The following is a 55,697-nucleotide window of genomic DNA, read 5'->3' on the forward strand; positions in this document are numbered from 1 at the left end:
GCGGCTCGGTGGTGTTCGATAACGTCTGGGTCGCTGCCCACGACGTGGTCCCTTTCCAAAGCGCCTTTGAACGCCCGACTACCGTCGGCCCGCTCGCGCAGATTCTTCATGCTGCCATCGACACCGGCATCGCCCGCGCCGCCTTTGAGGATGCGCTGCACTTTGTGCGCACCAAGACTCGCCCATGGATCGATTCCGGCAACGACAAGGCCACTGAAGACCCGTTGACCCTGAAGAGCTTCGGCCACTTGAGCATCCGTCTGCACGCCGCAGAGGCATTGCTGGAACGCTCAGGTGAATTCCTCGACCGCGCCCAGGCCGACAGCAATGCCGAGACCGTTGCGGCTGCCTCGATTGCCGTAGCCGAAGTACGCGCCTTGAGCACCGAAATCTCCCTGGCCGCCGGCAGCACCTTATTCGAACTCGCCGGCAGCCAGGCGACCCTTGCCGAGCACGGCCTCGACCGCCACTGGCGCAACGCACGGGTGCACACCCTGCACGACCCGGTGCGCTGGAAGTACCACGCGGTAGGCAATTACTACCTCAATGCTGAAAACCCGCCACTGCGGGGGACCATTTGATGGCGAAGAAAAAGATCCTGCTCAATGCCTTCAACATGAACTGCATCGGGCACATCAACCACGGCCTGTGGACCCACCCACGGGATACGTCCACCCAGTACAAGACCATCGAGTACTGGACTGAGTTGGCGCAAACCCTGGAGCGTGGGCTGTTCGATGGCTTGTTTATCGCCGATATCGTCGGCGTGTACGACGTCTATCAAAACTCCATCGACGTGCCGCTCAAGGAGTCGATCCAACTGCCGGTCAACGACCCGTTGCTGCTGGTCTCGGCCATGGCTGCGGTCACCAGGAATCTAGGCTTCGGCCTGACCGCCAACCTCACGTATGAGCCGCCGTATCTGTTCGCCCGACGCATGTCCACGCTTGATCACCTGAGCCGTGGCCGGGTGGGCTGGAACATCGTCACCGGCTACCTCGACAGCGCCGCCAAAGCCATGGGCCTTAGCGAGCAGGTCGAGCATGACCGGCGCTACGACCAGGCCGATGAGTACCTGGAGGTGCTGTACAAACTTTGGGAAGGCAGTTGGGAGGACGACGCGGTGCTCAACGATCCGCAAGCGCGGGTCTACGCGCAGCCGGGCAAGGTGCACAAGGTCGAGCACCATGGCGAGTTTTATCAGGTGGAGGGTTATCACCTGTGTGAACCGTCGCCGCAACGTACGCCGGTGCTGTTCCAGGCCGGCAGCTCGGACCGTGGCTTGCTGTTCGCCGGACGCCATGCCGAGTGCGTGTTTATCAGCGGGCAGAACAAAGCGTCGACCAAGGTCCAGGTGGACAAGGTGCGCGCCAGTGCAGTCGACGCCGGGCGGAATCCGGATGACATCAAGGTGTTCATGGGCCTCAACGTAATCGTCGGCGCCACCGAAGAACAGGCCTGGGCCAAGCATGCCGAGTACCTGAGCTATGCCAGCGCGGAGGCCGGCGTGGCGCACTTCTCGGCGTCCACCGCGATTGATTTTTCCCAGTACGAAATCGACGAACCGATCCAGTACGTGAAGAGCAACGCAATCCAGTCGGCCACCAAGAACCTGCAAAACAACGACTGGACCCGGCGCAAATTGCTGGAGCAGCACGCCCTCGGCGGACGCTATATCACCTTGGTCGGCTCGCCCGAACAAGTCGCTGACGAGCTGGAATCGTGGATCAGCGAAACCGGGTTGGATGGCTTCAACCTGACGCGGATTGTGACGCCGGAAAGCTATGTGGACTTTATCGACCTGGTGGTGCCGGTGCTGCAGAAGCGGGGGTCGTACAAGACCGAATATGAGAACGGCACGCTACGGGAAAAAGTCTTCCACGGCAGTGCTCGCCTACCTGAACAACACACCGGCTCGACCTACCGCCACTGAACAAAAATGTGGGAGGGGGCTTGCTCCCGATAGCGGTGTATCAGTCACCGGATTGGTTTGCTGACACTCCGCTATCGGGAGCAAGCCCCCTCCCACATTGGATCTGCATTGTTTGTCCTAATACCTTATGACTGGAAACCCACTATGAAAAAGACATTCCTCAATAACCCAGTCAAAGCACTGGCCCTGGCCTTCGGGTTGTTCAGCTCGGCGGTGTTCGCCGCCGATGCACCGTTGAAAATCGGCACCACCGCGGCCTTCGCGATTCCCCTGGAAGCCGCAGTCGCCGAAGCCGGCAAGCAAGGCTTGAAAGTCGAGCTGGTGGAGTTCACCGACTGGATCGCGCCCAACGTCAGCCTGGCCGCCGGCGATATTGACGTGAACTACTTCCAGCACATCCCCTTCCTGGAAAACGCCAAGGCCGCCGCCGGTTTTGACCTGGTGCCTTACGCGCCGGGCATCATCAACAACGTCGGGCTGTATTCGAAAAAGTACAAAAGCTTCGACGAGCTGCCCGAAGGCGCCAGCGTGGCCATCGCCAACGACCCGATCAACAGCGGTCGCGGCCTGCAACTGCTGGCCAAGGCCGGCTTGATCACCCTCAAGCCGGGTGTGGGCTACAAGGCCACCGAAGAAGACATCGTCGCAAACCCAAAGAAAATCAAAATCCTGCAAGTCGAGGCCGTGCAGCTGGTACGTGCCTATGACGATGCAGACCTGGTGCAGGGCTACCCGGCGTATATCCGCCTGTCCAAGACTTTCGACGCGGAATCGGCGCTGCTGTTCGACGGCCTCGACCACCCGGAATACGTGATCCAGTTCGTGATCCAACCGAAGAGCAAAACCGACCCGCGTGTGATCAAGTTCGTCGACATCTACCAGCACTCGCCGGTGGTGCGCGCTGCGTTGGATAAATCCCTTGGCAAGCTTTACCAAGTGGGTTGGGAAGATAAAAAATGACCGCCGCCCACTCTCAACTGCGCGACCTGGGCACACCGCCCAGGGACGCCGAGCAGACTGAACTGCATCCAGACCTGAACCGCGCGCACGTGCGCTTTATCAACCTGGGCAAGACCTACGACGGCACGGTGCATGCCCTGCAAGGCATCGACCTGGCGATCCAGCGCGGTGAGGTGTTCGGCATCATTGGCCGCAGCGGTGCCGGTAAATCCTCGCTGATCCGCACCATCAACCGGCTGGAGCAACCGAGCAGCGGGCGCGTGCTGATCGATCAGGTGGACATCGGCGACTTCGACGAAGACCATCTGGTAGCGCTGCGTCGGCGCATCGGCATGATCTTCCAGCACTTCAACCTGATGTCGGCCAAGACCGTGTGGCAGAACGTCGAATTGCCGCTGAAAGTCGCCGGCGTGCCCAAGCTCCAGCGTGAGCAAAAGGTGCGTGAGCTGCTGGAATTAGTGGGTTTGCAGGACAAGCACAAGGCCTACCCGGCGCAGCTTTCCGGTGGGCAGAAACAGCGCGTGGGCATCGCCCGTTCGCTGGTGCACGACCCGCAGATCCTGCTGTGCGACGAAGCCACCTCGGCGCTGGACCCGGAGACCACCCAATCGATCCTAGGCCTGTTGCGCGAGATCAACCGACGCCTGGGCCTGACCATCGTCTTGATCACCCATGAGATGGCGGTGATCCGCGACATCTGCGACCGCGTGGTGGTGCTGGAACACGGGCGCATCGTCGAGCAAGGCCCGGTGTGGCAAGTGTTTGGCAACCCGCAGCACGAGGTCAGCAAGACCCTGCTGGCGCCGCTGCAACATGGGCTGCCGGAAGAACTGCAAAGCCGGTTGCAGCACTCGCCGTCATCAGCGGACGCTGCAGTGGTGTTGCGCTTGCAGCTCACCGGCAGTGCCAGCGATGAACCGGACCTGGCCGCGCTGTTCAGCGCTCTCGGCGGGCGCGTGCGCTTGCTGCAAGGCGGTGTGGAACGCATCCAGGGCCATGCCTTGGGGCAATTGCTGCTGGCAGTGAATGGCTCACCCCACAGCGCCGAAGAACTGCGCAACCGCGCCGCGAATTGGGCACAACAGGCGGAGGTGCTGGGCTATGTGGTTTGATCGTTTAGTACAGGGCGCCATCGACACCTTGTTGATGGTCGGCGTGTCGTCGCTGATTGCGTTGCTGGTGGGGATTCCACTGGCGGTGTTTCTGGTGACCAGCGACAAGGGCGGCATCTACCAGGCGCCGGCGCTGAACCGGGTGCTGGGGGCCTTCGTCAATCTGTTCCGCTCGATTCCTTTTTTGATTTTGATGGTGGCTTTGATCCCGTTCACCCGGCTGATCGTTGGCACCACCTACGGTGTGTGGGCGGCAGTTGTACCGCTGACAATCGCCGCGACACCGTTCTTCGCGCGGATCGCCGAAGTGAGTTTGCGCGAGGTCGACCACGGGCTGATCGAAGCCGCACAAGCCATGGGCTGCCGTCGTTGGCACATCATCTGGCATGTGCTGTTGCCCGAAGCGCTGCCGGGAATTGTCGGCGGATTTACGATTACGCTGGTGACCATGATCAACTCGTCGGCCATGGCCGGCGCGATTGGTGCCGGCGGCTTGGGCGACATTGCGTACCGCTACGGCTATCAGCGTTTTGACACGCAGATCATGCTGACCGTGATTGTGCTGCTGGTGGTGCTGGTGGCGGTGATTCAACTGAGCGGCGATCGCTTGGCGCGGGTGCTGAACAAGAGGTGAGGTATAGTCGGGCCCTCTCAGCGCCCGGTATTCACCGTCATGACCCTCAAGCCCGACGATCTCAACCAGATCACGTCCACCACCCTCGGCCACTACAACACAGTGGCCGAGGACTTCCGTGAAGGCACTCGCGATCACGATGTAAGCCAGAATATCGACGCACTGCTGCGGCATATCCAAGGTGCTGCGCCGTTCACCGTGCTGGATTTCGGTTGCGGGCCGGGACGGGATTTGCAGACGTTTACGCGAATGGGCCATATCGCCGTCGGCCTGGACGGCTCGGAGCGCTTTGCGCAGATGGCGCGCGAAGACAGCGGCTGCGAGGTGTTGCAGCAGGATTTCCTCAAGCTGGACTTACCCGCTGAACGCTTCGATGGGATCTTTGCCAATGCGGTGCTGTTTCATATCCCCAAGCAGGAACTGCCACGTGTGCTCAAGCAACTGCATGGGGCGCTGAAGCCTGGGGGTGTGCTGTTCAGCTCCAACCCGCGGGGTGAGAACCAGGAAGGCTGGAATGGGCCGCGCTATGGGGCTTATCACGACCTGGAGGCGTGGCAAACACTGCTCACCACCGCCGGGTTTGTGGAGCTGGAGCATTACTACCGGCCGGCGGGGTTGCCGCGTGAGCAGCAGCCTTGGCTGGCCAGTGTCTGGCGCAGACCTTAGAGGCAACGCACTTCAAATGTGGGAGGGGGCTTGCCCCCGATAGCAGTGGATCAGTTGGAGCATCTTTGACTGACCCACCGCCATCGGGGGCAAGCCCCCTCCCACATTTTTAACCGTGTTCTTCCTGTTGGGGTTCGCGGATCTTGTACCAGGCCACATACAGCGCCGGCAGGAACAACAGCGTCAGCAAGGTGGCGATGATGATGCCGCCAATCATCGCGTAAGCCATCGGCCCCCAGAACACTTCCCGGGCGATGGGGATCATGCCCAGACTGGCCGCTGCCGCCGTGAGCAGGATCGGACGACGCCGATGCTCGGTGGCTTCCACCACCGCGTCCCACGGCGTGTAGCCGGCCACTTCATATTCGTGGATCTGCGTCACCAGGATCACCGAGTTGCGGATGATGATGCCGATCAGCGCCAGGATACCGAGGATCGCCACAAAGCCCATGGGCGTGCCCGTGGGGATCAACGCCAGCACCACGCCGATCAGCCCCAGCGGCGCGACACTGGCCACCAGGAACATCTTCTGCACGCTGTGCAGTTGGATCATCAGGAACGTCGCCATCAGGAACAGCATCAACGGCACCACGCTGGCAATCGGGCCTTGGGCCTTGCCGCTTTCTTCCACGGTACCGCCCGTGGCGACCTTATAGCCCACCGGCAGGCCGTCGCTGAATTTGTCGATCTCCGGCTTGAGCTGCTTGACCAAGTCGGTCGGCTGCATCTCGTCACGCACCGAGGCCTTGATGGTGATGGTCGGCTTGCGGTCGCGACGCCACACCAGCGGCTGCTCCAGTTCATAGCGCACAGTGGCAAACGCCAGCAGCGGGATCGAGGTGCCGTTGGGCGTGACAATCTGCAGGTTCTGCAAGGTTTCCGGGGTACCGCGCTCGGCGTCCTCGGCGCGGCCGACCACGTTGATCAGGTAGATATCGTCGTGCACCTGAGTCACCGAGGCGCCGCTGACCACGCTGTTCATCAACTGCGCCACGTCTTCGGATGACAGCCCGAGCTGGCGCGCCTTGTCCTGGGCAATGTCGATGCGCAGCACTTTGCCCGGCTCGTTCCAGTCGTAGATGATCTCGCCCAGGTGGGTGTTTTTATCCAGCAGGGTCGCCAGTTCGATGGCGTGCTTGCGCACTTGGTCGGTGTCTTTTCCGGACACGCGATACTGGATCGGGCGGCCCACCGGCGGGCCCATTTCCAGTGGCTGCACAAAACTGCCGATACCGACGAAGTCTTCACGCAGGCGTTTTCGCAGGCGCGCGATCAGCTCACCGCGTTCTTCCAGGCCTTTGCTGACGATCACCAACTGCGCGTAATACGGGTTTTCCAATTGCTGATCGAGGGGCAGGTAGAAACGGATCGCGCCCTGGCCGATATAGGTGCTCCAGCGCGTAATGTCCGGGTCGTCCTTGATGATCGCTTCGAGGCGATCAACAGCCTTGCGCGTTTCGTTGATCGAGGCGTTTTGCGGCAGGTTGAGGTCAACGAGGATTTCCGGTCGGTCCGACGACGGGAAGAACTGGTTCTGCACGAACTGCATGGAGAACACCGACGCCACGAACAGGCCCACGGTGATGCCGATGGCCCACCAACGGTTGCGCATGGCCCACAGCATGCCGCCATTGAACGCACGGCCGATGCGCCCCGGCTCAGCGCTGTGGGGTTTCACCTTGGCACTGAGGATGTGCACGCCAATCACCGGCGCAAACAGCACCGCCACCACCCACGACACCAGCATCGCTACGGCAATCACCGCGAACAGGGTGAAGGTGTACTCGCCCGCCGAACTGGCGTTGAGGCCAATCGGCACGAAACCGGCGACGGTCACCAAGGTACCGGTAAGCATCGGGAATGCCGTGGAGGTGTAGGCGTAGGTCGCGGCCTGCTCCTTGGTTTCGCCTTTTTCCAGGCGCGTGATCATCATCTCCACGGTGATCATCGCGTCGTCCACCAACAGGCCGAGGGCGATGATCAACGCACCGAGCGACACGCGCTGCATGGTGATGCCGCTGTATTCCATGAACACGAACACCAGCGCCAGCACCAATGGAATCGAGCACGCCACCACCAGCCCGGCGCGCATGCCGAGGCTGATAAAGCTCACCACCAACACGATGATCACCGCTTCGAACAGCGCGCTGGTAAAGCCGCCGACGGCCTCTTCCACCACCTCGGCCTGGTCGGAGACCTTATGCACACCGACGCCCACCGGCAGGTCGGCGGTCAGTTCGTCCATGCGCGTGTGCAGCGCCTTGCCGAACGACTGGATGTTGCCGCCCTTCTGCATGGCGATGGCCAAACCAATCGCCGGCTTGCCGTTGAAGCGGAACATCGGCCGCGCCGGGTCGACGTAGCCACGGGTAATCTCGGCGATGTCCGCCAGGCGATAGAAGCGGTCATTGAGGCGCAAATTGACATCGGCCAGGTCTTTCTCCGAAGCAAACTGCCCGGATGTGCGCACTGAAATCCGCTCAGGGCCGGCCTCGATCACCCCGGCCGGGGTCACCGCGTTCTGCGATTGCAGGCTCTGCACCACCTGGCGCTGGTCAACGCCCAACGCTGCCAGTTTGCGCGTGGAGAAATTCAGGTAAATCACTTCGTCCTGCTGGCCGATCATCTCGACCTTGCCCAATCCCGGCACCGAACGAATCTCGGCGCGCACCTGCTCCACGTAGTCGCGCAACTGGCGCATCGACAGGCCGTCGCCGGTAAAGGCGTAGACCGAGCCGAACACATCACCGAATTCGTCGTTGAATGACGGCCCCTGCAAACCCTGGGGGAAGCTACCGCGAATGTCGTCGATCTTCTTGCGGACCTGGTACCAGATCTCCGGGATGGCCTTGGCGCTGGTGGTGTCCTTGAGGAACACGAACACCGTGGATTCACCCGGTCGCGTGTAGCTTTTCACGTAGTCGAGGGAGTCGAGCTCTTCGAGTTTTTTCTCGATGCGGTCGGTGACCTGCTTGAGGGTTTCTTCCTGGGTCGCGCCCGGCCAGCGGGTCTGGATCACCATGGTCTTGATGGTGAACGAGGGGTCTTCCTCGCGGCCCAGGTTCATGTACGAGAACACGCCCATCAGCAGCGCGACGAACATCAGGTACCAGACGAAGGACTGATGCTTGAGGGCCCAGTCGGATAAGTTGAAGCTCCCTTTCATCGCGGGCTGTCCTCGTCGATTTTGACTTTTTGCCCAGGCTTCAGGCTGTTTACGCCGGCGGTGACGATACGTTCGCCGGGTTTGACCCCACCGTTGAGCAAGGCGCTATCAGCATCACGGCTAAGCACTGTGATGTCGCGCGGTTGCACGGTCTGGCTTTGGGTGTCGAGGATCCAGATGCGGGTCTTGCCGTCGACATCCTGCAAGGCGCTCAGGGGCAACTCGATGCGTGGAGCGATGGCCGAACTCAAGGTCACACTGATCGCCGTGCCAAGGCGGAACGCGGGCGGTGTTTCGGCCAGGGTCAGGCGCGCGCGACGGGTGCGCGTGGCGCTTTGGGCCTGGGGTTCGATCTCGCGCACGGTGGCAGTGGTGTTGACGCTGGGGTCGAGTTGCCCGGCGACGAGGAACACCACGTCCGGGGGCAGCCGCTCGGCGAGACCGGCGGGCAGGTCGATCACCGCCTCCTTGATGTCCGGGCGCGCCAGGGTCACCACTTGCTGACCGGCGCTGACCACTTGGCCAGCCTCAGCGTTCCAGGCGGTGATAATACCGGCGTGGTCGGTGCGAAGCTCGGCGTAGTTGAGCTGGTCCTTGGCTTGGTTGACTGACGCTTGGGCCTGGTGGAGAGAGGCCTGAGTGGTTTTCAGATCGGTCTGGGCGATATCCAACTGCGCCTGGGCGCCGACGCCACGGTTGAACAATTCCTGCTGGCGGCGAGCGTTGGCCTGGGCGTTGATGAATTGCGCCTGGACGCGAGCGAGGTCGCCTTGGGCGGCGCGCAACTGGTTTTGCTGGTCGGTGGGGTCAAGGACAGCGAGCAAGGCCCCCTTCTGCACTTCAGCCCCCACATCCACGGCGCGGCGGGCGATACGCCCCGACACGCGAAACCCCAGGTTGCTTTCGTAGCGCGCCTGGATGGTGCCGGCGAAGCGGCCGAGGGTTTCCTGGTCTTCGGCCTTCACTTCCATGGACAGAACTGGGCGCACCGGCTCGGGCGCGGGTTCTTCCTTGGAGCAGGCCATCAGCAAAAGGCTGGCGGCGAGTATGAGCGTCAGGCGCTTCATGGCTTGGCTCCCTGCTGGGCAATCTCGACCAACATGCCGGGATGCAGCAATTGCCCACCGGCCACGACGACTTTTTCGCCGCCTTTAAGGCCGTCACTGATGATGACCTTACCGGTGAGGTACCGCGCCACCGTGACTTTATGCAACTGCGCCTTGCCGTCGCCGTCGACCAGCCACACGGCGGGTTCGCTCAAGTCTTTGGTCAATGCCGACCACGGCAGCTCGACGCTGGGCTTGGCCGGACCATTGGCGGTGGCGCTGACCACCGAACCGAGCTGCATGCCTTTAGGCAGAGATTGCAGCGCAATCTTCACCTGCACCGTGCCGGTGTTGGCCGCCACGGCGGGCGTGACTTCACGGACTTTGCCCTGGGCCTTGATGCTGGGGTTATCCAACAGGCTGACGGTGATCGGCGCGTCAGGTGGCGGCTCCACCAACAGGGATTCATAGACGTTGAACACCGCGTCGCGCTCGCCATCGGTGGCCAGGCTGAAAATCGGCACGGTGGCTTGCACCACCTGGCCGACTTCAGCTTGGCGTGCGGTGATCACTCCCGGCGCATCCGCAATCAGCGCGGTATAGCCGAGTTGTTCACGGGCGTTGGCCAACTGGGCCTGCGCGGCGGCCAGGGCACTTTGGCTGCTGCGCAGCGCGGCCTGCGCAGAATCGTATTCGCTGCGGCTGGTGTAGCCCTTGGGCAGGAGTTTTTCCTGGCGCACAAAGGCAGCGGCAGTCTGTTTGACCCGCGCCTGTTCCGCCACGACCTGGGCCTGGGCGGAATCGACGTTGGTTTGCAAATCCTTGGGATCGAGCTTGGCCAGCACTTGTCGGGCGGTCACGCGGTCGCCCACATCCACCATGCGCTGGATGATTTTTCCGCCGACGCGGAAGGACAAGTCGGTTTGCACGCGCGCCTGGACATCCCCGGTCAGCGTGACTGCCGCGGCGAAATCCGCGGGCTGCACGGTTTGCACAAATACTCGGGAATGCTGCTTGGGTTCAGCCTTTTCCTGGCCGCAAGCGCTCAGCAACACCACTAAACCCAAACCGACGATACAGATGGAAATACGACCGCCCATGCAGACTCCTTGTGCGCGATGCGATGTGCCAGTGTGTATGCGACTGTGAGCTTAGATCAGGGTTCCTTATCTGCATGGGGAAGGCGTATTGAGGGGGGGTCATCGGCCTCATCGGGGCATAGGTATCTACACAACGTTGGCTCAACGCTGAACGTCCGGCAGATAGGGCTGTTGTGGCGAGCGGGCTTGTCCCATTCGCCACAGGGAGATTTGTCAGGGGCTGAAAGTTGTGTAGATACCCCATGCTCCCGATAGCGGCATAACAGTCAGCGCAGAACTAGCCCTGCCACTTCCCGCCTTCAACAATCACACTCTCAGGCTGGGTGTCATCGCTCAGTTCTTTGCGCACATATTGGTCATACAGCTTGAGCAGGAATTTCTCCTCACCCAACTTCGCCAACTCGGCATTCACCCAGTCACGCAGTTCGACGTTGCCCTTCTTCACGGCAGGCGCGATGGGCGCTTCGTCGCCGAGTTTCTCTTCCAGCACGCGGTAGCCGGGGTTCTGCTTGGCCCAGCTGAACAGCACTAGGTTGTCCTGGGCATAGGCATCGCCACGGCCAGCCGACAACGCTTGCAGCGACTCGGAGTTTTTCTCGAACTTGAGCAGTTTCCAATCCGGGTGGTTCTTGGTCAGCCAGATGTCAGCAGTGGTGCCGGTGGTGACGATAGTGGTGCGGGTGGCCAGATCGTCCAAGCTTTTGACCGAGCTGTTGTTCGGCACCAGGGCCTGTACCGCGACTTTCAGGTTGGGGTTGGTGAAATCCACGGCGTCCTTGCGTTCCGGGGTCACGGTCATGTTGGCGAGGATCAGGTCGACCTTATCGCTTTGCAGGAACGGAATGCGGCTCGCCGGCTCGACGGCGACGAATTCGACTTTGCTTTCATCGCCCAACAGGTCTTTGGCGAATCGACGGCCAATGTCGGTATCGAAGCCGACGTAGCGGCCAGCTTCATCCACGAAACCAAACGGTGGTTTGTCAGTGAAGACACCAACGATCAGCTTGTCGCGCGCCTTGATCTTGTCGAGGTAGCTCACGGCGGCAGCAGGTTTGGCGGGCTCTTCGGCCTTCTTATCGCAGCCGGCCAGTAAGGCGACGGCCAACAGTGGCAGCAGTAACTTTTTCATAGCAACTCCAGTTCCTTGGTTTTCTTGGGCAGTGTTGACACAAAGGAGAACTTCTCCAGGAACTGCTGCGCGCGTGCGGTTTGCGGGTTCGTAAAGAATTCTTCGGGGGTGTTGTGTTCGAGGATGCGACCGGCCTCCATAAACACGACGCGGTCGGCGACGGCGCGGGCGAAGGCCATTTCATGGGTGACGATGAGCAGGGTCATGCCATCGCGGGCCAGGCCCTGGATCACCTCCAGCACTTCCTTGACCATCTCGGGGTCGAGGGCGGCGGTGACTTCGTCGAACAGCATGACTTGAGGGTTCATGCACAGCGAACGGACGATGGCGATGCGTTGCTGCTGGCCGCCGGAAAGCTGGCGCGGGAAGGCATCGCGCTTGTCAGCCAGGCCCACGCGTTCCAGCAGTTTCTCGGCCTGCTCGCGGGCCTCGCGGGGGTCGCGTTTTTGCACTTTGAGCGGGCCGAGCAGGATGTTGTCGAGCACACTCATGTGCGGGAACAGGTGGTAGCTCTGGAACACCATGCCGATGTCCTGGCGTACCTGGCGCCAGTCGGTATTTTTTTCCAGCAACTCCTTGCCGGCAAACCGCAGGCTGCCGCTGTGGGCCACTTCCAACCCGTTAAGGCAACGCAACAAGGTGCTTTTGCCGCAGCCGCTGGGGCCGAGGATCACCACCACTTCGCCGCTTTGCACACTCAGGTCGATGCCCTTGAGCACCTGCTGGTCGCCGAAGAATTTGTTGAAACCCTGGAACTCGATCAATGCGCTCATGCTTGGGCCCAGCGCCGTTCCAGCACCTTGGAGGCGGCCGACAACGGGTAGCAGATAAAGAAGAAAAACAGGAACAGCACGCCGTAGATCAGAACCGACTCATAGGTGCGCTCGATGATTTGCTGGCCCACCTTGATCACATCCACCACGCCGATCAGCACCGCCAGGGAGCTGGTCTTGATGATGCGCGTGTAGACGTTGATGGTCGGCGGGGTCATACGCTTGAGGGCCTGAGGCAGCAACACGTAGCCGTATAACTGCGGGTCGGACAAGCCAATCGACAGGCCGGCTTCGCGCTGGCCACGGGGCAGCGAATGCAACGCGCCGCGTACCACCTCGCCCACTTCGCTGGCGCCCCACAACGACAGCACGAGCACCGCGCACCAGAAGCTCGGGATGCTCAGGCCAAAGAAGATCGGCAGGCCAAAGAACAGCAGGTACAACCACACCAGCACCGGAATCGCCCGGAACAGCTCCAGGTAACCCCGTAGCACCGCGTTGATCAGCCTGTTGTTCAAGGTGCGCAGCACGCCATACAACACGCCGCCGCCCGTACTGAAGGCGATGCTCAAAAACGAAATCGACAGGGTTTGCGCAGCGCCCTTACCCAATTGCGGCAACGACACCCACAACAACTCAAGACCCGAACTGGCCATGCTGGAGCCTCCTTTCCAAGCGGCTGAGCAGCAGCGATAGCGGCAAGAACAACAGCACGCAAATCAGCGTCAGCACGGCGAGCATTTCGTAGGTCTTGTAGTAGAGAGCGATGTAGCTCTTGGTGGTGTAGAGAATCTCCGGCACTGCCACGGCAGAGACCACGGTGGTCTCCTTGAGCAAGAAGATGAAGTTGGCGAACAACGCCGGCAGGCTGAGGATGCCCGCTTGAGGCAGGATCACGTGGCGCAGCAGTTGCCATTCCGACAGGCCAATGGACTTGCCCGACTCGATCTGCGCCAGCGGCACCGCTTCCACACCCGCGCGCAGCACTTCGGTGAGGTAGGCGCCGCCCAGGAAAGTCATGGTAATGATGGCCGCCCAGAACCCGGAGATATTGAAGCCCAGGGCCGGCAACGCGAAGTACACGAAAAACAATTGGATCAGCAGCGGCGTGTTACGCGCCAGCTCCACGTACAGCGCTACCAGGCGCGACAGGTAGGGCGTGCGAAACACCAGCAGCGCGGCGTTGATCAGCGCCACCAGCAGCGAGGTGGCAATGGCGATCAAGCCTACTTGCAGTGTCACCCCTACGGCTTTTAGAAACGCCGGCAGGGTGCTGAGGATAAATGCGAAATCGAAGGTCATCTTGAGTCCATATCGCCGCATGGGTAATGCCGCGAGCGCAGTCCGTTCCGGCGTGGGTAACGCCGGGTAGCGCGAACTCTAAAGGTATAAAAAGCAAAATTTAAATACCTAAATAGCATATTGATATCACCCAAAAAGATAACCCCCGGATTCGCGGGTTGGACAGGTGGCAGCTATGGTTGGGGGGTCTGTTTTTCGAGGGAATGAACCATGAACAAAGCGAAACCGATTGATCCGCAGGAGCTGGTGAAGTGGTTGGTGGCGTTGCGCAGGGCGATTAACAGCCGAGCTCTCTAAAACCACGAAAAATCCAAAGTAAGATGAAGATCAAGTGTGGGAGGGGGCTTGCTCCCGATAGCGGTGGTTCAGTCAGTACATCTTTGACTGAAACACCCCTATCGGGAGCAAGCCCCCTCCCACATGTCGATTGCATTCCAAATTCCAGGCATAAAAAAACGCCGACGCTCTGCAAGCCGTCGGCGTTGAAACCTTGAAGGGGGTTTTGAGTTACATCAGAACGCCGGCACGACCGCGCCGTTGTACTTCTTCTCGATGAATGCTTTCACTTCCGGGCTGGTCAGGGCCTTGGACAGTTTCTGAATAGCGTCGCTGTCCTTGTTGTCCGGGCGAGCCACCAGGAAGTTCACGTAAGGCGAGTCGGCACTTTCGATGATCAGCGCGTCCTTGGCTGGGTTGAGGCCAGCTTCCAGGGCGTAGTTGGTGTTGATCAAATCCAGGTCAACCTGGTCCAGCACGCGTGGCAGCAGGGCCGATTCCAGCTCTTTGAACTTCAGGTTCTTCGGGTTGCTGGCGATGTCTTTCGGCGTGGCCAGGGCGTTGGTCGGGTCTTTCAGGGTGATCAGACCGTTCTTTTGCAGCAGCAACAGGGCACGGCCGCTGTTGGAACCTTCGTTCGGGATGGCAACGGTGGCGCCATCTTTGAGCTCAGAAATATTCTTGATCTTTTTCGAGTAACCGCCGAAGGGTTCAACGTGCACGCCAACCACGGTAACCAGGTTGGTGCCCTTGCCCTTGTTGAAGTTTTCCAGGTACGGCAGGGTCTGGAAGTAGTTGGCGTCCAGGCGCTTCTCGGCAACCTGCACGTTTGGCTGTACGTAGTCGGTGAAGACTTTGATTTCCAGGTCCACGCCTTGCTTTTTGAGGGCTGGCTTGACCAGTTCGAGGATCTCGGCGTGCGGCACCGGGGTCGCGGCTACGACCAGTTTCTCGTTGGCCTGGGCGAAGCCGGCAGTCAGGGCAGCCGCCAGAGCGGTAAACAACAGAACCTTTTTCATGCAGTGTCCTTATCGGAATTCCGGGGGCGTCGGTGACGACCGTTTTTATGTGGTGTGCCAGCGAAGTGCTATCGCGGCGTGAAACGGACAATACCTATATTTTTTATTCCCGAACAATATCTTTTATTCACGTTGATATTCCATTTTGCTCATACAGGAATTTTCGCAATGATTCCTGCTCGGCAGGACTGGCAGCGTTGAAAATCCGCTGCAGCTGCTCCACCGGTGAACCCGCCACCGGCAGGTTCAAATGTTCGGGCAAAATCTCGTCGCCGCTGCTGACCAGCAAGGCAAAGTGAATAACGTTCTCCAGCTCGCGCGTATTGCCCGGCCAGCTGTGGTGCTCCAGGACTCGCTGGGCAGCGTCGCTGATCAACGGCACCGGCAGGTCCAGGCGCTGGCTGTAGATGCCCAGGAAATATTCGGCCAACGAAAGGATATCGCCGACCCGCTCGCGCAGCGCTGGCAAGTCCAGTCGGCCTTCGCTCAAGTAATGGAACAGTCGCTCATGAAACTTGCCCGCCGCCACGGCCTGGGCCAGATCAATACTGGTGGCAGCTACCAAGCGCACATCCACCGGGCTGGGCTGATGGGCGCCGACGCGGGTAACTTCGTGGTTTTCCAGGGCTGCGAGCAATTTCACCTGGATCGGCAACGGCAAGTCGCCGATCTCATCCAGGTATAAGGTGCCGCCATTGGCCGAACCAAACCACCCGGCCCGGCTGCTGGCCGCGCCGCTGTGGGCACCCGCCGCGTAGCCGAACAACTCGGCGTCGGCGTAGGTGGGACTGATCGCGCCGCAATTGACGGAGACAAACAGCCCGGTGCGATCACTGCCCCGGTGAATATGCCGCGCCAGCAGTTCTTTACCGCTGCCGGTCTCGCCGCGAATCAACACGGGCAAAGCACGCGGTGCGAGGCTTTCCAGCTCTTCGCGCAGTTGACGCGAACGCGGGTCGACGAACACCAGTGCCTTGGCACGAATGCTCAGTGGGCTTTTTTCGGCGTCGGGGAAGGTCAGCAACGGCTGGCCGAAGGTTTCATGCAGACTCATGGCAGGCTCCCGCCCCAAATCCACTCAGGGACAGGGCGTTGAAAAAATTTATGCGCTACGCCGGGCGTGGTGCTCAAGGCGGCTTTGCAGGCGATAGAGGTAGGCGAAACCCTGCTCCCAACGCTGGTGGCCGGACTTCACATTGATATGGCCGGCGCCGGACAGGATGCCGGCTTCGGCGCCCCAATTGCGCGCCAGTTCCAGCGCACGCGGGGCGCTGACGGCACTGTCGTTGTCGGAGCTGACCACCTGACTGGGAAAAGGCAGCAAGTCGGTCGGGATCGGCGCGAAGTTGCGCAGGGCTGGAGAGCAAGCCGGACGTTCGACATCAGCCGGCGCCACCAGCAAGGCACCGCGCACCTGCCGCAAGTACTGCAACGGCGCAGCGGCGGCCCAATGGGCCACAGTGATGCAGCCAAGGCTATGGGCGATCAGGATTACCGGCGTGCTGTCGGCAGCGATGGCTTCAGCCAACGCGGCCACCCAGTCTTCGCGACGCGGGGTGAGCCAATCGGCCTGCTCAACGCGCGCGCTGTTGGGCAAGCTATTTTGCCAATGAGTTTGCCAATGATCTTCTGGCGATCCTTGCCAGCCCGGCACGATCAAATAACGAATCGACTCGCTGTGCATGGGTGTGCCCTCCTGCAGCGTTTAACGTTGTAGGACAGTATAGGGACGAGGGTTATATTCGTTAAGGAATAAGAAGCTATTTATTAATAACCAAAAAACCAAATGTATCTAGGCTCAAAATGTGGGAGGGGGCTTGCCCCCGATGGCGGTCCGTCAGCAACAAGTAGGTGGCTGATCCACCGCTATCGGGGGCAAGCCCCCTCCCACATTGACTCGATTTCACATTCAATTTGCAGTGGTTTTTAGATGACGTGATGGGTACGAGGCATGCAGTCGATGGTGCGATTTACCACGGTCTTGGCCATTTCCAGCAAATGCCACACCGCATGGATTTTCGCTCGGTCATGCGGTTGCAGGTGGTCACAACAGTCCCATACGGTGGCTTAGGCGCTGTGAATCAGATGGGCGATATAGAGTTGGGCGTCCTCGAAACTGAGGTTGTCGTTGGCGACGAGACAGTCAACGGGTGGATCGGGAAGTGCCTTGGTCATGGTGCAACTCCTATTGAACACCGGAGCTACCACTAGCGCTGCTAAACGATAGGTGGCAGCTGTACGCGGGTTAGCAGACTGGTCAATAGGAACACCAGCGCACCCGAGGGTGCCCCACGCACAGCCACCATAAATGAAGATGTGAACCGTGTGCCTATTGAAATCAGGCTGCTAAACCCGATCACTGGAAACCAGCGACGGGCCGAAGACTAGCCATCCATTCCAACAGCCGCAAGGCGGCGGGGATTGTCTCGGAAACGTCCTGCAATTTAAAGGGACATGACTTGCTGGCCCTTTAAAAACCATGACGGTTCTTAATGGCAGCACTGACGAGCTTTCGCTTCTGACCATGGCACATGACTGCGTTAAATAGCCGCCTTCATTTCCTCCCCCGCCCGAGCCCCATGGACAACTCCAACATCGCGATCACCCTAGTTTTGATATCTGCCCTCATGCACGCCACTTGGAACGCAGTCGTCCGGGCCGGGAGCAGTCGCTTGATGACCTTGGCCATGGTCGACGGTACGGCGTTGCTGATCTGCCTGGCGGCGCTGCCGCTGGTGAATGCGCCAAGCCTGCAGGTGTGGGGCTACGTGCTGGTTTCCGTAGTGCTCAACACCGCCTATCGATTGTTCCTGATCAAAGCGTATGAAACCGGTGATTTCGGCCAGGTCTACCCGGTGATGCGTGGAGTGCCACCGGTTCTGGTCGCACTGTTTTCTTACGTCCTGCTGAATGAGCATCTGTCGTTCCACGCATTGGGCGGGGTGTTGCTGATTTGTGTAGGCATCATCAGCCTGACATTCGTGCGAAGGATGACCGCGCGCATGTTCAAACCAATCTTGATGGCCGTATGTGCTGGTGCGTTTATCGCGTCATACACGGTGGTGGATGCCAAAGGGGTAAGAGCCAGTGAGACGGTGCTGCAATACATCCTCTATCTGACGGTATTCCAGAGCATTCCGATTCCGGCGCTGGCGTTTTTCAAGAAGCGTTTGGCATTCGCCGAGGCCATTCGCAACCATTGGAAAGTCGGCGTTATGGGCGGCGTTCTTTACCTCACTTCCTACGGATTGGTGCTGTTTGCGCTGTCCCTGGACGCGGTGGCCAAGGTCTCAGCGTTGCGGGAAACCAGTGTTATTATCGGCGCCATTATTGCCGCGCTGTTTTTTCACGAGCGGTTCGGCTGGCGGCGGATGCTTTCGGCGTTCGTCATTGTTTGCGGGATCATCCTGATCAAAGTGAGCACCTGATGGGCCAACGTCCGCCACCTACTCCCATGCTGCAAGCCTTCGTCAGCGCTGCGCAAACGGGGAGTTTTGCGCGCGCCGCCTCCCAGTTGAACCTGACCGCCAGTGCGATAAGCCATCAGATTGCAGGGCTGGAGGAGTGGTGGGGCGTGCAGTTGTTCGAGCGCCACTCTCGGGGCGTCAATCTCACCGCTGCGGGACAGGCTTTGTTGCCGGTGGCTGACGGTTTTTTCAACGCGCTTGAGGCGGTGTTGCACACACTTAACCCGAGCAAGTCCCAGCCGCTTTACCTCTCGTGCACGTCTTCTCTGTGTTCCAGCTGGCTGATTCCCAGGATGCATGGTTTTCACTCCGACGCTTCATTGAATCTCGACCTGGTATTGACCAGTGCGGATATGAACAGCACCCATCTCGGCGCCCATCAATTCGATGTTGCGATTGTGATGGGATACGGCAACTACCCGGATCATCATGCCGAGCTACTTATGCGCGATGCCGTGTTCCCGGTTTGCTCACCGGCATTTCAACAAGCGAACGGCGATATTCCGCTGACAGATATTGCGCGATACCCGCTCATTCACCGCGTGGACGATCAAGTGTGCCCGGGGTGGGAAAGCTGGTTTGCATTTCAGGGCTTGGCGGCTGCGCCTTATCACCATGGGCCGCGCTTTCCGGACTCAAGCCTGGCAATCAGCCTGGCGGTGAAGGGGGGCGGGATTGCGCTGGCCAGAACAGCGTTGGTGTATGACCAGTTGGAAGAAGGTGCATTAGTCACGCTAGGCGGCCCGGTGATGATGTCGCCGGCCGCGTACTACGTTATTTGTCGGAATGGGCGGCAGTCGGAACCTGATATCGCCAGGTTGATTAACTGGCTAAAAGAGAGCGTTAGAACGTTTCAGCGAGAAGTTGAAATCCGGTATCCACAAATCGCTGGGGTTGGCGCACTTTGAACGTGTGGTATTGCTGAAACCCAGGCAAAAAAAAGGCCGCACCCTGCCAAGGAGACGGCCAAAAAATTGTCGAGGCTTTTGAAGCTAACGTGCAGTAATCACCGACAGTTTGGTAATCCCCGCGCGCTCGATAGACGCCATGGCTCGCGCCACTTCGCCGTAGTTCACTCCGTCATCCGCCTGCAGTTGCACCCGCACATCGGGGTCCTTGGCCTTGGCCGCCTGCAGGTTGAATTCCAGCAGGTCCGGCTGGATTTCGTCCTTGTTGATAAACAGTTTGCCGGCGCCGTCGATGCTCACCACCAGCGGGTCTTTTTGCTCCACCGGCGCCACGGCCTCGGTCTTGGGCAGGTTGATCGGGATCGCGTTGGTCAACAGCGGCGCGGTGACGATAAACACCACCAGCAGCACCAGCATCACGTCTACCAGCGGCGTGACGTTGATCTCGCTCAGCACTTCATCGCTGTCTTGCGTGGAAAAGGCCATTTCAGGACGCCTCCTTCACTTTTTGCGGGTTGCCGGCAGCGCTTTTGTTGAGCGCCGGGTGCAGCAGCACACGGAAGGAATTTTTCTGCGCCAGGCTATAGAAGTCGTGGGCGAAGTCATCCAGGTCGGCGGCAGTCAGCTTGAGGCGCCGCAGGAAGTAGTTGTAAACCAGCACCGCAGGTACGGCGACGGCGATCCCCACGCCTGTTGCAACCAGTGCGGCGCCGATGGGGCCGGCGACGGTTTCCAGGCTGGCGGAGCCGGCGGCGCTGATGCCCTTGAGCGCTTCCATGATCCCCCACACGGTGCCGAACAGGCCGATAAACGGTGAGGTGCTGCCGATACTGGCGACCACGGCCAAACCGGTCTCCAGAGAGCGACGCTCACGTACGATCTGCTGGCGCAGGGCGCGTTCGAGGCGGTCCTGATGGTTGATTGCCTGGCTCAAGTCGGCAGCGTGAGGCGCATCGCCAACCTGGATCGCGGCATAACCGGCCTGGGCCACGCGGGCAGCGGCACCCGGTTGGGTCTCTGTCAATTCAGCGGCCGAATCAAGACTCGACGCCGCCCAGAACTGTTTGTGAAACTTGCGATCCTGGGCCTTGAGGCGACCGAACTGCACGCCCTTGAGCAAGGCCAAGCCCCAGGTGGCGACCGAAAAGACCACCAGCAGCCAGATCACCGCGCTTTCGATGGATTCAAGTGGAGATGCTAATGCCATGATGTTTTCCCTCTGTACAAGTCGCGGCGTGTGCAACACACCGAAGCGCAATAGTTAGTGAATCTTGAAGTCGATCGGAACGCTGACCCAGCCGTCCTGAGCCACATCGCCCTGCTTGGCCGGCACGAAGCTCCAACGCTTTACGGCGGTCAGTGCGGCGTCGTCGAGTTGCTGGCGACCGCTGCTTTTCTGGATCTGGATCTCACCCGGCTTGCCGCTGGCCAACACATGAACCCGCAACAACACCGTGCCTTCCCAGCCCCGGCGCTGGGCCAGTGACGGGTATTCAGGTGCCGGGTTCTTCAGGTACGCGGCGTTGGCAGAAGCCGGAGTAACCGGGGCGGGCGCAGGCGCGGCGACCGGCGCTGGCGCAGGTGGCGCAGGGACCGGTGGCGCCGGCGGTTGCTCTACCGGTTTGGCGACCGGTTTGGGCACGGGTTTTGGCACCGGCTTGGGTTTCGGAATCTTTTTCGGCGCCGGCTTGGCAGCCAACTCATCCACCACAGGGGGCGGTGGCTCGACCACAGGCGGCGGCGGTGGTGGTGGCGCAGGCGGTGGAGGTTCAACCACTGGCGGCGCTGGCTGGGAAAACTCGATGGTCATCGGTGGGATTTCCGGCGGCACAATCGGCAGCACTGGCGTCGCCTTCTGGCTCACCCAATAGATCACCGCACCGTGCAGGGCCAGCACCAGCAGCCCCAGGATTATCCCTTCGCGGCGGCTAGAAAAACGCTTTGGAGTCTTCTGCGTTCGCAGTTGCCCCAACGGCGCGCGGTGCGGCCGGCCAAGGTCGACCAACTCACCACCAGGTGCCTGACGCCATAGCGCCTCGTGTGCACTGGCGGCGGTCTGGACATTGCCCATTGATTCACTCCCTACGGTCTTAAAACAAAAACCGACAGGCCTGCGTGGAAGGCCGTCGAGGGCTGAATCATCGGGGCCAGACGCTTATCTCTTAAAGTAATCTTTGAAGTTATACATAGATCTAAATTGAATAAACAAAGCCGGCACGAACGCCCAAGCCAGAGCCTGCAAGGCCTGGCGCTGAGGTGTGTTTTTTCAATGCTTTTCAGGCATAAAAAATATTCAGTAAAGGCATGGTTCGACGGGGCTGTTTGCGCACAAATCCAACAGTTCAGCCTGCAAGCATTGCCCCGCCGCGCTCAGGCCAGGACGCGCATATAACGCCAGGCGCACGCCTTGCACCGCCGGTAAACCGCTGTCCGGCCCCAACTCCACATGCCCAGGCTGCACCACCCGGCGCGGTAACAGACTCACGCCCAACCCCGCCGCCACAGCCGAACACACACTGGCCAGGCTGGCGCTGGAATAGCCGATGCGCCAGCGCCAGCCGCTGACTTCCAGGTGGTGCAGCATTTCGTTGCGGTACAACCCGCCCACCGGAAAGGCCACCAACGGCAAGGGGTCGCGGCCCAACGACGGCATGCTGCGGCTATCGACCCAACACAGCGGCTCGGGCCACGAGGCCAGACAGTCATCGCTGTCGCCCATCTGCTTGACCAACAACACATCGAACTCGCCGCTGCGGAATTGGCGCTGCAACTCGGGACCGAGACCGCTGGTGACCTCCAGGCGCACCCGTGGATACGCCAACACAAACGCCGAGAGCAGCGGCATCAGGCGCTCTGCGGCAAAGTCTTCCGGTACCCCCAGGCGCAGCACGCCGTCACTCTGCTGGTTGATCAGCACATCGGCGGCTTCTTCATGCAGCGCAAGGATGCGCCGCGCATAGGCCAGCAAGCGCTCACCTTCAGCCGTGGCGACCACGCGGCGTTGGTCGCGGTCCAGCAACTGGCACGCCACCGCGTCTTCGAGGCGCCGAATCTGCTGGCTGACGGTGGATTGGGTCAAATGCAGGCGCTCGGCGGCGCGGGTGAAGTTGCTGCAGTCCACCACGGCGACAAAGCTTCTGAGCAACACGGGATCGAACATCATCATTCCCTTTGCCACTGGTTGGCATGGTTATATTTAATTTCAGAATACCTGTGGCGATGGCCATACTCACGCCTCATTTACCCACTGCATGGACGCTGCATGACCCTCAACAAATCCCTCGCCGGCTGGGGCCTGCTCGTAGTGCTGGGCCTCAACCTTCGGCCGATCCTCAGTTCTATCAGTCCGCTGCTCGGTGAAATCCGCTTGGCCACCGGCCTCAGCTTCCAGAGCAGTGCCCTGCTTACCAGCTTGCCGGTGGTGTGCATGGGGCTGGTGGCGTTGGTGGGCGTGCGCGTGGAAGCGCAACTGGGTGAACGGCGCGGTATCGCCCTGGGTTTAATGATGATTCTGCTGGCGTGCCTGGCGCGCTGGGTGATGGGCCAAGCGTCGGCGCTGCTGGTCACGGCGTTGCTCGGCGGTGCCGGTGTGGCGCTGATCCAGGCGTTGGTGCCCGCGATGATCAAGCGTGAGTTCCATCATCGCGTGCCGGTGGCGATGGGCGTCTATTCGGCCTCGCTGATGGCCGGTGGTGGCTTGGCGGCGCTGCTCAGTCCGTTGGTGGCCACGCATTTCGAGGACTGGCAGGCAGGATTGGGCGTGTGGCTGTTGCCAGCGCTGGGCGCCTTGTTGCTGTGGGCCTGGCTGCCGCTGGGCGCAGCAAAAAATCCCCAGGTGGTGCCCGCATTCAAGGGCCTGCGCAATCGTCGCGCCTGGCTGCTGGCGGTGTATTTCGGGCTGGTGAACTGTGGCTACATGAGCCTGGTGGCGTGGCTGCCGGCCTACTATCAGCAATTGGGCTGGGGCGTGCTGCCCAGCGGTTCGCTGCTGGCGTTCATGACCATCTTCCAAGTGATTGCCGCGCTGCTGATGCCAGTGCTCGCGCAACGCGGTATCGACCGTCGCCCCCTGCTCGGGATCAGCCTGCTGGCACAAACGGTGGGTTACCTCGGTCTGCTGCTGGCGCCGCTGCAATTTCCTCATCTGTGGGTGGCGTTGTGCGGCTTCGGTCTGGGCGCGTGTTTCGCCTTGAGCCTGCTGTTGACCCTCGACCACCATCGCGACCCTCGGCAAGCCGGGCAACTGGCGGCCTTCGTACAAGGCGTAGGCTTCCTGATCAACGCGATCTCGCCGTGGATGACCGGCTGGCTGCGCGAGATCACCGGCAACTTCACCAGCGCCTGGGTGGTATTGACGGTGACAGCAGTGGCGATGCTGATGGTGACGCGGGTGTTCAGCCCGACGAGTTACCGCACGGCACCCGCTCTATAGATATGCTTTTAAGATCTAGTTAAACCAATAAAGCTTCGTTGACGACATAAGCAATCCCCTTAAAATCCCGGTTCTCTTAAAGGATGCCGGGCACACCATGGACCTTCGCCAACTGCGCTATTTCATCGCGCTGAATGAGTACCGCAGTTTTGTGCGCGGCGCCGAAGCCATGGGCATCACCCAGCCGGCTTTCAGCCGCAGCATCCAGGGCCTGGAGCAAGAGTTCGGCTGCGTCCTGGTGGATCGCGCCCATAAAGACCTGCGCCCGACCCCCGAAGGCCAGGTGGTGTTGCAGCATGCCTTGAGCCTGGTTCAAGGCGCCGCATTGCTCAGCCATGAAGTCACACGCATGACCAAGCTCGACGCCGGCGAAGTACGCTTTGGCAGCGATGCGGTGGCGGCGGTCAACTTGGTGCCCCAAGCGATGGCACGGTTCATCACCGCCTACCCCAAGGTACGCAGCGCGTTGCAAGTGGATAACTGGGAAAGACTCGGGCGCAGCCTGAGCCGTGAAGAGATCGAATTTTTTATCGCCGATGTGCGCCACTTCGAAGCCGACCCAAACTTCCAGACTCAGGCCCTCACGCCGCGGCGCAGTGTGTTTTTCTGCCGTGCCGGGCACCCGTTGCTGGCCAAGGACAGCCTGTCGACCAACGACCTGTTCGACTATCCCCTCGCCACGCCACTGATCGCACCGGGCATTCGAAAACTGTTGGCGAACCTGAGTGGGCGCATCGACTTTGCCCCCGCTATCGAGCTGGAGCAGTTTGCCGCGCTGGCCCTCATCGTGCGCGAGTCAGACACCATCGGCCTGGGCGCAGAAGAAGCCTTCGCCGCCCCCTTGGCCAGCGGCGAATTGAACGTGCTGCACTGGCGCAATGTGCCTCATGCCTTGGAAAGCCTGAACAACCGTTGCGCAGTGATCAGCCGCGCTGGGGTTCGCTTGTCGCCTGCGGCGAAGGCACTGATCGAAACGCTGCTGGCGGTGGAAAACCAAGCCGATTGGCCCGCGCAAACGTCCCAAAATCATTGAACCGCACGCCCATCTCGGCCATGACCTTGTGCGCCACCTTGGCGGTCATCTGGCGGATGTAAAACGGCTCTTTCACCACAAAATGGTGAATCCCGTGAGTGCTGCCGAAGTTGAAGCAAAACGCCTGCAACGGCCACATCCACCAGGGGTTCAGTACTTGGGTTTGCTGGATCACGTTGCCCAGTTCCACATCGCCGTAGTAGTGCATGTTGGAGCTGACAAAGTGCAGGCAAAAGGTGCGCAACACGTTGGGCCCGATGATCACCACGGCGGCAATATCGATCACCTGCATCATCTGCAGGGTGCCGGCGGACCATTCGATAGGCGCACCCAGCAGACTGGCGACGCCGTTGGCTGCATGGAAGCCGAGGAAGATGTACCACGCCCCCCAATGCAGCAGTGCCAGCGGTGCGTAGACCAGCAGCGAGCGTTTCAGGATCTTGAGTTTGTGGCCCCAGGTTTTGGCGCGCAGCATGCGGATAAACGCCGACATCACGTTATCGCCCACCATCAGCAACCGCGCAAAGCCCCAAGGCTCGCCATTGGTGATGGCGCGCTCTTCCATATCGGTCTCGGTGCCGGAGACTTTGTGATGGTTAAGGTGCAGGTGCCGGCGAATCCACGGATTGATGGTGCTTGGCCGCGCAAGCCACACCAGGCCCATCATCAAATTGTGGGGCAGGCGCTGCTTGCGAAAGTACATGCTGTGGATCAGGTCGTGTTCCAGCTCGTGGGTCAGCGAGGCCAGGAAGGCGTTCAATAACAGGCACGCCCACCAGGCCATGTGACCGGTGATGTAGAGCGCCGCCGAGCCAATCATGCCCAGCAGCGCGAAGGCCAGGATGCCCGCGCCCAAGGCGTCTTGATGCAGCAACCACGGGTGCTGCTGGCGCAGGCGCACGCCTTCGGCGAGTACGACTTCACGGATATGTGCTGAACGCTGTTGTGCGTTCATCTGCTGGGGACTTGCAGAAGTACCGTCCATGCTCCCATCCTCTTGTTCATAGATGGTTACATCCTGCACCAGGCCTTCATGCAGGACGCTAGCCCCACACGCCAACCTGTTGACCGCAAGCGCCAATCGCCATGACAGAACCCACGTCCCTCGCCAGCTGGACCCGCGCCCTGCGCAAGCAGCTCGACGCCCTCGGCCTCGACAGCGCCGCGCTGTGCATCGAGGCTGGGCTCGACCCGCAGCAGATGGAAGATCCCAATGCGCGCTATCCGCTGTCGGCGACCACGCGCCTGTGGGAGCTGGCAGTGCAGGCCAGCGGCGATCCGGCAATTGGGTTGCGCGTGTCGCGGTTTGTCAGCCCTACCACTTTTCACGCGTTGGGATACGCGCTGGTGGCCAGCGGCAGTCTGCGGGAAGTGTTCGAACGCATCGTGCGTTATCACCAAGTGGTCAGCGATGCGCTGAAGCTGGAGCTGAGTCGGGACGGCGAACGCTACCTTTTCCGCCTGCTGCAACCCCAAGGCAGCCCCGCACCGGCACTGGAAGCCATCGATGCGTTCGCGGCGATCTATGTGCGCACCTGCCGCAATCGCCTGGGCCGTGACTACGCGCCCTTGGCCGTGCATTTGCGGCGCCCGGAACCGGCCGATCCCAAGCCTTGGCACACGGTGTTCCGCGCGCCGGTATTTTTTGGCGCCGATGAGGACTGCCTGGAATTTGCAGCCCAGGACTTCGACAGCCATCTGGACGACGCCAACCCCGAGTTGGCCGAACACAACGAAACTGTGCTCAAACGCACCCTCGCCCAGCTGCAACCGCTGACCTGGGAGCGCAAGGTGCGCGCCACGATCGAGGCACAATTGCCCGACGGCGAGCCGAGTGCCGAGCGGATTGCCCAGGCGCTGCACTTGAGTTTGCGCAGCTTGCAGCGGCACCTGGCGGATGAAGGGTGTCGGTTTGATGCGTTGCTCAACGAGTGCCGGCAGAACCTGGCGTTGCAGCATCTGCGGGACCCGCAGTGCTCATTGGCAGAGATCAGCCATTTGTTGGGGTTTGCCGATACCAGCAGTTTTAACCGGGCATTCAAGCGTTGGACGGGGGTGACGCCAGGGCAGTTTCGCGATGGGTTGCGGTAGGTGGATTCGCGCAGAGGCTGAAGGCCTCATCGGGGCAAGTCCCCTCCCACAGGGGAACGCATTTCAAATGTGGGAGGGGACTTGCCCGCGATAGCAATGGTTCAGGCACTGAACATGCCGGGGCAATCAGAGCCCGCGATCGCGCCGCAATAACTTCCTCACCCGCGCCACCAACGCCTTGGCCTCAAACGGCTTGAGCAGGTAATCATCCTCATGCAATTCCAACCCACGCAGGCGATCTTCGATGCCGCCCGGCGTGGTCAGGAACAACACCGGCGTCTTGCCCTTGTGCCGAATCGCCTGCTGCAATTTCCAGGCATTCAAGCCCGGCAGCATCACGTCGAGAATGACCAAGTCGTATTCGGTGCTTTCCACAAAGCGCTGCGCCGCCATGCCATTGGCCGCGACTTCCACCGCGAAACCGGCCTCGCTTAAGCCTTGAGCCATGAGCTGCGCCAGTTGCGGCTGGTCTTCCACTAACAACACCTGCATGCCTTACCTCTGGGTTTGATTACAAACCTGTCATCAAATTGTGCGGTTTCTGACCCTGTTGACTGGCTACGGTAGCGGCCTGTTTTCCGGAGTCGTCTTTATGTCCCGCCATGCCTTGTTCTTGAGCCTCGCCGTCTGCACCGGTGCGTTCGCTGCACCGCAGCTGCCACGCCATGCCGACCTCGATTTGCACACCGCACGCCAACTGGCCGATGCCAGCCTTGCCCACTGCAGCGCCGCGCTGACGGTACTGGACCGGGGCGGCAACCTGCTGCTGAGCCTGCGTGCCGACGGCGTCGGCCCGCATAACAGCCTCGCCAGCCAGCGCAAAGCGTACACCGCGCTGTCGACCAAAACCCCGACGCGGCTGTTTGCCGAGCGCGCGCGTAACAACCCCGAGGCCGCCAACCTTAACAGCTTGCCCGAGTTGCTGTTACTCGGCGGCGGCGTGCCGCTGTTTGCCGAGGCCGAACTGGTCGGCGCGCTGGGCATCGCCGGTGCCGGCGGCGCAGCCCAGGACGAGTCCTGCGCAATAAAAGCCGCCGAGCAACTGGGCCTGAAAACTTCCCTCTGATTCCCCTCCAAAGGATCTCTCGATGAAAACCCTCAGCATGACCCTCGCCGCCCTCAGCCTCAGCGGCCTGTGCAACCTGGCCCTGGCCGACGGCAACCCTCTGAGCGTGCATGTGCTCAACCTGGAAAACGGCCTGCCGAGCGCCGGTGTCAGCGTCACCCTGGAACAGCAGGTAGGCGACAAATGGCAGTCGCTGTCCGAAGGCGTCACCAACCAGCAGGGGCGCATCGCCGAACTGTTCCCCGCCAACCGCAGCATGACGCCGGGTGAGTACCGCGTGGTGTTCAAGACCGGCGACTACTACAAAAAGGCCAACCGCGAGACGTTCTTCCCTGAAGTGCCGGTGATCTTCCAGGTGAAACAGGCGGACCAGCATTACCACATCCCGTTGTTGCTCAGCCCTTACGGTTTCTCCACCTATCGCGGGTCGTAGTTCATAGACCAGCGGCCTGCTGCAAACCGCGCAGGTCCAGCACTTCAATCGCGCCGTAACTCAGGCCGATAAGGCCTTGTTGCTCCAGCGCCTTGAGCAGACTGTTGGTGGTCTGGCGCGACAGGCCCAGCATCGCGGCCAGGTCCTCCTGGGGCAGTTGCAAGGTGCGGCGCGCCTGGTCTATTTCGCCGTAGCCCTGCGCGATCATCAGCAGCCGATGGGCCAGACGCGCCGACGCGGGCATCAGGCTCATCTGTTCGATATTGATCAACGACAAGCGCAGTTTGTGGCTCATCAACAGGGCCATATCGCGCCAATACGCCGGATGGTCTTCGAGGATGGTCAGCATCGCCGCCTGTGGCACCTGCAACAACGTGCAAGGCCCCATGGCCAGGGCATCGTGGGTGCGCGGCAGGTTATCGAACAGGCAGATTTCGCCGAACCAGTAAGGCGTTTCCACCAGGCTCAACACCGCCTCCTTGCCTTGGGCATTCACCGCGCTGATGCGCACCGCGCCTTCCAGCACCGCATACAGGCCGCAAGGCGGGTCGCCGCGCTTGAACAGGCACTGCCCCGCCGCGAGCGTGCGCAGCCGCGCCGCCGCCAGCAGACTACGCTGTAGATCTACAGGCAGATGGCTGAACCAGTGGCCGCTGGCCAAGCGGGCGTGCCATTTCTCTGCGTCCATGAGAACTCCGAAGATTGTCGCCCAGCTGACAGTCAGGCGCAGGCTGACAGGGCATGATCAAACATCCTACAGGAGGAACAACAATGAAAAGCCTCGTCGACCACCTCAGTCAATACGCCGCCTACCACCGCGACCCGCGCAATATCGCCAGCCACTTTATTGGTATCCCGCTGATTGTGGTGGCAGTAGCCGTGCTGCTGTCGCGTCCCGAATGGACCGTGGGAGGCCTATGGATTTCACCGGCGGTAATCGTGGCGTTGTTTTCGGCGTGGTTTTACCTGCGCCTGGAACTGGCCCTGGGCGTGCTGATGACGGTGCTGATGGGCTTGTCGGTATGGGCCGGGCATGAGTTGGCGGCGCAGAGCACGATGGTGTGGCTCAGCAGCGGCATCGGCATGTTCGTGGTGGGTTGGGTGATTCAGTTTGTCGGGCACTACTACGAAGGCAAGAAGCCGGCGTTTGTGGATGATGTGTCGGGATTGATCGTAGGGCCGTTGTTTGTGGTGGCGGAGGTGGCGTTTTTGCTGGGGTTGCGGCAAGGCTTGAAACAACAGATTGAAGAGCGCTCGGGGCCGGTGGTTCGACGCGATCTAAAGCCGAGAGAGGTCTAAATGTGGGAGGGGGCTTGCTCCCGATGGCGGTGGGCCAGTGACATATTTATCAGCTGACCCACTGCTATCGGGAGCAAGCCCCCTCCCACATTGGCCCCATTTTCACATTAGGTAATGCGGGGTTATCAGGCTTTTTGCCAGACCTTGGGCTTGAAGAACAAGGTTTCGCCCCGCGCCAAACCGGTCAGGCTGTCGTGGTCTTTCACCACTTCGGCTTCGATCAGGTCTGTCTGGCCTTCGACCTTCAAGGTCACCCGCGTGGTCGCGCCCAATGGACGAATATCACGCACTTCGGCCGCGTGGTGATCTTCCAGTTCATGGCGCGACAGCGACACTTCGTGGGGACGGAACAGCACGTGCTTGTCTTCACCCAGATGCAGGCGGTTGGAGTCACCAAGGAAGTGATAAACAAAGTCGCTGGCCGGGTTTTCGTAGACGTCGCCCGGTGAGCCGATCTGCTCGATCACGCCCTTGTTCATCACAACGATACGGTCGGCAACTTCCATGGCCTCTTCCTGGTCGTGGGTCACGAACACCGAGGTCAAGTTGATGTCTTCGTGCAGGCGTGCCAGCCAGCGGCGCAGTTCTTTACGCACCTTGGCGTCGAGGGCGCCGAACGGTTCGTCCAGCAGCAGCACTTTCGGCTCGACCGCCAGGGCGCGGGCCAGGGCGATACGCTGGCGCTGACCACCGGAGAGTTGTTCCGGATAACGATCAGACAGCCAATCGAGTTGCACCATGTTCAGCAGCTCGTGAACCTTGGCCGCGATCTGGCTTTCGTTCGGGCGCTGGTTCTTGGGCTTCATGCGCAGGCCGAACGCAACGTTGTCGAACACGGTCATGTGGCGGAACAGCGCGTAGTGCTGGAACACAAACCCGACGTTGCGATCGCGCACGTCGTGGCCGGAGACGTCTTCACCGTGGAACACGATGCTGCCGTCATCCGGAGTTTCCAGGCCGGCGATGATGCGCAGCAGGGTGGTCTTGCCGCACCCGGATGGGCCAAGCAACGCCACCAGCTCGCCACTCTGGATATCCAGATTGATGCTGTTCAGGGCCTTGAAGGCGTTGAAGTTCTTGCTGACATTACGGACTTCGATCGACATGACTTATTCCTCACCGGCACTTTTGCGCAGGCGGTTGATACGGTTCTCGCTCCACTGCTTGAGCAGCAGGATGAAGAGCGCCAGGATCAGCAGCAGGCTGGCCACCGCAAACGCGGCAACGTGGTTGTATTCGTTGTAGAGAATCTCGACGTGCAGCGGCAAGGTGTTGGTCACGCCGCGAATGTGGCCGGACACCACCGACACCGCGCCGAACTCACCCATGGCCCGCGCGGTACACAGCACGACGCCGTAGATCAGGCCCCATTTGATGTTCGGCACAGTCACATGCCAGAACATCTGCCAGCCATTGGCGCCGAGCAGGCGTGCAGCCTCTTCTTCCTGGGTGCCCTGCTCCTGCATCAGCGGGATCAGTTCACGGGCCACGAACGGCACAGTCACGAAGATGGTCGCCAGCACAATGCCGGGCAAGGCGAACACGATCTGGATGTCATGCTCCTGCAACCACGGGCCAAACAGGCCCTGGGCGCCGAACATCAGCACGTAGACCAGGCCTGCGATCACCGGGGAGACCGAGAACGGCAGGTCGATCAGCGTCACCAGGATGCTCTTGCCACGGAACGAGTACTTGCTCACGCACCAGGCGGCGCTGACGCCGAATACCAGGTTGAGCGGCACCGAAATCAGCACGGCGATCACCGTGAGTTTCAGCGCGGACAACGCGTCCGGTTCAAGAATCGCGGTGAAAAACGCACCGAGGCCGTTCTTCAAGCCCTGGGACACCACGATAAACAGCGGTAGCAGCAAAAACAGGAAGAACACCAGCCAGCCAAGGCCGATCAGGATACGTCGCGACACCGCACTGCCACGCCGGGCAGCGTTGGCCGAGGACGCGGCGGAAATAGACGATTGGGACATGTTCCGCGCCTCCTTATGGACGTTCGATGCGCCGCTGCAACAAGTTGATCAGCAGCAGCAGGACAAAGGAAACCACCAGCATCAGCACGCCAATGGAGGTGGCGCCGCGGTAGTCGTACTGGTCAAGCTTGACCATGATCAGCAGCGGCAGGATCTCGGTTTTCATCGGCATGTTGCCGGCGATGAAGATCACCGAGCCGTACTCACCGACGCCACGGGCAAACGCCAGGGCGAAGCCGGTCAGCCAGGCGGGCAGCAGCGCGGGGACGAGGATGTAGCGGAACACCTGCAACGGCTTGGCGCCCAGGCAGGCAGCGGCTTCTTCGATTTCCCGGGGGATATCGGCGAGTACCGGCTGCACCGTGCGCACCACGAACGGCAGGGTCACGAAGGTCAGCGCCAGGGTGATGCCCAACGGGCTGTAGGCGATCTTGAAGCCCAGGTCAGCGGCGAACTGGCCCACCAGCCCGGTCGGCGTGTACAGCGCCGTCAGGGCGATACCGGCCACAGCGGTGGGCAGCGCGAACGGCAGGTCGATCATCGCATCGATAATCTTGCGGCCGGGGAAGGTGTAGCGCACCAGCACCCAGGCCAGCAGCGTGCCGATCACGCCATTGATCAGGGCGGCGTACAGCGCGGTGCTGAAGCTCAGTTTCAACGCCGCCAGCACACGGGGTGCGGAGATGATGTTCCAGAACTGATCCCAGGTGAGTTGAGCGGCGTGTACAAACATCGCCGCGAGGGGGATGAGTACGATCAGGCTGAGGTACACCACGGTGTAGCCCAGCGTCAGCCCGAAGCCGGGTATGACGGGGGAAATACGACGCGACATAAGAGTCCTTGGTTAGCGGAACTGACACACAAAACCCGCAGGTGAATGCGGGCTCCGTGGGTGTGTATTTCTCGGCTTACTGCGCCGTGTAGATCTGGTCGAACACGCCACCGTCGTTAAAGAATTTCGGTTGGGCAGTTTTCCAGCCGCCGAAGTCTTTGTCGATAGTCACCAGGTCCAGTTTCGGGAACTGCTGGGCGTATTTGGCGGCTACTTTTGCATCGCGTGGGCGGTAGAAGTTTTTCGCCGCAATCTCCTGGCCAGCCGGGCTGTACAGGTGCTTGAGGTATTCAGTGGCGATCTCGGTATTGCCCTTTTTCTCGGCGTTCTTGTCGACCACGGCCACTGGCGGCTCTGCGAGGATCGACAGGGAAGGTACAACGATGTCGAACTTGTCGGCGCCGCCGTCTTCTTTCAGGGCCAGGAAGGCTTCGTTTTCCCAGGCCAGCAACACGTCGCCCTGACCGTTGTTGACGAACGTGATGGTCGAACCGCGCGCGCCGGTGTCGAGGATCGGCACGTGCTTGAACAGTTCTTTCACGTATTCCTGGGCCTTGGCTTCGCTGCCACCGGATTTCAGGCCGTAGGCCCACGCAGCAAGGAAGTTCCAGCGCGCACCGCCGGAGGTTTTCGGGTTCGGCGTGATCACGGAAACGTCTTTCTTGATCAGGTCGCCCCAGTCTTTGATGCCTTTAGGGTTGCCCTTACGCACCAGGAACACGATGGTCGAGGTGTACGGGGTGCTCGCATCCGGCAGGCGGGTCTGCCAGTTTTCCGGCAGGGTTTTTCCCAATTTGGCGATTTCGTCGATGTCGCCAGCCAAGGCCAGGGTCACTACGTCGGCGCGCAGGCCGTCGATCACCGCCCGGCCTTGCTTGCCCGAACCACCGTGGGACTGCTGGATCTTAACGGTGTCACCAGGGTGGGACTGCTTCCAGAAGTTGGTGAACTCAGCGTTGTAATCCTGGTACAGCTCGCGAGTCGGGTCGTACGAGACGTTGAGCAACTCGTAGTCCTTGGCAACAGCGGAACCGGCAAACACGGCGCTGGCCAGTGCGGCCAGGGCATAACGGCGAATCGACGACATAGAAGCTCCTGAAATTCTGGGGTGTTGGCTTTTTCTTATAGTGACGGGTCTATCGCCGCGGTTGCTTAGCTCGGTTTGTTACCCGGGTTCTGCAGACGGAATTTTTCTTTGCGTTCGATCTGGACCACTTGGGCGTTATGCACAGTGATTTCCACCGCGCCAAACCGCAGATCGCGCAGGGCGCTCTGGATCTCACGCAAAATGGCTGCTTCGTCCTGGCCGTCGACGCTACGTAGAGATGCGCTCATGGTCTCGCTCCTTAAATGAATAGTGCCTGGCAGTGGCGGCACTGCTTGCGGCGTAGGGCGATAGTAGATAAGCGCAGATATTCTTAAAAATACTATTTAAGAATGTTTATATAACCAGAAAGAATTTTCTGATGGGACGTGGGGTTGCGAGAGGGTTTTGCGCCCGAGCGCCGAAATAACGCCTTGTGAAGTTCCAAAATGCGGGTGGGGGCTTGCCACCGGTGGTGGTGAATCAGGTACCAATGTTCGGCCTGACACACCGAAATCGGGGGCAAGCCCCCTCTCACATTGGAATGCGTTTCAAGTCTGGATGGTGGGCGCGCGGTCCCAGTCAACGTCCTGCGCCGGCACCGGCTTTCCAAACCAATACCCCTGCCCCAAATCGCAGCCCTGCTCCAACAAGAACCTCGCCTGTTCCATCTGCTCAATTCCCTCAGCGTGTACCTGCATGCCCATACTTTTCGCTAATGCGATCACCACGCGCACAATCGCCGCGTCGTCGTCATCCCATGGCACCCCGGCAACAAAGCCCTGGTCGATCTTCAGCTTCTGCACCGGCAGGCGCTTGAGGCGCAGCAGGGACGAATAGCCGGTGCCAAAGTCATCAATGGCCAGGCGCAAGCCCAACTCACGCAGGCGATGCAGTTGCTCCAGGGCTTCCTCGGGGTCGTCCATGACTGCACTCTCGGTGACTTCCAGCTCCAGGAAAGCCGGATCCAGGCCGGTGGCGTGCAGCACCTGGGCGACTTGCTCGTACAGTTCGCGACGGGCAAACAGACGGCTGGACACGTTGATCGCAATAAAACTCAGCAGCACGCCATCGGCCAGCCATTGGCACATCTGGCGGCAGGCCTGCTCCAAGACCCACGCGTCGATATCGGCGATCAAACCGGTACGTTCGGCGATGGGGATGAACTCGCCCGGAGGCACCAGGCCACGTTCCGGATGTTGCCAGCGCACCAAGGCTTCGACGCCGACCAAACGGCTGCCTTGCAGGTCGTGTACAGGCTGGTAGTAGACGCGCAACTCCTGCTGGTCGAGGGCGCGGCGCAGTTCGCTGGCGATTTCCACACGGTTCTGCGCGTGGGCGGTGAGTTCTTCGGTGTACAGGGCATAGCCCTCGCGGCCCACACTTTTGGCCTTGAACAGCGCAGAGTCGGCGTTGCGCAGCAGTTGTTCCGCGCTCAATGCATCGTTGGGAAACAGGCTGATGCCGATGCTGGCGCTGATAAACAGTTGATGACCGTCGAAGATGAACGGTTGCTTCATCACGTCCAGCATGCGCTGCGCCAATGCCGCCGCCTGCATCACCTGTGAACAACTTTCCGCCAGCACCGCGAACTCATCGCCGCCCAGTCGCGCCAGGGTCACTCCGGGGCCGAACAGCGTATTGAGCCGCTCGCCCACCAGCTTGAGCAACTGGTCGCCGACGTTATGGCCAAGGCTGTCATTGATAATCTTGAAGTGGTCCAGGTCCAGCAACAGCAGCGCGCAGCCGCGTTTGTGCAGTTGCGCCGAGGCCAGCGCCTGCTCGGCGCGGTCGGTGAACAGTAGGCGGTTGGGCAGGTCGGTCAGTGGATCGTGATGCGCCAGGTGCGCCAACTCGTGCTCGGAATCCTTGATGGCACTGATGTCGGAAAACACCGCGACGTAATGGCTGATGTGGCCTTGGTCATCGTGAATCACCCGGATGGTTTGCCACTGTGGATAAATCTCGCCGCTTTTGCGCCGGTTCCAGATTTCTCCGCTCCATTCACCGGTGCGCTCCAGGGTCTGGAACATCTGTTGGTAAAAATTCGACGAATGGCGCCCGGACTTGAACAGGCTGGGCTGCTGACCCATGACGTCTGCGCGCTGGTAGCCGGTGATCTCCATGAATGCCCGGTTTACGTGCACGATCAGGCCCCTGGTGTCAGTGACCAACACGCCCTCACGGGTGCAGTCGAAGACCGCAGCCGCCTGGCGCAACCGATCGAGGTTTTCCTTCAGGGGTTGCTGCAACTGCTGGGCCCGGGCAAAGCGCGCGCATAAGAAGTAAATGGCCAAGGCACTCAGGGCCACCCATATGTAGCCGCGCATCTGCAGCCAATACCCCAACTCCCCCCGTTCATCGAGAAAGTTGATCAATATCTGATTGCTGAGCTGGAGCCACACAATCGAAACCAGCAGGTATACCAGCCCCACACGCAGGGCACCTCGGTATGAAAACAGCATATGGCCAGTAGTCCTTACTAAAAAAACAGAATCGTCCTACAACGCGCCGAGATTATAGATTAGGAAACACCTTGTAAGTCTTATCTGAAACGGTGACTGGTTTTATCCTTAAAGCCAGTGATAATGCGGGTGCTATTTTTTTCTTTATCAGAGGGCCAAACAGCCTATGTGGTACAACGGTTTTCTTGACCTGTCAGCCTGGCAACTGGTTGCAGTCACTCTGTTGATGACCCACGTGACCATTGTTGGGGTCACGGTTTATCTGCACCGCTATTCAGCCCATCGCTCCCTGGAGCTCAATGCCGGCCTGAAACACTTCTTCCGCTTCTGGCTGTGGCTGACCACGGCGCAGAACACCCGCGAGTGGACCGCTATCCACCGCAAACACCACGCCAAGTGCGAAACCGTCGACGACCCGCACAGCCCTGTGATCAAGGGCCTGTCCACGGTGCTGCGCAAAGGTGCCGAGCTGTACCGCGCCGAGGCCGAAAACCCCGAAACCCTGCGCATCTACGGCAAAAATTGCCCGGATGACTGGATCGAACGCAAGATTTACACCCCCTACCCGCTGCTGGGCGTGGCGATCATGGGCGTAATCGATCTGCTGCTGTTCGGCACCATCGGCATCACCATCTGGGCGATCCAGATGATGTGGATCCCGTTCTGGGCCGCCGGCGTCATCAACGGCCTGGGCCATGCCGTGGGCTATCGCAACTTCGAATGCCGTGACGCGGCGACCAACCTGGTGCCGTGGGGCATCATCGTCGGCGGCGAAGAGTTGCATAACAATCACCACACCTACCCCAACTCGGCCAAGCTGTCGGTTAAGAAGTGGGAGTTCGACCTGGGCTGGGCGTGGATCAAGCTGTTCAGTTTCCTGCGCTTGGCCAAGGTCCAGCGTGTGGCGCCGATTGCTCATCGCGTCGAGGGCAAAGGCCATCTGGACATGGACACTGCCATGGCGATCCTCAACAACCGCTTCCAGATCATGGCCCAGTACCGCAAGTTGGTGATCGGCCCGCTGGTCAAGCAGGAGCTGGAAAAGGTCGATCACTCGGTGCGCCACCAGTTCCACCGTGCCAAACGCCTGCTGTCGCGGGAAACCAGCCTGCTGGATGACCGCCACCACCTACGCATCCAAAGCATGTTGGAACACAGCCAGGCCTTGAAAGTGATCTACGAAAAGCGCCTGGCATTGCAGCAGATCTGGCTCAAGACCAGCACCAACGGCCACGATATGCTCGCCGCTATCAAGGAATGGGTGCACGAGGCCGAGGCCAGCGGCATCCAGTCCCTGCGGGATTTCGCCCACCAATTGAAGACCTATTCGCTGCGTCCTGCGGCAGTCTGACAAAGCCGTGGGAGGGCTTGCCCTCCCACGCATCCTCTTTTTGGCGTCATTTTCCGGGCACCGCCAATCGGCACCGTTCACGGAACTTCATCGCATTTACCCTCTCTCAATGAACACTTCGCCATCATGGTGGCCCCTTGTTGTGACCGCTGCTAAATCCTGCGGCGCGCCCAGAGAGAGTTGTGCCGATGGTTCACGAAATGCCCTTTCCTACCGACATCGCTACCGCTGACCCCCCGCGTCCGGCTGCGGCAGCGACCCTGCTGGCACTGGTGCATGCCCAGGGCGAAGTCGAGCGGTTGAGCGAGCGCGAGCAATTGCTGAGCTCACTGTTGGTCAGTGTGAATGCCGTGCTCTGGGCCATCGATTGGGAGACCCGCCGCGTGCTCTACGTGAGCCCGGCCTACGAGCGGATATTCGGCCGTTCGACCGGCCTGTTATTGGCCGATCATCGGGAATGGCGTAACAGCATTCACCCCGAAGACCTCGACTACGCCGAACACAGCCTGGCCCGCGTGCTGGAACAGGGCGCCGTGGAAGATCGCGAATACCGCATTATCACCGCCGACGGTCAGATCCGCTGGCTGAGCGACAAGTGCTACATCAACCAGCAGGCCGAGCCCGGCGAGCCGCTGATCGTCGTGGGTATGGCCGAAGACATCACTGACAAGAAGCAGCTGGAACTGGAGCTGCACCGTCTCGCCACCACCGACGTTCTGACTCAGAGCAGCAACCGCCGGCACTTCTTCGAATGCGCCAACCAGGCCTTCGACACCGCCTGTGCCCAAGGCGCGCAACTGGCCTTCCTGTTGCTGGACATTGATGATTTCAAGGACGTCAACGACACCTATGGCCACCTGGAAGGCGACCAGGTGCTGCGGCGTATCGCCGAGAGTGGTCGTGGCGTATTACGCCGTGGTGATCTGTTCGGGCGCATTGGCGGCGAAGAATTTGCGGCCGTACTGCCGGGTTGCGCGCCGGAGATGGCCTTGCAAGTGGCTGAGCGCCTGGGCAAGGAAATCCAAGAGCTGAGTTTCAGCTACGAAGGCCAAGCGTTCGGCGTGACCATCAGCCAGGGCCTGGCCAGCCTCACTGAAGAAGACTCGACCCTGGACAGCCTGTTCGCCCGGGCCGATGCCGCCATGTATGAGGCGAAGCGCCAGGGCAAGAACCGCGTGATTGCGGGTTAGGCTCATCCCCTACTCTATGCAACAGCAGAGATGACCTGTGGGAGGGGCTTGAATGTCATCACCCTCTAGGCCTTGCGCACCCGCGTCAGCTCAGACAAACCGATCTTGAGCAAGCGCGCGGTTTTGCTCACGGCCAGCGCTTCCAGACCTTCATGTTCGGTCAGTCGTGCCATCTGCGCCGCCAGGTTCACCACCAGCGCATCCCGGGCATACACCCCGCCCTCCAGTGAATAAATCGCGGCGATCAGCTGGCGCAACTCCAGCGGCAAGCGCCAGCGCGCCCGCAACGCCGAACCAAAGGCGGCGCCGAAGGTGTAAAGGGACTCACCAATTGCTTCGTCATCCAACGCACCGCCGCCCTGGCGCCAGTCTTCCAGGCAGCGCAGCAATGCCAAATCACCCAGCCGATGCAGAATGCCGGCGGCGTAACAGCGCTCGTGATCCAGCTCCAACATGCGCGCCAGGCGACCGGCAAAGTCGGCGGTGTCCTGGGACACCTGCCAATGACGCTCGGCGTAGGCCTCCAAGCCCGGGTCGCCCAGCACCACATTGTGCTTGAGAGCCAGGCCGAGGATCAGGTTCATGCTTTGCCCAGCGCCAAGCTTGTGCAAGGCCGACGGTAGCGTCTGCACCGGCTTGCCGTGATGGCCGGCGCTGTTGGCGGCAGCGACCAGCACGGCGGTGATCTGCGGGTCCATGCGCACGAGGTCTTCCAGGCGTTTGAGGTCCAGGCCATCAGGCCCGAGGCTGGCTTGTACGGCAGCTTTCACATCGACCCGCAACGGCGCGCCATCAGACGCTTCGCGACGACGCTCCAGAAACACGGGCAACGTCATGCCGGGCGCCAGCGGCGGAATTTCGCAGTACACGTTTTCGCCTTCATTAAGCAGCAGATCCTGCAGGCGCTGGGTCAGGCTTTCCATGTTCAGGGGTTTGGTGAGGTACGCCGTGGGCGCCAGGGGCAAGGCTTCACGCACGCTGGCGCTGTCATTGCGACTGCTCAGCAAAATAAACGGTAACGCGGGCGAGCGGCGTTGCTGGCGGACATTGCGCAGCAGGCTCAGGCCGTCGATGCCCGGTAGCTCCCAATCCGCCAGGATCAGGTCGTAGCCCTTTTCGCGCAGCAACGTAGCCGCGTGCTGCCCATCGGCACACACATCCAGCCGCGCGTCGCAACGCACATTCAACAGCACTTGCTTGAGCAGATCCCGCGACCAGGGATCCGCCTCGGCAATCAACACACGGGGTACAGCCGGTAAATCAACAGCAGTCATCCAGCACGCTCCATCGGCAATGCTGCAACCTTAGACAACGCAAGCCCATACGTACAATGAACAAGGCCTGAAATACGCGGCAACGGGCACAAAAAAACCCGCCGAAGCGGGTTTTTTCTGTCGCAGAAGTCAGCTTGCGCTTACAGCTCCGAGAAGCACTCTTCGATGATCGCCAAGCCTTTGTCCAACTGCTCGTCCGGCGAGGTCAGCGGGACCAGGACGCGCAACACGTTGCCGTAAGTGCCGCAGGACAGCAGGATCAGACCCTTGTCGCGCGCCTTGGCTACTACAGAGGCAACGGCCGCTGCGTTTGGCTTGTGGCTGTCGCCGTCTTCGAACAGCTCGACCGCGATCATTGCGCCCAGGGCACGCACTTCACCGATCACCGGGTACTTGGCCTGGATAGCTTTCAGACCGGTCACCAGACGCTCGCCCACTGCTTTGCAGCGGTCCAGCAGGTGCTCTTCTTCGAACACTTCCATCACCGCCAGCGCAGCGGCGCACGCGATCGGGCTACCGGCGTAGGTGCCGCCCAGGCCGCCTGGAGCGATGGCGTCCATGTATTCAGCCTTGCCGCACACACCGGCCAGCGGGAAGCCGCCAGCGATGGATTTGGCGAAGGTGGTCAGGTCGGCGGCAACGCCCATCTGTTCCATGGCAAAGAAGGTACCGGTACGGCCGGCACCGGTTTGCACTTCGTCAGCGATCAGCAGGATGCCGTGCTTGTCGCACAGCTCGCGCAGGCGCTTCATGAACGATTTAGGCGCGACGTAGAAACCGCCTTCGCCCTGCACCGGCTCAATGATGATGGCTGCAATGTCACGCGGCTCGGCATCGTTCTTGAAGATGCGTTCGATGCTGGCGATGGAATCGTCGTCGCTCACACCGTGCAGCTCGTTCGGGTACAGCGCGCGGAACACGCCGCCTGGCATCAGGCCCATGCCGGCCGAGTAAGGCACGACTTTGCCGGTGAGGCCCAGGGTCATCATGGTACGGCCGTGGTAAGCGCCGGTGAAAGCGATCACGCCAGCACGGCCCGTGGCGGCACGGGCGATTTTCACGGCGTTTTCAACGGCCTCGGAACCGGTGGTGACCAGTAGGGTTTTCTTGACGAAATCACCTGGCACCTTAGCGTTGATCTTTTCGCACACTTCTACGTACGGCTCGTAAGCCAGTACCTGGAAGCAGGTGTGGGTCAACTTGTTCAGTTGCTCGGTCACGGCGGCGATGATTTTCGGGTGCACGTGGCCGGTGTTCAGCACGGCGATACCGCCGGCGAAGTCGATGAACTCGCGACCTTCAACGTCGGTCACGGTGGCGTTCTTCGCCGACTCAGCGAAGATCGGGTGAATCTGGCCAACACCGCGTGGTACAGCGGCTTCGCGGCGTTTCATCAGGGATGCGTTGGTCTTGCTCATAAAGTCCTCATTCGCCACTCATCGGGTGGCGTGGTCCAAGGAATACGTGGCGGGGAGGCAACTACGGCAGCATGCGATGATCGACTGCCACAGCTTTCCCGGCCACTACGAATAACGGTGTGAAACACGCAAAGGGTCAGCGCTCTCGTGCCATTTGCGTTTACTGCAATGCCAAACCGGGGCTTAGATGCCCAGGCAGAGGTATTTGATTTCCAGGTAATCCTCGATCCCGTACTTGGAGCCTTCACGGCCCAGGCCCGAAGCCTTGATGCCGCCGAACGGCGCCACTTCGTTGGAGATCAACCCGGTGTTGACGCCGACCATGCCGTATTCCAGGGCTTCAGCCACGCGGAACACACGGCCCAGGTCGCGGGCGTAGAAGTAGGAAGCCAGGCCGAACTCGGTGTCGTTGGACATCGCGATCACTTCGGCTTCGTCCTTGAAACGGAACAGCGGCGCCAGCGGGCCGAAGGTTTCTTCCTTGGCGACAGCGGCGTTTTTCGGCACGTCGACCAGGATGGTCGGCTCGAAGAAGTTGCCTTCCATCACCTTGCCACCGGCCAACAACTTGGCGCCTTTGCTCAGGGCATCCGCGATGTGCTCCTGAACCTTGGCCACGGCTTTTTCGTCGATCAGCGGGCCGGTGGTGGTGCCGTCTTCCAGACCGTTGCCGATCTTCAATTTGGCCACCGCCACTTTCAGTTTTTCGGCGAACGCGTCGTAGACCGAGTCCTGGATGTACAAGCGGTTGGCGCAGACGCAGGTCTGACCGTTGTTGCGGTACTTGGAGATGATCGCGCCTTCGACGGCCTTATCCAGGTCCGCGTCGTCGAACACGATAAACGGCGCGTTGCCGCCCAGTTCCAGGGAGACTTTCTTGATGTCCTTGGCGCATTCAGCCATCAGTTGACGACCGATTTCAGTCGAGCCGGTGAAGGACAATTTACGCACGATCGGGTTGCTGGTCAGCTCGCCGCCGATGTCACCAGCGCTGCCGGTGACCACGCTCAACACACCTTTCGGGATACCGGCACGGTGGGCCAGCTCAACCAGCGCCAGGGCCGAGAACGGGGTTTGCGACGCAGGCTTGATCACCATGGTGCAACCGGCGGCCAGGGCCGGGCCGGCTTTACGGGTGATCATCGCGGCAGGGAAGTTCCAAGGAGTGATAGCTGCGGTCACGCCGATTGGCTGCTTGATCACGATCAGGCGCTTGTCGGGCTGGTGGCCGGGGATCACGTCGCCATAGATGCGCTTGGCTTCTTCGGCGAACCACTCAATAAAGGACGCGGCGTAGACGATTTCGCCCTTGGCTTCGGCCAGCGGCTTACCTTGTTCGAGAGTCATCAGGCGACCGAGGTCGTCCTGGTTTTCAATCAGCAGTTCGAACCAACGGCGCAGCTTGTTGGCGCGCTCCTTGGCGGTCAGCGCACGCCAGGCCGGCAGGGCCTTGTCGGCGGCTTCGATGGCTCGGCGGGTTTCCGCGGCGCCCATCTTTGGCACGGTACCGAGAATCTCGCCCGTGGCAGGGTTGTTGACCTTGATGGTTTGACCATTGTCCGCATCGACCCAAGCGCCATCGATAAAGGCTTGCTGGCGGAACAACTGGGTATCTTTAAGCTGCATGTCGGCTTTCCTTAACAGCACCGCGCGCACGCGGAGCGAATTAGAGTTGTTGAAAGGCGCCTTGTGGGCTGCCGTCAGGGAAATCAGCCCCAGCACGCGAGAAAGATGAATGCGCACGGGAGACAGAGCGTTTGAAATCTCAAACGAATCCTAGGATCAATGGGGGTACAGGGCAATAGTCTGTTCGAAAAAAAGAACGAAAATGGCGCATTAGCCAGAACTTTCAGATCAGCGTGATCCAGCCACGTTCCCACACCTTGACCATCAGCGCCCGACTTAGGGCCTTTTCCTACCGGTCTAGCGCCAAACACCAGCATGGACGCCCAAGGACGACATGGGTATGATGTCGCCCGCACAAGCATCCGTAGCTCAGCTGGATAGAGTACTGCCCTCCGAAGGCAGGGGTCGTGGGTTCGAATCCCGCCGGGTGCACCATATAGCAGTCTCGGGCTGTCTCAGACAGTCTACGAAACACTCCAAGAAGCCCGCCCCGTGCGGGCTTTCTTGTTTCTGGCTATCCGTCCCTGTCTACCCCTATAACTTCCCGCCGTGTATGCCCACGTGTATGCTTTGAGATTCCTATAACTGGAGGCATACAGGAAGTGAAGCGCACTGAAATCAAACGCCGCCCCTTAGCAGATACCACGCTTGCAGGCCTGGAGCCTGAGCACACAACGTATCGGGAGCAGGACGGGAATGGCCTGTACTTCCGGGTGAAACCTAACGGGCAGAAATCATGGGAGCTGCGCTACAAAAAGCCAGACGGAAAATGGTCTTGGCTGGGTCTCGGCGGCTACCCGGAAATCACTGGCTCTTTGGCGAGACAGAAAGCAGCTCAACTGCGGGAAGACGCATCGACCGGCAAAAACCCATTGGTGAGCAAGCAAGCTCGCAAGGTTGCAGACCAGGTTGCTGCCAACAACACCTTTGAAGCGTTAGGCCGCGAGTGGTTTGAGGCCAGACGCACAAGCTGGGAATCAGGTACGTCTCGACGAGTACTTGGCGCACTTGAGCTTCACGTGTTCCCCGTCTTCGGCAAACGCGTGTACACAGAAATACTGCCCCTGGAATGGATGGAGTTTCTACGCGGCATGGAGCAGAAGGGGATCATTGAACAAATGGGCCGAGTTCGTGCCTTTTGCAAAGAGATCTATGACCTGGCCCGCGTAACAGGACGAGCCGTCCACAACCCTATTGAAGGTCTCAGCAAATTCCTGCAATCACGTAGCGCTGAAAACTATGCACACGTTTCGATTGAGGAACTGCCTGCGCTACTTCGAGCGATCAACTCCTACCCTCACGCAAAGGACGTTCGTATTGGGCTTCGCCTGCTTTCATTATTAGCATCGCGCCCAAGCGAGATCCGAGAGGCACGCTGGTCAGAAATCGACCTATCCAAAAAGCTATGGACGATCCCAGCCGAGCGAATGAAACGTCGTCGCGAACATGTGGTGCCTCTCTCTCGACAGGCAATCGAAGCGCTCACTGAGTTACGGACACTGACAGGTGCGTACCCTCTCCTATTTCCAGGCAGGAAAGACAGGACAATCCCCCGTAGCAACACCGTCTTTCTAATGGCGCTCCGCAGACTGGGATATGCCGGTCGGCAAACAGGCCACGGCTTTCGTCACATCGCGAGCACCATACTCAATGAGCAGGGTTTCGATGAGAATCACATTGAGGCCCAGCTCTCTCATGCAAAGGAGGGGATTGCCGGTGTCTATAACAAAGCGGTGTACCTGCCTCAGCGCAGAGTAATGATGCAGTGGTACGCCGATCACCTTGATGCCCTAGTGAGTGGAAATGTCGTGCAGGGGCAATTTGGAAAGGCAGTATGAGAGCACATACCCACCCCCCCTCTAAAACCGGTGTAACGGGTGTTACTCGTGTAACGCCCATCGCCAAACGCCCAGTTTCATTGGCTTTCAGGTGCGTTACACAGTTCAGCAGCTTAGCGTACATCCGATGTAACGCTGCCCATGTGTGTAACGCCAAAGCCAGCGCACGACTGCTGAGGGCAAGCGTTCTGCACCGATGCCTACAAAGCGGCTTTCGCTGGTTACCCGCTTTGAATCCAGGGCGTGGGACTCTCCGTTACACGGTACCGATGATATTTCGCGATGACTGATCACCACCCCATTTTGCATTTGGCGTTAAGCAGAGGCCTGTTCAGTTATCTCTCAGCGCAACCGCTCTATGACCTCTGCCGTGAGCAGGTCGCTGACGCCTGCCGCTTGATAGACCAATGCTGTCTGCGCATTCATAGTGACGATATCAACAAAGATCTCGCCAGCATGTGCATTCAGACGACGATCCATGAGGAGACGATTTTTCAATATGCCTCCACCGATACCAAGGTACGCCTCGCGCATTGGGTCCGTATGTACAGCAATTGCCACTCGGCGTCAGAGCGCGACGCTCATTCGGCCTATATCATGGCTTGTGCGGTAAAAGCGCTGGAAACGTTAGTCAACTGGATGCAGGCAGCCGATCAAGAGGCTTGGCCTCATGTCACAGAACCTCCTGCGGACTTGCCTTGGGACCTCTACTGCGAGCTCGTAGAGATGCAAGTGGATCCGGATGAGCGCATTCAGACACTTGATGATTACGCCTTCTATCTGGAACCGATCACATCCCTACCCTGCCTTGCCGACGATGAACTAAGACCCATCGCCGACCGGGCGATTAAGAATGCCATCCGCAAAAAAGGCGGCATCATCAGCAGGATGGACCGTAAAGAGGAGATGAGCGCGCGAGACGACGCGATAGTTGAACAGGGTCGTCACTACCGCACAGCCGGGATGTCCAAACGTAACGTCGCAACGAAGGTGCATGCTTGGCTACAGCGAGAGGTCGCCAAACCTCCTAAGCAACGGCCTAAGTGGCTTGCGCTTGAGACCGAAAAAGCCCTATCTCGCAAAAGCGTTGAGGCCATCCTCAAACGCAATTTGGTGTTGTAGCTAAAATTTCAATCGAATTTAAATTGGAAGTTAACTGCTCACCGACGTCCCATCTCCTGACCATTGCTCTCGTCAGTCCAAACCAATCGAGAGCAATTCCAATGACAAAGAACATCGCCCACCCGCCTGCCCAAATCCTCCCAAATTTTGCCAGCCCCTTCGACTCCACCAGCGCCGTACCAGGCTTAGCTGCTCCATTTGACCCCGCTACCACTCTCATCAGAATGCCGCGTCTTGAGATCGTTACAGGATTCAAGCGCTCGACGATCTACAAGCTTATGCAGTGCCCCGATAGTGGTTTCCCCCAGCCCGTCAAATTGAGCAACAGCACCGCGCGCGGCGCGCCGGTTGCCTGGGTCCTTTCCGAAGTTCAGAGCTGGGTTAAAAGCCGTATAGAAGCACGCGACCGGGTGGCAGCATGAAAAATCGAGTCGCCAACAGGGCCATCTTGCATCCCTTTTCTGTACTCAGAAAAGTCGGGTTCTCATCACGCGGTATGCAGCGTTTTGAACGTTACCGCACGGAGCAAAAACGCCTGAACCGGGATGTCATGGTAATGCGATGGAGAGATGGTATCTGGTGCGCATTGTCAGTTCCTTGCCAAGCCCCGCAAGCAATCATCGTCGACGAAGGCCAACAAATCGACGCCTACGAGGATGCGCGTGCCTGCCTCGAAGGCGACCTATTGCCCTTTGTCTCCCTACGCTGGGACATCCATGCCTGAAACGAAAACGCCCCCGGCGGCAACCGGAGGCGTTGAGGTAAATCTACATGCCTGATCAATTTATGACGCATCGAAAAAATCCGCAAGTGATCTGCACGGTTGCACTTTCAAAAAACGGGCGTTACTCTCTGGCTGTCGCTGCAAATTCAGCGACCGGACTTGGCCGTCCGAACTGCAAAAGGCGCACAAGCGCCCTCCATCCGATAGCAGGCGCTTTTTTTGTGCCCGCCGTATCGTGTTATGGCGGCTGTGCGTGGGACACCTTCGGGTGTGCCGGGTCCCTTTTGCCCCGGTCGGCCAACCCGCGTACAGCTGTCACCCCTCCTTGCTTGGCCGCAAGCGGTGGCAGCTCCTCAGCAAAAGGAGCTTTCACAAATGAAACACGCCCTCAATCCGTCCAAAATTCGCGCCGCCGCTCATCGAGCAATGGCTCTCGCCGCTTTACACGCCGACTCCAGCCTCGCTACACGTCTCTCCCGTTACAACGCCCATATGTCCAAGGCTCGCGCCCTCGAAGCCGCAGGGGGTGTCCAATGAGCATGCTCCCAGGCTTTGCACTGCCCGAGGATCTGCTCTGTGTCAGCCAGGACGCTGAAGCCGGTCTGCCTATCGATGCCATCACGTGTGCGCTCGACCGCGCCGATTCCGTTCTCATGCTGCTGGAAGATCACTTAGACGGCGATAAACCCCTGCTTTCCAACCGCGTGCTGTCGTCTGTTATTTGGGACGTGCGCGGTACCTTGGGCTTGATCAAAACACTCACCATTTACGGTGATGCCTCCTCTGTGCCAGTGAGCCAGAAAGGCGGTGCCCTGTGAACACTGCCAACACTCTCGGGCGTACCGAATTCTCATGTGTTGCCAGCGGTACTCAAAAGCTATTTAGGGTCAATGCAGGCGTGCCGATCGAGGACGCACTTGAGGCCATATCGCTGTTTCAATACTACGCCAATCAACTGACCCTCGATGCAGCCATGAGTGACGAGGGCGAGCGGTTCAGCTGGCCTGCTCTCTACCTGGGCGAAATGGCAAAAGCGCTGATTGATGATGTCAACGATGCGCTGTATGCAACGAGGGCAACGCCATGACTCAGCGCACCGGCAACACCTCAAAACGTCCCAGCTTTGCGGACGTAAAAAGCGCGGCCCTTAAGAACATCGACCGCGTGCTTGCTCACTGGCTGCCAAACGGCAAGCGCGTCGACGGCGGCAAGGAATACACCGCGCCGAACCCGACGCGCACGGACAAACGTGCAGGATCACTCAAGGTCAATTTGAGCAAAGGCACCTGGGCGGATTTTGCCACCGGCGATAAGGGCGGAGACCTGATCGATTTGGTGCGCTACATCGACGGTGGCACGGACGTTGATGCCTGCAAAAAGCTGGCGGATCTGCTCAACGTCTCCGCTGGTTCCGCGACCACCAAAAGCGCATCGGCCAAAAGCGCAACGCCGGAGTGGATCGCGATTCAACCGATCCCGGCCGAGGCCATGAACAAGTGTCCAACCAAACACCGACAACACGGTGTTCCGTCCAAAGTGTGGATCTATCGCGATGCTCAGGGCCAGCCGGTCATGGCGCTGTATCGCTTCGACCTGAGTCCCGATGAAGACGGCAAGCCGCGAAAGGTTTTCGCACCGTTGACCTGGTGCAAGCGCTCCGATGGGCAAACCACGCAATGGCGCTGGCAAGGATTGCTGGAGCCTCGGCCACTGCTGCGCCTGGATGAGCTGGCACAGCGGGCCGATGCGTCTGTGGTGCTATGTGAAGGCGAGAAGGCTGCTGATGCCGCCGCTGAACTGATGCCCGACCATGTAGCCACGTGCTGGCCGAATGGCTCCAACTCCTGGCACAAGGCCGACCTGACGCCACTCAAAGGGCGCACGGTGGTGCTATGGCCGGATAACGATGCCAGCGGCAAGACCTGCATGGACGCCATTGAGCTCAAGTTGATTGAGCTGGGCGTCGCTTCGGTACAACGAGTCTCGCTCGAGGTGTTCAAGCTCAAGCCCAGCAGCAAAGGCGGAAAGCCCACGCTCACCAAGGGGGGAAAATGGGCAGACGGCGACGATGCAGCGGATGCGTTAGCCAAAGGCTGGACCGCTGCCCACGTCGCCGAGCTGGTGCACAGCGGTCAGTTTTTCGGCAGTGCCGCTGATCCAACTGAACCTCAAGAACAGAAGGCCAAAGCGCCCGCCAAACGCCCTGCGAAATCGAAAAATGACCTATTGCCGGGCGGGTTTCGCCTGACGCCTGAAGGGGTGTTTTATTCAGGTGATGATGGCGAGGCGCGCCCCGTGTGTTCGCCTTTGGAAATCATCGCCCGTACTCGCGACGACAAGGGCCACAACTGGGGTTTATTGGTCGAGTTCGATGACCCGGACGGCACCAAAAAACGCTGGAATATTCCCGCCAGGACTATGACCGGTGACTTCGGCAAAGATGTACTCGGTCCACTGGTAGACATGGGCCTACGTCTTGCCGGAAGTCGGTCGGGGCGCAATGCCCGCAACGACCTGCAGAGTTATCTCGGCGGCTTCGACAGCGCCCAGCGCGCACGTTTGGTAACGCGCCTGGGCTGGCACGATAACGCTTTCCTTTTGCCAGAACAGCAAATCGGCTCGCACGCCGAGCACCTGCATTTTTATGAAGCCGGTGCGCAACTTCCACCGATCAGCGAGGCCGGCTCTCTGGAGCAATGGCAGCAACAAATCGGCTCGCTGTGCGTTGGCAACCACCGCTTGGCGTTTGTCGTCTCTGTGGCCTTTGCGGGGCCTTTGCTGAACCTGCTGGGACATGAGTCGGGCGGTTTCCACCTCTACGGCGACAGCTCCGGCGGCAAGACTACCCACCTGCAAGTTGCTGCATCGGTTTATGGCGGACCGCGTCTGGTGCGTTCGTGGCGCTCGACAGATAACGCCCTGGAATCCATCGCCGCCGCCCATTCAGACGGGCTCCTGGTGCTGGATGAAATCGGCATGTGCGACCCGCGCATTATTGGCGAGACGGTGTACATGCTCGGCAATGGCACCGGTAAGGCTCGGGCGAATGATCGAGGACAAGCGGGCCGACAGGTGCAGGAGTGGCGCTTGCTGTTTCTCTCGACCGGCGAGAAGACGTTGGCGCAGCACATGGCGGATGCCAACAAGGAGCTGAAAGCCGGTATGGAGGTGCGCATGCTCGCCGTCCCAGCCGATGCGAGCAAAGGCCTCGGCATGTTCGATGTGCTGAATGGTTTTGAGGATGCTGCTGCCCTCTCCGATGCGCTCAAGGCCCGAGTAGCCAAATACTACGGCACACCCCTCACCGCCTTCCTGCAAGCATTGTGCGCGCCTGGAGAAATGCTCAGGTGGTCGGTGATCGTTCGCCGCACGGTGGAGCAGTTCATCACCCTAAACCTTCCCGCCTCGGCCAGCGGGCAGGCCCAACGTGCCGCCCTTCGCTTCGGACTCGCAGCAGCGGCCGGTGAGTTGGCCACCGCCTTGGGCGTCACCGGCTGGCCGGACGGCACAGCCACGACCGCCGCACGTGTATGTCTGCATGCGTGGCTAGCCGAGCGTGGCGGCGCCGGAAATTTTGAGGGAGATGCGATTTTGGCGCGACTGAGACAGGTCATCGAGCGCTTTGGAGAAAGCCGCTTTACCCGCTGGGAATCTGCCGCCGCCAAGATCGATGAACACGGCCCACGCACGATTGATCGGTTGGGCTTTCGCAAGACCCTGGAACACGGCATGGGGGATGCCCTGCACACCACCAACACCTACTACGTGCTGCCTGAAGCCTGGAGGGCCGAGATCTTCAAGGGCATGAACATCAGTGCGGTGAACAAGGAGCTGCTGCAACGAGGTGTGCTGGAACCGTCCAGCGACGGCAAGGCGTCGAGTCTGGTTCGGTTACCCGGTCTGGGTCAGCAACGCTGCTACATCGTGAAGACTATTCCGGGCACGGATGAGAGCGAGGTCCGGGCTGCCTGACGGCATGCCTGCTGATAAAGGTAGCGCCGGCTCATTCTCGGCCTCGCCAGCCGTTCGACAACCATCCCGATCAACCGCAGTACCCAGAGACAATACAGATGAACACTATTCAAGAATTGAAAGACCGCCGCGACCAACTGACCCTCGAAGTTGAGAGCATTCGGCTCGACCTGGCGCCCTTTGAAGCGGCACTGGAAAGTCCAGAGGTTATCCAACAGGGCTGTCAACGGGCCGTGCAAGATGAGATCAACGATCACAAAAGGCGCATCGACTCGCGAAATCTCGAGATCAGTGCACTGAACCAGAAGATTGATCGCCTTGAGACATTGGCAAACCGTGAAAGCTTGGCTGCGGGCTATCTCAGCGATATGGCGAACTGGAAGGCCGACGAGATGGAACTCAACGAAAAGCGCAGCAGCATCGAGACCCGGTTGCAGCAGGTCCGCCAGAGCGATCAGGAAGACATGGCAAAAGCCCGACAAGCTGAAACGGATGCAGCCACCGCCTATGCGCAGGCTGTCGCCTGGGGCGACGTGGAGGGCGAGAAAGCCGCTAACACAGAAGCTCAAAAGGCAGCAAAAAACCTCACAGCTGCGGTTGAGCATCACCGACGTCAACAACTGCTTATCACCGCCCTGGAACAAGAGCTGGTGACGATTGATCTGCACATCACAGAGGCACAGAAGGAACGCGGCGAGATCGAGAATAAAGCTGCTCACCTGGCGAACACTGTGCTGGAAGAACAATGGAATGAGGCAGCGAAAACATTGCTGGAGACCGGCGGCAAGCTGTGGGCAGCACGCAACCTGATTAGCCGTGACCCGGTCGCACTGATGAAGCTGGATATCCCTGAACAGGGCGAGCACTTTGGAAGTTGGACTTGGCGAGAGCTCGTAGATCGCTCGCGCCAACACAGCTTGCTTGACCTATTGGCGGCCTAACCTGAACCCTCCCCGAAGCAACCGGCGAGGGTCGGCTGCTTCGGGCCAACCATCGGTCTAACCATGAATAAACCACCACAGAACAATGCTCAGATGCCTGATTACCTAAAGGCCCGAAAGCTGCATTTGAACGGGATAATGGCCGTCATAGGCGATATGAAAAAGCTCAGCGTACGAGCAAACAGAGGCAATAAAGTCGAGACGCTCACGATTGAGGCGATCAAGGCAGAGCTAGACTTCATTGACCTTCAGCTCAAAAGAAAAAGTGGATGATGACGAAGCGGAATCCTAAACAGCTTCCGCCTCGCTAAATTGCACTTACAAAATTTTAGGCCCTTTTAGCTGATGGTATACATCGGCTGTTGGCTGCGCGTCGCTTCCGGATAAATACAGCGAGTGCAGATCTCCGCCAGCATCACAGACACCCGTTAGCCGATAACAGCATCTGCGGTACAACGAATTACTACAAATAATTCTGGCAGTGTTGCAGAGCTAAAGAATGCAAAAAAACTCACACTAGTTTCACGAGCTTAGCCAAGCGTAGCTTGGCTTTACTCGGAAGAATCACTTCAGTGTAGAGTATTTCTCAGTAAGCGCGGCAAATATAAGCTGTGCAAAATCTATAGCAGAAGAATCCAACTTCGACATTATGTCATGAAGATGTTCATTATCCTCAAGACCGTTCCAAATTTTTACATAAGTACCCTCTTTGTAACCATTATTCTGTCGAAAAATATTTAAGATGTTCTTGGAGATGTAAGCTGTATATAGAGAGCTCCAGTCTAATTTATTGCGCCGCATCAATTCTTGGAAAACAGGAAGACTTCGCTGACGCAGAATAGATGTTGCTGCCAACAACTCAAAAAGAGTTGGGGTATCACTCGTTGCCAGCTTGTATGAGCTCGTGCCAATAACTACATCCTCCGGAGCTTCTTGGCACTCTCTAAGCAAAAGAGCCTGCGCAACTGGGATATCACCATCAGCAGATAACAAAATATCTGACAGGTAAAAATGAAGAATGTCAGAAATTTCAATTTGAACTTGAGGAATATTAGGCGTCTGTTGCTTCCACCATTTCCAACCGTAATGATCTAGTGCTTCAGCTGACTCAACAAAAGCGGCCCTAAGATACGGGAATTTTTTTTCGATCCATTCAGCATCCACGATCGTGTTCAACTTATGCTGTAAATCCAGCATTGTTTTAACCTGAGCCGAATTGGGAATTTCAAAGTTCATAAAAAACCTCTATGAAATCACTATAGTGAATTTATGCCAGGCACCAAGCCCACTTGACCGCTTGAGCTTTTTGTCTGGGTGATCGTATAGGATACCGACCTGATTTTGGTTCATGCTTGCGAAAAGAGCAGTAGCAACCCCGCATGGTTTTGTTCCAATCGGGGCCACAAACATTTGTGATTCGGCACCAAGAGAGTGCTTTGTTTTTTCCAAGAGTTCGTAGGCTGCGCTAGGGTCGTTTGCAGCGCAGTACGCAATTTCAAAAGACTTGTCATTGAGGCTAGACAGATGAGGAACAATAGAGTTCAACTCCCATCCAGGTTTAAACGCCGGCACTCCAAAAACAACCTTCACCTCTTTCGATGAGATCATTTGATATTCTTCGAGCGCACGTTCCAAACGTTCCGGCTCGTATCCCAAGAAAAACACACCTGCCTCAACGTTATCACTTGATAGATCAACTACTGCATTGGGGATAGGTCTATACCCTACAATTTTATTGGAGAGCGCAAACGAGTCACCTCCCTTACGTTCTTGGGTGTACCCGGCCGGCTCACCATATAGAACGTCAAATCTTTTTATTCCCAAGTTAATAACCGAACGCATTGCACAATAGAGCTCTGCCAACCCTAGCGTAGTAGCTTCAAAAACTATTGGTGAGTTTATATATTGGCTTAAAAGAGAATCGCAATTATCCGCATCTATCTCATCGTCACCAACGCTTAGACGCATCGTTTCATGGTAATAGGTAATTTTGAGCCGCGCAGAGGCCTTTGTATCATCGAGGGATAGTGCGTTTTCACCCCTATCATCCAAGGAAACGCCGTGAAACAGTACGCAGTTATCAGGGAGTGATACTTCCTGCACACTCGAAAACTTACTGGTTATTATTTTTATGTCCATCATAGCTCAAGACCGAGCTGGGAACCTGCTTGCAGTTCAGACTTTTTATACACAGACAATGCAAGGTCGCTGTATTGATCTTCTGTGCCCATTGCTAAGGTGTGAAAATCCTCGACTGATAGTTCAATCTTCCGCTTTCTTCGATAGCTGATCATGAAGTACGGAGAGTAGATTGGGTTCAGCTGGAAGTCAGTAATATCAGTGCTTGCAGTGCTTTTTGCCTTTGTCTCAAGCTTTTCAATGAGAATCGCATATTTCTGGGCTTCCGAAAGAAATAGGCTCTCTTCAGGAGATAATGATCTTGTCCCTGAATTTATGGTGAACTGATTCTGCTCCGGTTCGCTCATACTGGGTGCAGTTTGAAGTGTCTTGAAGACGTTGCCTAGCCTGAGTACAAAGCTCCTGAGCTGCTCACCAAACTCGCCGAAAGTTTTAATTTCGCGAATTAGCTGATCTGCTGCCTCATATGCCGCACGTGCTTGGATCTCGATGGAAAAGCAATCTTCGGTTTCATCCTCTAGCTCAGACATTTCAAGAACTTTATAGCTGAGAATCAAGAAATGTCGTAAATTTCTATTGGACATGGAAAAGAAAGTATCGAAGCCACTATAAAGTGGGCAATAAGTCCTATACGGTCTATACAATTCGAGTAAAGAACCAAAAAGATTGTTATGTATCCAATTATCGAACCTGCCGGACTCTCCTTTTCCATATTTTTCTAATTCAGCATAAACAAATTCAGGATAGTTATTTGCGCGATTTAATAACGCGGGAAGCACAGCTTGAGCCTCAGCGGGAAATCCAGCGTCCAGAAACTGTTCCGCAGTCAGCTTAGTAGTTTTCTTAGAGATCGCCTTAGTTATACGATCTCTCAGAATATTTCGTATCCTGGGAGTTTCCAAAGCTTCTACTGAGAACTGCTTATGCTCTTTAGTGGGGAATTTTATTTTAACCCTATTTAAAATTTCTTCTCTGTGGCTTTTTTCACGACGAGCTTCAAGTGAACTTGGATCTCTCACCAACCTTAAAAGTTTAGAGTTAGAGTTTCCACCCGCAATATCTAAATTGCCTAGAAAGACCTCAGCAAAAAAACAAGAGCGCTCAGTCTCATTCATCAAATTGTCGATATAGCACAGATTGTAGTCATTAGTTGCGCTTATAGACTCTTTGCCCGTCGTCCCGTTTTCGTCAGAGAGCTCCTTTGAAGTAAAGCTAACAATTAGAGGCTGTTGGCTGTGTCGCAAATAGGTATTCAATACACGACGCTGATATGAGATCAAGTTCTCAACTTCGTCAACGTAAATATAGAAACATATTTTGTCCAGCCCAGGAACCTTTCTAATATCACAAATAAGGGAGTCAAGAAAATCTTTTCCTGGAGGCAGCAATGGGCGAGTAGCAGTTGATATATTGGAAATCCAAAGACTGAATGCTTTGCGGGTTTTTTCTAAATGTGACTCTAGCTCGACAGGATCTGCAGGAAATGAATAATCCTCTGCAGATGGAAGAGCCATTCTTTCAAAATCTAAAGTGGTAAAGTCGGAGTAAGAGCTTGATGCAATATACTTCAAAGATCTAATTATTTCGCCTGCAATTGCCAAGGAGAAATAGCAGTTAAATGTATTACTCCACTCTGCCTCCTCTACTCCTCGAAGTTTCATCGAGTTACAAAATTGCGTATCCACCCGCCAGTATATCCCTATGTGTTCAATTTCTTCTTTAGGGATGGAAGTTCGATTGCGTGAAAATAGCGAGTGGTAATCTAAGTACTTAAGCAGCATTGTCTTACCACAACCTCTTTTCCCAACGAGATAGGTAGATTTTGTAGCTGCTTTTAGTCCCAGCGAATCAAAGTAAGGAGGAACGAAAAACTTACCCCAAACATCAGCCGGGT

54 protein-coding genes, 1 tRNA gene and 1 pseudogene (2 of these 56 cut by a window edge) are annotated in these 55,697 nt (G+C 58.8%); 26 read left to right on the plus strand and 30 right to left on the minus strand.

What is annotated here, in order from left to right; translation table 11 throughout:
• From ACVWXD_RS23530 to ACVWXD_RS23555, 6 genes are all read left to right on the plus strand, one after another.
• Positions 1–581, plus strand: the 3' end of a protein-coding gene (locus tag ACVWXD_RS23530; protein WP_032884916.1) for an SfnB family sulfur acquisition oxidoreductase. The gene continues 613 nt to the left of window position 1, outside the view; 581 of the gene's 1,194 nt are visible here — the last part of the coding sequence; the start codon falls outside the window, past its left edge; the stop codon is at positions 579–581.
• The gene (locus tag ACVWXD_RS23535) at positions 581–1,933 is read left to right on the plus strand and encodes an LLM class flavin-dependent oxidoreductase (protein ID WP_181644138.1); all 1,353 of its coding nucleotides are present in this window, start codon (positions 581–583) and stop codon (positions 1,931–1,933) included. Before ACVWXD_RS23530 ends, ACVWXD_RS23535 begins: the two co-directional genes overlap by 1 nt.
• A gap of 144 nt (positions 1,934–2,077) precedes the next feature.
• Positions 2,078–2,893, plus strand: coding sequence for a MetQ/NlpA family ABC transporter substrate-binding protein (locus ACVWXD_RS23540; protein WP_181644137.1), 816 nt, complete (start codon positions 2,078–2,080; stop codon positions 2,891–2,893).
• Entirely contained in the window at positions 2,890–4,005 is a 1,116-nt protein-coding gene (locus ACVWXD_RS23545; RefSeq protein WP_122682171.1) for a methionine ABC transporter ATP-binding protein, read from the plus strand. Before ACVWXD_RS23540 ends, ACVWXD_RS23545 begins: the two co-directional genes overlap by 4 nt.
• Positions 3,995–4,639, plus strand: a complete 645-nt coding sequence (locus tag ACVWXD_RS23550) for a methionine ABC transporter permease (protein WP_003187635.1) — start codon at positions 3,995–3,997, stop codon at positions 4,637–4,639. The genes ACVWXD_RS23545 and ACVWXD_RS23550 overlap by 11 nt, the downstream gene beginning before the upstream one ends.
• A gap of 39 nt (positions 4,640–4,678) precedes the next feature.
• Complete coding sequence (locus tag ACVWXD_RS23555; protein ID WP_122682173.1) at positions 4,679–5,305, plus strand: class I SAM-dependent methyltransferase; 627 nt, start codon at positions 4,679–4,681, stop codon at positions 5,303–5,305.
• A gap of 109 nt (positions 5,306–5,414) precedes the next feature.
• Here the strand turns inward: ACVWXD_RS23555 and ACVWXD_RS23560 are convergent, their stop codons facing one another.
• The 11 genes and pseudogenes from ACVWXD_RS23560 to ACVWXD_RS23610 form a co-directional block, all read right to left on the minus strand.
• Positions 5,415–8,471 (minus strand): efflux RND transporter permease subunit, encoded by a 3,057-nt coding sequence (locus ACVWXD_RS23560; RefSeq protein WP_181644136.1) that lies wholly within the window; start codon positions 8,469–8,471, stop codon positions 5,415–5,417.
• On the minus strand, positions 8,468–9,538 hold the full coding sequence (locus ACVWXD_RS23565; protein WP_095186304.1) for an efflux RND transporter periplasmic adaptor subunit: 1,071 nt from the start codon (positions 9,536–9,538) through the stop codon (positions 8,468–8,470). Before ACVWXD_RS23565 ends, ACVWXD_RS23560 begins: the two co-directional genes overlap by 4 nt.
• Positions 9,535–10,617, minus strand: a complete 1,083-nt coding sequence (locus tag ACVWXD_RS23570) for an efflux RND transporter periplasmic adaptor subunit (RefSeq protein WP_099602125.1) — start codon at positions 10,615–10,617, stop codon at positions 9,535–9,537. Before ACVWXD_RS23570 ends, ACVWXD_RS23565 begins: the two co-directional genes overlap by 4 nt.
• A gap of 277 nt (positions 10,618–10,894) precedes the next feature.
• Positions 10,895–11,746, minus strand: coding sequence for a transporter substrate-binding domain-containing protein (locus tag ACVWXD_RS23575; RefSeq protein ID WP_457371379.1), 852 nt, complete (start codon positions 11,744–11,746; stop codon positions 10,895–10,897).
• A complete protein-coding gene (locus ACVWXD_RS23580; protein ID WP_099602124.1) occupies positions 11,743–12,519 on the minus strand; it encodes an amino acid ABC transporter ATP-binding protein in 777 nt (258 codons plus the stop codon). The genes ACVWXD_RS23575 and ACVWXD_RS23580 overlap by 4 nt, the downstream gene beginning before the upstream one ends.
• A complete protein-coding gene (locus ACVWXD_RS23585) occupies positions 12,516–13,175 on the minus strand; it encodes an amino acid ABC transporter permease (RefSeq protein ID WP_181644133.1) in 660 nt (219 codons plus the stop codon). The genes ACVWXD_RS23580 and ACVWXD_RS23585 overlap by 4 nt, the downstream gene beginning before the upstream one ends.
• Positions 13,156–13,821 carry an amino acid ABC transporter permease gene (locus ACVWXD_RS23590; protein ID WP_457371380.1) on the minus strand — a complete coding sequence of 222 codons (666 nt, stop codon included), beginning with the start codon at positions 13,819–13,821 and terminating at the stop codon, positions 13,156–13,158. The genes ACVWXD_RS23585 and ACVWXD_RS23590 overlap by 20 nt, the downstream gene beginning before the upstream one ends.
• A 512-nt stretch (positions 13,822–14,333) precedes the next feature.
• The gene (locus ACVWXD_RS23595) at positions 14,334–15,116 is read right to left on the minus strand and encodes a MetQ/NlpA family ABC transporter substrate-binding protein (RefSeq protein WP_095186308.1); all 783 of its coding nucleotides are present in this window, start codon (positions 15,114–15,116) and stop codon (positions 14,334–14,336) included.
• A gap of 127 nt (positions 15,117–15,243) precedes the next feature.
• Complete coding sequence (locus ACVWXD_RS23600) at positions 15,244–16,170, minus strand: sigma 54-interacting transcriptional regulator (RefSeq protein ID WP_032884899.1); 927 nt, start codon at positions 16,168–16,170, stop codon at positions 15,244–15,246.
• Between the two features lie 48 nt (positions 16,171–16,218).
• A complete protein-coding gene (locus ACVWXD_RS23605) occupies positions 16,219–16,800 on the minus strand; it encodes an alpha/beta hydrolase (RefSeq protein WP_032884898.1) in 582 nt (193 codons plus the stop codon).
• Between the two features lie 242 nt (positions 16,801–17,042).
• A pseudogene (locus tag ACVWXD_RS23610) lies at positions 17,043–17,291 on the minus strand (hypothetical protein).
• A 404-nt stretch (positions 17,292–17,695) separates the two neighbouring features.
• Between ACVWXD_RS23610 and ACVWXD_RS23615 the strand changes: the two are divergent.
• Positions 17,696–18,544, plus strand: coding sequence for an EamA family transporter (locus ACVWXD_RS23615; protein WP_032884895.1), 849 nt, complete (start codon positions 17,696–17,698; stop codon positions 18,542–18,544).
• The gene (locus tag ACVWXD_RS23620; protein ID WP_181644132.1) at positions 18,544–19,491 is read left to right on the plus strand and encodes a LysR substrate-binding domain-containing protein; all 948 of its coding nucleotides are present in this window, start codon (positions 18,544–18,546) and stop codon (positions 19,489–19,491) included. The genes ACVWXD_RS23615 and ACVWXD_RS23620 overlap by 1 nt, the downstream gene beginning before the upstream one ends.
• Before the next feature lie 84 nt (positions 19,492–19,575).
• On the opposite strand, the gene ACVWXD_RS23625 is transcribed toward ACVWXD_RS23620, so the two are convergent.
• The 4 genes from ACVWXD_RS23625 to ACVWXD_RS23640 all read right to left on the minus strand — a co-directional run bounded on the left by ACVWXD_RS23625 (position 19,576) and on the right by ACVWXD_RS23640 (position 22,651).
• Positions 19,576–19,977: an ExbD/TolR family protein gene (locus ACVWXD_RS23625; protein WP_010565408.1), complete on the minus strand. Its 402-nt coding sequence runs from the start codon at positions 19,975–19,977 to the stop codon at positions 19,576–19,578.
• A gap of 1 nt (position 19,978) precedes the next feature.
• Entirely contained in the window at positions 19,979–20,701 is a 723-nt protein-coding gene (locus ACVWXD_RS23630; RefSeq protein ID WP_457371600.1) for a MotA/TolQ/ExbB proton channel family protein, read from the minus strand.
• Between the two features lie 51 nt (positions 20,702–20,752).
• Positions 20,753–21,562 carry an energy transducer TonB gene (locus ACVWXD_RS23635; RefSeq protein WP_457371381.1) on the minus strand — a complete coding sequence of 270 codons (810 nt, stop codon included), beginning with the start codon at positions 21,560–21,562 and terminating at the stop codon, positions 20,753–20,755.
• A gap of 222 nt (positions 21,563–21,784) precedes the next feature.
• Positions 21,785–22,651, minus strand: coding sequence for a LysR family transcriptional regulator (locus tag ACVWXD_RS23640; RefSeq protein ID WP_032884891.1), 867 nt, complete (start codon positions 22,649–22,651; stop codon positions 21,785–21,787).
• Between the two features lie 102 nt (positions 22,652–22,753).
• Between ACVWXD_RS23640 and ACVWXD_RS23645 the strand changes: the two genes are divergently transcribed.
• Positions 22,754–23,923: a CynX/NimT family MFS transporter gene (locus ACVWXD_RS23645; RefSeq protein ID WP_095186310.1), complete on the plus strand. Its 1,170-nt coding sequence runs from the start codon at positions 22,754–22,756 to the stop codon at positions 23,921–23,923.
• Positions 23,924–24,020: 97 nt separating this feature from the next.
• Complete coding sequence (locus tag ACVWXD_RS23650; RefSeq protein WP_081797602.1) at positions 24,021–24,956, plus strand: LysR family transcriptional regulator; 936 nt, start codon at positions 24,021–24,023, stop codon at positions 24,954–24,956.
• Here the strand turns inward: ACVWXD_RS23650 and ACVWXD_RS23655 are convergent.
• The gene (locus ACVWXD_RS23655; protein ID WP_099602153.1) at positions 24,847–25,941 is read right to left on the minus strand and encodes a fatty acid desaturase; all 1,095 of its coding nucleotides are present in this window, start codon (positions 25,939–25,941) and stop codon (positions 24,847–24,849) included. The two genes, ACVWXD_RS23650 and ACVWXD_RS23655, sit on opposite strands and share 110 nt — an antisense overlap.
• A 101-nt stretch (positions 25,942–26,042) precedes the next feature.
• Here ACVWXD_RS23655 and ACVWXD_RS23660 point away from each other — a divergent pair, with 101 nt between their 5' ends.
• The gene (locus tag ACVWXD_RS23660) at positions 26,043–27,047 is read left to right on the plus strand and encodes an AraC family transcriptional regulator (RefSeq protein ID WP_122764492.1); all 1,005 of its coding nucleotides are present in this window, start codon (positions 26,043–26,045) and stop codon (positions 27,045–27,047) included.
• 126 nt (positions 27,048–27,173) lie between these two features.
• Here ACVWXD_RS23660 and ACVWXD_RS23665 read toward each other — a convergent pair whose 3' ends face one another.
• Entirely contained in the window at positions 27,174–27,539 is a 366-nt protein-coding gene (locus tag ACVWXD_RS23665; protein ID WP_032884886.1) for a response regulator, read from the minus strand.
• Between the two features lie 100 nt (positions 27,540–27,639).
• Here ACVWXD_RS23665 and ACVWXD_RS23670 point away from each other — a divergent pair, with 100 nt between their 5' ends.
• Complete coding sequence (locus tag ACVWXD_RS23670) at positions 27,640–28,113, plus strand: GlcG/HbpS family heme-binding protein (protein ID WP_032884884.1); 474 nt, start codon at positions 27,640–27,642, stop codon at positions 28,111–28,113.
• 22 nt (positions 28,114–28,135) lie between these two features.
• Positions 28,136–28,546 carry a hydroxyisourate hydrolase gene (gene uraH, locus ACVWXD_RS23675; protein ID WP_032884882.1) on the plus strand — a complete coding sequence of 137 codons (411 nt, stop codon included), beginning with the start codon at positions 28,136–28,138 and terminating at the stop codon, positions 28,544–28,546.
• A gap of 1 nt (position 28,547) precedes the next feature.
• Here uraH and ACVWXD_RS23680 read toward each other — a convergent pair whose 3' ends face one another.
• Positions 28,548–29,234 carry a Crp/Fnr family transcriptional regulator gene (locus ACVWXD_RS23680; RefSeq protein ID WP_260368032.1) on the minus strand — a complete coding sequence of 229 codons (687 nt, stop codon included), beginning with the start codon at positions 29,232–29,234 and terminating at the stop codon, positions 28,548–28,550.
• Positions 29,235–29,317: 83 nt separating this feature from the next.
• Here ACVWXD_RS23680 and ACVWXD_RS23685 point away from each other — a divergent pair, with 83 nt between their 5' ends.
• Positions 29,318–29,845 carry an Mpo1 family 2-hydroxy fatty acid dioxygenase gene (locus tag ACVWXD_RS23685; RefSeq protein ID WP_122756748.1) on the plus strand — a complete coding sequence of 176 codons (528 nt, stop codon included), beginning with the start codon at positions 29,318–29,320 and terminating at the stop codon, positions 29,843–29,845.
• Positions 29,846–29,970: 125 nt separating this feature from the next.
• On the opposite strand, the gene ACVWXD_RS23690 is transcribed toward ACVWXD_RS23685, so the two are convergent.
• The 6 genes from ACVWXD_RS23690 to dibA form a co-directional block, all read right to left on the minus strand.
• Positions 29,971–30,951: a sulfate/molybdate ABC transporter ATP-binding protein gene (locus ACVWXD_RS23690; protein ID WP_032884878.1), complete on the minus strand. Its 981-nt coding sequence runs from the start codon at positions 30,949–30,951 to the stop codon at positions 29,971–29,973.
• Positions 30,952–30,954: 3 nt separating this feature from the next.
• Positions 30,955–31,827 (minus strand): sulfate ABC transporter permease subunit CysW, encoded by an 873-nt coding sequence (gene cysW, locus ACVWXD_RS23695; RefSeq protein ID WP_032884876.1) that lies wholly within the window; start codon positions 31,825–31,827, stop codon positions 30,955–30,957.
• A 13-nt stretch (positions 31,828–31,840) separates the two neighbouring features.
• Positions 31,841–32,659 carry a sulfate ABC transporter permease subunit CysT gene (cysT, locus tag ACVWXD_RS23700; RefSeq protein WP_027607868.1) on the minus strand — a complete coding sequence of 273 codons (819 nt, stop codon included), beginning with the start codon at positions 32,657–32,659 and terminating at the stop codon, positions 31,841–31,843.
• Between the two features lie 76 nt (positions 32,660–32,735).
• Positions 32,736–33,746, minus strand: a complete 1,011-nt coding sequence (locus tag ACVWXD_RS23705; RefSeq protein ID WP_027607869.1) for a sulfate ABC transporter substrate-binding protein — start codon at positions 33,744–33,746, stop codon at positions 32,736–32,738.
• 65 nt (positions 33,747–33,811) lie between these two features.
• The gene (gene oscA, locus ACVWXD_RS23710) at positions 33,812–33,994 is read right to left on the minus strand and encodes a sulfur starvation response protein OscA (RefSeq protein WP_003170956.1); all 183 of its coding nucleotides are present in this window, start codon (positions 33,992–33,994) and stop codon (positions 33,812–33,814) included.
• A 300-nt stretch (positions 33,995–34,294) separates the two neighbouring features.
• On the minus strand, positions 34,295–36,208 hold the full coding sequence (dibA, locus tag ACVWXD_RS23715) for a phosphodiesterase DibA (RefSeq protein ID WP_457371382.1): 1,914 nt from the start codon (positions 36,206–36,208) through the stop codon (positions 34,295–34,297).
• A 166-nt stretch (positions 36,209–36,374) separates the two neighbouring features.
• Here dibA and desA point away from each other — a divergent pair, with 166 nt between their 5' ends.
• Positions 36,375–37,559, plus strand: coding sequence for a delta-9 fatty acid desaturase DesA (desA, locus tag ACVWXD_RS23720; protein WP_032884873.1), 1,185 nt, complete (start codon positions 36,375–36,377; stop codon positions 37,557–37,559).
• Between the two features lie 188 nt (positions 37,560–37,747).
• Positions 37,748–38,749 carry a sensor domain-containing diguanylate cyclase gene (locus tag ACVWXD_RS23725; RefSeq protein ID WP_032884871.1) on the plus strand — a complete coding sequence of 334 codons (1,002 nt, stop codon included), beginning with the start codon at positions 37,748–37,750 and terminating at the stop codon, positions 38,747–38,749.
• A 65-nt stretch (positions 38,750–38,814) separates the two neighbouring features.
• On the opposite strand, the gene ACVWXD_RS23730 is transcribed toward ACVWXD_RS23725, so the two are convergent.
• From ACVWXD_RS23730 to gabD, 3 genes are all read right to left on the minus strand, one after another.
• Positions 38,815–40,023, minus strand: a complete 1,209-nt coding sequence (locus ACVWXD_RS23730; RefSeq protein ID WP_032884869.1) for an HDOD domain-containing protein — start codon at positions 40,021–40,023, stop codon at positions 38,815–38,817.
• A gap of 140 nt (positions 40,024–40,163) precedes the next feature.
• Entirely contained in the window at positions 40,164–41,441 is a 1,278-nt protein-coding gene (gene gabT / locus ACVWXD_RS23735; RefSeq protein ID WP_032884867.1) for a 4-aminobutyrate--2-oxoglutarate transaminase, read from the minus strand.
• A 183-nt stretch (positions 41,442–41,624) separates the two neighbouring features.
• Complete coding sequence (gene gabD / locus ACVWXD_RS23740; protein WP_095186318.1) at positions 41,625–43,067, minus strand: NADP-dependent succinate-semialdehyde dehydrogenase; 1,443 nt, start codon at positions 43,065–43,067, stop codon at positions 41,625–41,627.
• A 358-nt stretch (positions 43,068–43,425) separates the two neighbouring features.
• Between gabD and ACVWXD_RS23745 the strand changes: the two genes are divergently transcribed.
• The 10 genes from ACVWXD_RS23745 to ACVWXD_RS23790 all read left to right on the plus strand — a co-directional run bounded on the left by ACVWXD_RS23745 (position 43,426) and on the right by ACVWXD_RS23790 (position 51,937).
• Positions 43,426–43,502 (plus strand) — tRNA-Arg (locus ACVWXD_RS23745).
• A 167-nt stretch (positions 43,503–43,669) separates the two neighbouring features.
• Positions 43,670–44,905, plus strand: a complete 1,236-nt coding sequence (locus tag ACVWXD_RS23750) for a tyrosine-type recombinase/integrase (protein ID WP_457371383.1) — start codon at positions 43,670–43,672, stop codon at positions 44,903–44,905.
• Between the two features lie 282 nt (positions 44,906–45,187).
• Positions 45,188–46,027, plus strand: a complete 840-nt coding sequence (locus ACVWXD_RS23755; RefSeq protein ID WP_457371384.1) for a hypothetical protein — start codon at positions 45,188–45,190, stop codon at positions 46,025–46,027.
• Between the two features lie 101 nt (positions 46,028–46,128).
• Positions 46,129–46,449: a helix-turn-helix transcriptional regulator gene (locus ACVWXD_RS23760; RefSeq protein WP_457371385.1), complete on the plus strand. Its 321-nt coding sequence runs from the start codon at positions 46,129–46,131 to the stop codon at positions 46,447–46,449.
• Complete coding sequence (locus ACVWXD_RS23765) at positions 46,446–46,751, plus strand: hypothetical protein (protein WP_457371386.1); 306 nt, start codon at positions 46,446–46,448, stop codon at positions 46,749–46,751. Before ACVWXD_RS23760 ends, ACVWXD_RS23765 begins: the two co-directional genes overlap by 4 nt.
• 533 nt (positions 46,752–47,284) lie before the next feature.
• Positions 47,285–47,569, plus strand: coding sequence for a hypothetical protein (locus tag ACVWXD_RS23770; protein WP_457371387.1), 285 nt, complete (start codon positions 47,285–47,287; stop codon positions 47,567–47,569).
• Positions 47,566–47,838, plus strand: coding sequence for a DUF3077 domain-containing protein (locus ACVWXD_RS23775; protein ID WP_457371388.1), 273 nt, complete (start codon positions 47,566–47,568; stop codon positions 47,836–47,838). The genes ACVWXD_RS23770 and ACVWXD_RS23775 overlap by 4 nt, the downstream gene beginning before the upstream one ends.
• Positions 47,835–50,723 carry a DUF927 domain-containing protein gene (locus tag ACVWXD_RS23780; RefSeq protein WP_457371389.1) on the plus strand — a complete coding sequence of 963 codons (2,889 nt, stop codon included), beginning with the start codon at positions 47,835–47,837 and terminating at the stop codon, positions 50,721–50,723. The genes ACVWXD_RS23775 and ACVWXD_RS23780 overlap by 4 nt, the downstream gene beginning before the upstream one ends.
• A 98-nt stretch (positions 50,724–50,821) precedes the next feature.
• On the plus strand, positions 50,822–51,664 hold the full coding sequence (locus ACVWXD_RS23785) for a chromosome segregation protein SMC (RefSeq protein ID WP_457371390.1): 843 nt from the start codon (positions 50,822–50,824) through the stop codon (positions 51,662–51,664).
• Between the two features lie 63 nt (positions 51,665–51,727).
• The gene (locus ACVWXD_RS23790; protein ID WP_457371391.1) at positions 51,728–51,937 is read left to right on the plus strand and encodes a hypothetical protein; all 210 of its coding nucleotides are present in this window, start codon (positions 51,728–51,730) and stop codon (positions 51,935–51,937) included.
• 291 nt (positions 51,938–52,228) lie between these two features.
• Here ACVWXD_RS23790 and ACVWXD_RS23795 read toward each other — a convergent pair whose 3' ends face one another.
• The 3 genes in view from ACVWXD_RS23795 to ACVWXD_RS23805 are tightly spaced (at most 9 nt apart) and all read right to left on the minus strand, a layout consistent with a single transcriptional unit that may run on beyond the window.
• Entirely contained in the window at positions 52,229–52,900 is a 672-nt protein-coding gene (locus ACVWXD_RS23795; RefSeq protein ID WP_457371392.1) for a dUTP diphosphatase, read from the minus strand.
• A gap of 9 nt (positions 52,901–52,909) precedes the next feature.
• Positions 52,910–53,803, minus strand: a complete 894-nt coding sequence (locus tag ACVWXD_RS23800; RefSeq protein WP_457371393.1) for a hypothetical protein — start codon at positions 53,801–53,803, stop codon at positions 52,910–52,912.
• Positions 53,803–55,697: the 3' portion of an ORC-CDC6 family AAA ATPase gene (locus ACVWXD_RS23805; RefSeq protein WP_457371394.1), read on the minus strand. Its footprint extends 52 nt past the window's final position; the window shows 1,895 of its 1,947 coding nt (coding positions 53–1,947); its start codon lies off the right edge, out of view — the gene reads right to left on this strand; the stop codon is at positions 53,803–53,805. The genes ACVWXD_RS23800 and ACVWXD_RS23805 overlap by 1 nt, the downstream gene beginning before the upstream one ends.

Source organism: Pseudomonas sp. TE3911 (assembly GCF_054062775.1).

Bases quoted from the DNA above. Each gene is read 5' to 3' on its own strand.
- ACVWXD_RS23535 (WP_181644138.1), top strand. From the start codon at position 581: ATGGCGAAGAAAAAGATCCTGCTCAATGCCTTCAACATGAACTGCATC.
- ACVWXD_RS23540 (WP_181644137.1), top strand. From the start codon at position 2,078: ATGAAAAAGACATTCCTCAATAACCCAGTCAAAGCACTGGCCCTGGCC.
- ACVWXD_RS23545 (WP_122682171.1), top strand. From the start codon at position 2,890: ATGACCGCCGCCCACTCTCAACTGCGCGACCTGGGCACACCGCCCAGG.
- ACVWXD_RS23550 (WP_003187635.1), top strand. From the start codon at position 3,995: ATGTGGTTTGATCGTTTAGTACAGGGCGCCATCGACACCTTGTTGATG.
- ACVWXD_RS23555 (WP_122682173.1), top strand. From the start codon at position 4,679: ATGACCCTCAAGCCCGACGATCTCAACCAGATCACGTCCACCACCCTC.
- ACVWXD_RS23560 (WP_181644136.1), bottom strand. From the start codon at position 8,471: ATGAAAGGGAGCTTCAACTTATCCGACTGGGCCCTCAAGCATCAGTCC.
- ACVWXD_RS23565 (WP_095186304.1), bottom strand. From the start codon at position 9,538: ATGAAGCGCCTGACGCTCATACTCGCCGCCAGCCTTTTGCTGATGGCC.
- ACVWXD_RS23570 (WP_099602125.1), bottom strand. From the start codon at position 10,617: ATGGGCGGTCGTATTTCCATCTGTATCGTCGGTTTGGGTTTAGTGGTG.
- ACVWXD_RS23575 (WP_457371379.1), bottom strand. From the start codon at position 11,746: ATGAAAAAGTTACTGCTGCCACTGTTGGCCGTCGCCTTACTGGCCGGC.
- ACVWXD_RS23580 (WP_099602124.1), bottom strand. From the start codon at position 12,519: ATGAGCGCATTGATCGAGTTCCAGGGTTTCAACAAATTCTTCGGCGAC.
- ACVWXD_RS23585 (WP_181644133.1), bottom strand. From the start codon at position 13,175: ATGGCCAGTTCGGGTCTTGAGTTGTTGTGGGTGTCGTTGCCGCAATTG.
- ACVWXD_RS23590 (WP_457371380.1), bottom strand. From the start codon at position 13,821: ATGACCTTCGATTTCGCATTTATCCTCAGCACCCTGCCGGCGTTTCTA.
- ACVWXD_RS23595 (WP_095186308.1), bottom strand. From the start codon at position 15,116: ATGAAAAAGGTTCTGTTGTTTACCGCTCTGGCGGCTGCCCTGACTGCC.
- ACVWXD_RS23600 (WP_032884899.1), bottom strand. From the start codon at position 16,170: ATGAGTCTGCATGAAACCTTCGGCCAGCCGTTGCTGACCTTCCCCGAC.
- ACVWXD_RS23605 (WP_032884898.1), bottom strand. From the start codon at position 16,800: ATGCACAGCGAGTCGATTCGTTATTTGATCGTGCCGGGCTGGCAAGGA.
- ACVWXD_RS23615 (WP_032884895.1), top strand. From the start codon at position 17,696: ATGGACAACTCCAACATCGCGATCACCCTAGTTTTGATATCTGCCCTC.
- ACVWXD_RS23620 (WP_181644132.1), top strand. From the start codon at position 18,544: ATGGGCCAACGTCCGCCACCTACTCCCATGCTGCAAGCCTTCGTCAGC.
- ACVWXD_RS23625 (WP_010565408.1), bottom strand. From the start codon at position 19,977: ATGGCCTTTTCCACGCAAGACAGCGATGAAGTGCTGAGCGAGATCAAC.
- ACVWXD_RS23635 (WP_457371381.1), bottom strand. From the start codon at position 21,562: ATGGGCAATGTCCAGACCGCCGCCAGTGCACACGAGGCGCTATGGCGT.
- ACVWXD_RS23640 (WP_032884891.1), bottom strand. From the start codon at position 22,651: ATGTTCGATCCCGTGTTGCTCAGAAGCTTTGTCGCCGTGGTGGACTGC.
- ACVWXD_RS23645 (WP_095186310.1), top strand. From the start codon at position 22,754: ATGACCCTCAACAAATCCCTCGCCGGCTGGGGCCTGCTCGTAGTGCTG.
- ACVWXD_RS23650 (WP_081797602.1), top strand. From the start codon at position 24,021: ATGGACCTTCGCCAACTGCGCTATTTCATCGCGCTGAATGAGTACCGC.
- ACVWXD_RS23655 (WP_099602153.1), bottom strand. From the start codon at position 25,941: ATGGACGGTACTTCTGCAAGTCCCCAGCAGATGAACGCACAACAGCGT.
- ACVWXD_RS23660 (WP_122764492.1), top strand. From the start codon at position 26,043: ATGACAGAACCCACGTCCCTCGCCAGCTGGACCCGCGCCCTGCGCAAG.
- ACVWXD_RS23665 (WP_032884886.1), bottom strand. From the start codon at position 27,539: ATGCAGGTGTTGTTAGTGGAAGACCAGCCGCAACTGGCGCAGCTCATG.
- ACVWXD_RS23670 (WP_032884884.1), top strand. From the start codon at position 27,640: ATGTCCCGCCATGCCTTGTTCTTGAGCCTCGCCGTCTGCACCGGTGCG.
- uraH (WP_032884882.1), top strand. From the start codon at position 28,136: ATGAAAACCCTCAGCATGACCCTCGCCGCCCTCAGCCTCAGCGGCCTG.
- ACVWXD_RS23680 (WP_260368032.1), bottom strand. From the start codon at position 29,234: ATGGACGCAGAGAAATGGCACGCCCGCTTGGCCAGCGGCCACTGGTTC.
- ACVWXD_RS23685 (WP_122756748.1), top strand. From the start codon at position 29,318: ATGAAAAGCCTCGTCGACCACCTCAGTCAATACGCCGCCTACCACCGC.
- ACVWXD_RS23690 (WP_032884878.1), bottom strand. From the start codon at position 30,951: ATGTCGATCGAAGTCCGTAATGTCAGCAAGAACTTCAACGCCTTCAAG.
- cysW (WP_032884876.1), bottom strand. From the start codon at position 31,827: ATGTCCCAATCGTCTATTTCCGCCGCGTCCTCGGCCAACGCTGCCCGG.
- cysT (WP_027607868.1), bottom strand. From the start codon at position 32,659: ATGTCGCGTCGTATTTCCCCCGTCATACCCGGCTTCGGGCTGACGCTG.
- ACVWXD_RS23705 (WP_027607869.1), bottom strand. From the start codon at position 33,746: ATGTCGTCGATTCGCCGTTATGCCCTGGCCGCACTGGCCAGCGCCGTG.
- oscA (WP_003170956.1), bottom strand. From the start codon at position 33,994: ATGAGCGCATCTCTACGTAGCGTCGACGGCCAGGACGAAGCAGCCATT.
- dibA (WP_457371382.1), bottom strand. From the start codon at position 36,208: ATGCTGTTTTCATACCGAGGTGCCCTGCGTGTGGGGCTGGTATACCTG.
- desA (WP_032884873.1), top strand. From the start codon at position 36,375: ATGTGGTACAACGGTTTTCTTGACCTGTCAGCCTGGCAACTGGTTGCA.
- ACVWXD_RS23725 (WP_032884871.1), top strand. From the start codon at position 37,748: ATGGTTCACGAAATGCCCTTTCCTACCGACATCGCTACCGCTGACCCC.
- ACVWXD_RS23730 (WP_032884869.1), bottom strand. From the start codon at position 40,023: ATGACTGCTGTTGATTTACCGGCTGTACCCCGTGTGTTGATTGCCGAG.
- gabT (WP_032884867.1), bottom strand. From the start codon at position 41,441: ATGAGCAAGACCAACGCATCCCTGATGAAACGCCGCGAAGCCGCTGTA.
- gabD (WP_095186318.1), bottom strand. From the start codon at position 43,067: ATGCAGCTTAAAGATACCCAGTTGTTCCGCCAGCAAGCCTTTATCGAT.
- ACVWXD_RS23755 (WP_457371384.1), top strand. From the start codon at position 45,188: ATGACTGATCACCACCCCATTTTGCATTTGGCGTTAAGCAGAGGCCTG.
- ACVWXD_RS23760 (WP_457371385.1), top strand. From the start codon at position 46,129: ATGACAAAGAACATCGCCCACCCGCCTGCCCAAATCCTCCCAAATTTT.
- ACVWXD_RS23765 (WP_457371386.1), top strand. From the start codon at position 46,446: ATGAAAAATCGAGTCGCCAACAGGGCCATCTTGCATCCCTTTTCTGTA.
- ACVWXD_RS23770 (WP_457371387.1), top strand. From the start codon at position 47,285: ATGAGCATGCTCCCAGGCTTTGCACTGCCCGAGGATCTGCTCTGTGTC.
- ACVWXD_RS23780 (WP_457371389.1), top strand. From the start codon at position 47,835: ATGACTCAGCGCACCGGCAACACCTCAAAACGTCCCAGCTTTGCGGAC.
- ACVWXD_RS23785 (WP_457371390.1), top strand. From the start codon at position 50,822: ATGAACACTATTCAAGAATTGAAAGACCGCCGCGACCAACTGACCCTC.
- ACVWXD_RS23790 (WP_457371391.1), top strand. From the start codon at position 51,728: ATGAATAAACCACCACAGAACAATGCTCAGATGCCTGATTACCTAAAG.
- ACVWXD_RS23795 (WP_457371392.1), bottom strand. From the start codon at position 52,900: ATGAACTTTGAAATTCCCAATTCGGCTCAGGTTAAAACAATGCTGGAT.
- ACVWXD_RS23800 (WP_457371393.1), bottom strand. From the start codon at position 53,803: ATGGACATAAAAATAATAACCAGTAAGTTTTCGAGTGTGCAGGAAGTA.